Source organism: Enterococcus ureasiticus, assembly GCF_001730285.1.
In the GTDB taxonomy this organism is placed as follows: domain Bacteria; phylum Bacillota; class Bacilli; order Lactobacillales; family Enterococcaceae; genus Enterococcus_L; species Enterococcus_L ureasiticus.
Map to the genome: position 1 here is coordinate 288358 of NZ_MIJZ01000014.1, position 57671 is coordinate 346028.

At 34.7% G+C, this 57671-nt stretch carries 55 protein-coding genes and 1 other annotated feature (2 of these 56 only partly in view); of the genes, 8 read left to right on the forward strand and 47 right to left on the reverse strand.

The features are described 5' to 3' along the window. From BCR21_RS12165 to yidD, 7 genes are all read right to left on the reverse strand, one after another. On the reverse strand, window positions 1-214 hold the 5' end (the start) of the coding sequence (locus tag BCR21_RS12165; protein WP_069646717.1) for an ABC transporter ATP-binding protein. It extends 488 nt beyond the left edge of the window; the window shows 214 of its 702 coding nt (coding positions 1-214); its start codon is at window positions 212-214; the stop codon falls past the left edge of the window. Next, window positions 214-990 (reverse strand): ABC transporter ATP-binding protein, encoded by a 777-nt coding sequence (locus tag BCR21_RS12170; RefSeq protein ID WP_069646718.1) that lies wholly within the window; start codon window positions 988-990, stop codon window positions 214-216. The genes BCR21_RS12165 and BCR21_RS12170 overlap by 1 nt, the downstream gene beginning before the upstream one ends. Further along, window positions 971-1939, reverse strand: a complete 969-nt coding sequence (locus BCR21_RS12175) for a branched-chain amino acid ABC transporter permease (protein WP_069646832.1) — start codon at window positions 1937-1939, stop codon at window positions 971-973. The genes BCR21_RS12170 and BCR21_RS12175 overlap by 20 nt, the downstream gene beginning before the upstream one ends. A 9-nt stretch (window positions 1940-1948) precedes the next feature. Then, window positions 1949-2827: a branched-chain amino acid ABC transporter permease gene (locus BCR21_RS12180; protein ID WP_069646719.1), complete on the reverse strand. Its 879-nt coding sequence runs from the start codon at window positions 2825-2827 to the stop codon at window positions 1949-1951. A gap of 115 nt (window positions 2828-2942) precedes the next feature. Beyond that, window positions 2943-4109, reverse strand: a complete 1167-nt coding sequence (locus BCR21_RS12185) for an ABC transporter substrate-binding protein (RefSeq protein ID WP_069646720.1) — start codon at window positions 4107-4109, stop codon at window positions 2943-2945. Between the two features lie 375 nt (window positions 4110-4484). Then, window positions 4485-5354: an ROK family protein gene (locus BCR21_RS12190; RefSeq protein WP_069646721.1), complete on the reverse strand. Its 870-nt coding sequence runs from the start codon at window positions 5352-5354 to the stop codon at window positions 4485-4487. 19 nt (window positions 5355-5373) lie between these two features. Beyond that, window positions 5374-5664, reverse strand: a complete 291-nt coding sequence (gene yidD, locus BCR21_RS12195; protein ID WP_069646722.1) for a membrane protein insertion efficiency factor YidD — start codon at window positions 5662-5664, stop codon at window positions 5374-5376. 209 nt (window positions 5665-5873) lie between these two features. Between yidD and BCR21_RS17025 the strand changes: the two genes are divergently transcribed. Further along, window positions 5874-6023 carry an SPJ_0845 family protein gene (locus tag BCR21_RS17025; protein WP_167351784.1) on the forward strand — a complete coding sequence of 50 codons (150 nt, stop codon included), beginning with the start codon at window positions 5874-5876 and terminating at the stop codon, window positions 6021-6023. A 47-nt stretch (window positions 6024-6070) separates the two neighbouring features. Here the strand turns inward: BCR21_RS17025 and yihA are convergent, their stop codons facing one another. Then, a complete protein-coding gene (gene yihA, locus BCR21_RS12200) occupies window positions 6071-6652 on the reverse strand; it encodes a ribosome biogenesis GTP-binding protein YihA/YsxC (protein ID WP_069646723.1) in 582 nt (193 codons plus the stop codon). Between the two features lie 210 nt (window positions 6653-6862). Next, window positions 6863-8116, reverse strand: coding sequence for an ATP-dependent Clp protease ATP-binding subunit ClpX (gene clpX, locus BCR21_RS12205; RefSeq protein ID WP_069646724.1), 1254 nt, complete (start codon window positions 8114-8116; stop codon window positions 6863-6865). 189 nt (window positions 8117-8305) lie between these two features. Here clpX and BCR21_RS12210 point away from each other — a divergent pair, with 189 nt between their 5' ends. Next, complete coding sequence (locus BCR21_RS12210; protein ID WP_069646725.1) at window positions 8306-9334, forward strand: lactonase family protein; 1029 nt, start codon at window positions 8306-8308, stop codon at window positions 9332-9334. Between the two features lie 104 nt (window positions 9335-9438). Here the strand turns inward: BCR21_RS12210 and BCR21_RS12215 are convergent, their stop codons facing one another. The 7 genes from BCR21_RS12215 to murQ form a co-directional block, all read right to left on the reverse strand. Beyond that, window positions 9439-10290 carry a MurR/RpiR family transcriptional regulator gene (locus BCR21_RS12215; RefSeq protein ID WP_069646726.1) on the reverse strand — a complete coding sequence of 284 codons (852 nt, stop codon included), beginning with the start codon at window positions 10288-10290 and terminating at the stop codon, window positions 9439-9441. Window positions 10291-10383: 93 nt separating this feature from the next. Further along, on the reverse strand, window positions 10384-11511 hold the full coding sequence (anmK, locus tag BCR21_RS12220; protein ID WP_069646727.1) for an anhydro-N-acetylmuramic acid kinase AnmK: 1128 nt from the start codon (window positions 11509-11511) through the stop codon (window positions 10384-10386). 50 nt (window positions 11512-11561) lie between these two features. Then, window positions 11562-12650 (reverse strand): DUF871 domain-containing protein, encoded by a 1089-nt coding sequence (locus BCR21_RS12225; RefSeq protein WP_069646728.1) that lies wholly within the window; start codon window positions 12648-12650, stop codon window positions 11562-11564. Beyond that, complete coding sequence (locus tag BCR21_RS12230; protein WP_069646729.1) at window positions 12647-13549, reverse strand: N-acetylglucosamine kinase; 903 nt, start codon at window positions 13547-13549, stop codon at window positions 12647-12649. The genes BCR21_RS12225 and BCR21_RS12230 overlap by 4 nt, the downstream gene beginning before the upstream one ends. An 11-nt stretch (window positions 13550-13560) precedes the next feature. Next, complete coding sequence (locus BCR21_RS12235; protein ID WP_069646730.1) at window positions 13561-13854, reverse strand: hypothetical protein; 294 nt, start codon at window positions 13852-13854, stop codon at window positions 13561-13563. Between the two features lie 84 nt (window positions 13855-13938). Then, a complete protein-coding gene (locus BCR21_RS12240; protein ID WP_069646731.1) occupies window positions 13939-15261 on the reverse strand; it encodes a PTS sugar transporter subunit IIC in 1323 nt (440 codons plus the stop codon). 37 nt (window positions 15262-15298) lie between these two features. Continuing rightward, on the reverse strand, window positions 15299-16198 hold the full coding sequence (gene murQ / locus BCR21_RS12245; protein ID WP_069646732.1) for an N-acetylmuramic acid 6-phosphate etherase: 900 nt from the start codon (window positions 16196-16198) through the stop codon (window positions 15299-15301). A gap of 221 nt (window positions 16199-16419) precedes the next feature. Between murQ and BCR21_RS12250 the strand changes: the two genes are divergently transcribed. Continuing rightward, window positions 16420-18687, forward strand: a complete 2268-nt coding sequence (locus BCR21_RS12250) for a family 10 glycosylhydrolase (protein ID WP_240488096.1) — start codon at window positions 16420-16422, stop codon at window positions 18685-18687. A 243-nt stretch (window positions 18688-18930) separates the two neighbouring features. Here the strand turns inward: BCR21_RS12250 and BCR21_RS12255 are convergent, their stop codons facing one another. From BCR21_RS12255 to BCR21_RS17285, 8 genes are all read right to left on the reverse strand, one after another. After that, complete coding sequence (locus BCR21_RS12255) at window positions 18931-19227, reverse strand: hypothetical protein (protein ID WP_139125660.1); 297 nt, start codon at window positions 19225-19227, stop codon at window positions 18931-18933. A 411-nt stretch (window positions 19228-19638) separates the two neighbouring features. Continuing rightward, complete coding sequence (locus BCR21_RS12260) at window positions 19639-20187, reverse strand: hypothetical protein (RefSeq protein WP_069646734.1); 549 nt, start codon at window positions 20185-20187, stop codon at window positions 19639-19641. Continuing rightward, window positions 20177-21502: a hypothetical protein gene (locus BCR21_RS17105; protein WP_205684847.1), complete on the reverse strand. Its 1326-nt coding sequence runs from the start codon at window positions 21500-21502 to the stop codon at window positions 20177-20179. The genes BCR21_RS12260 and BCR21_RS17105 overlap by 11 nt, the downstream gene beginning before the upstream one ends. Beyond that, complete coding sequence (locus BCR21_RS12270) at window positions 21492-21869, reverse strand: DUF3958 family protein (RefSeq protein ID WP_069646735.1); 378 nt, start codon at window positions 21867-21869, stop codon at window positions 21492-21494. Before BCR21_RS12270 ends, BCR21_RS17105 begins: the two co-directional genes overlap by 11 nt. Then, window positions 21866-22177, reverse strand: coding sequence for a TIGR04197 family type VII secretion effector (locus BCR21_RS12275; RefSeq protein WP_069646736.1), 312 nt, complete (start codon window positions 22175-22177; stop codon window positions 21866-21868). Before BCR21_RS12275 ends, BCR21_RS12270 begins: the two co-directional genes overlap by 4 nt. 256 nt (window positions 22178-22433) lie before the next feature. After that, window positions 22434-24062 carry an ABC transporter ATP-binding protein gene (locus BCR21_RS12280; protein ID WP_069646737.1) on the reverse strand — a complete coding sequence of 543 codons (1629 nt, stop codon included), beginning with the start codon at window positions 24060-24062 and terminating at the stop codon, window positions 22434-22436. 18 nt (window positions 24063-24080) lie between these two features. Continuing rightward, window positions 24081-25457: a radical SAM/SPASM domain-containing protein gene (locus BCR21_RS12285; protein ID WP_069646738.1), complete on the reverse strand. Its 1377-nt coding sequence runs from the start codon at window positions 25455-25457 to the stop codon at window positions 24081-24083. A 92-nt stretch (window positions 25458-25549) separates the two neighbouring features. Continuing rightward, window positions 25550-25684, reverse strand: a complete 135-nt coding sequence (locus tag BCR21_RS17285) for a hypothetical protein (RefSeq protein ID WP_276204495.1) — start codon at window positions 25682-25684, stop codon at window positions 25550-25552. Between the two features lie 328 nt (window positions 25685-26012). Between BCR21_RS17285 and BCR21_RS12295 the strand changes: the two genes are divergently transcribed. Together BCR21_RS12295 and BCR21_RS12300 are read left to right on the forward strand one after the other, a co-directional pair. Continuing rightward, window positions 26013-26867: an Rgg/GadR/MutR family transcriptional regulator gene (locus tag BCR21_RS12295; protein ID WP_069646740.1), complete on the forward strand. Its 855-nt coding sequence runs from the start codon at window positions 26013-26015 to the stop codon at window positions 26865-26867. Between the two features lie 81 nt (window positions 26868-26948). Then, window positions 26949-27194, forward strand: coding sequence for a hypothetical protein (locus BCR21_RS12300; RefSeq protein ID WP_069646741.1), 246 nt, complete (start codon window positions 26949-26951; stop codon window positions 27192-27194). Between the two features lie 103 nt (window positions 27195-27297). On the opposite strand, the gene BCR21_RS12305 is transcribed toward BCR21_RS12300, so the two are convergent. Beyond that, window positions 27298-27726, reverse strand: a complete 429-nt coding sequence (locus tag BCR21_RS12305) for a hypothetical protein (protein ID WP_069646742.1) — start codon at window positions 27724-27726, stop codon at window positions 27298-27300. 1047 nt (window positions 27727-28773) lie between these two features. Here BCR21_RS12305 and BCR21_RS12310 point away from each other — a divergent pair. Next, on the forward strand, window positions 28774-29175 hold the full coding sequence (locus BCR21_RS12310; RefSeq protein ID WP_240488097.1) for a hypothetical protein: 402 nt from the start codon (window positions 28774-28776) through the stop codon (window positions 29173-29175). A 76-nt stretch (window positions 29176-29251) separates the two neighbouring features. Here the strand turns inward: BCR21_RS12310 and BCR21_RS12315 are convergent, their stop codons facing one another. The 15 genes from BCR21_RS12315 to BCR21_RS12385 form a co-directional block, all read right to left on the reverse strand. Further along, on the reverse strand, window positions 29252-31114 hold the full coding sequence (locus tag BCR21_RS12315) for a hypothetical protein (protein ID WP_069646744.1): 1863 nt from the start codon (window positions 31112-31114) through the stop codon (window positions 29252-29254). Next, window positions 31111-34194: an ATP-binding protein gene (locus BCR21_RS12320; RefSeq protein WP_069646745.1), complete on the reverse strand. Its 3084-nt coding sequence runs from the start codon at window positions 34192-34194 to the stop codon at window positions 31111-31113. Before BCR21_RS12320 ends, BCR21_RS12315 begins: the two co-directional genes overlap by 4 nt. Before the next feature lie 11 nt (window positions 34195-34205). Then, on the reverse strand, window positions 34206-35312 hold the full coding sequence (locus BCR21_RS12325) for a DNA cytosine methyltransferase (RefSeq protein WP_069646746.1): 1107 nt from the start codon (window positions 35310-35312) through the stop codon (window positions 34206-34208). Window positions 35313-35423: 111 nt separating this feature from the next. Continuing rightward, window positions 35424-36215, reverse strand: a complete 792-nt coding sequence (locus BCR21_RS12330; RefSeq protein WP_069646747.1) for an HNH endonuclease — start codon at window positions 36213-36215, stop codon at window positions 35424-35426. Between the two features lie 627 nt (window positions 36216-36842). After that, window positions 36843-37658: a hypothetical protein gene (locus BCR21_RS12335; RefSeq protein WP_069646748.1), complete on the reverse strand. Its 816-nt coding sequence runs from the start codon at window positions 37656-37658 to the stop codon at window positions 36843-36845. A 312-nt stretch (window positions 37659-37970) separates the two neighbouring features. Then, a complete protein-coding gene (locus BCR21_RS12340; RefSeq protein WP_069646749.1) occupies window positions 37971-38735 on the reverse strand; it encodes a hypothetical protein in 765 nt (254 codons plus the stop codon). Window positions 38736-38737: 2 nt separating this feature from the next. Then, window positions 38738-40354 carry a T7SS effector LXG polymorphic toxin gene (locus BCR21_RS12345; protein ID WP_069646750.1) on the reverse strand — a complete coding sequence of 539 codons (1617 nt, stop codon included), beginning with the start codon at window positions 40352-40354 and terminating at the stop codon, window positions 38738-38740. Continuing rightward, the gene (locus BCR21_RS12350) at window positions 40345-40704 is read right to left on the reverse strand and encodes a hypothetical protein (protein WP_069646751.1); all 360 of its coding nucleotides are present in this window, start codon (window positions 40702-40704) and stop codon (window positions 40345-40347) included. Before BCR21_RS12350 ends, BCR21_RS12345 begins: the two co-directional genes overlap by 10 nt. A gap of 10 nt (window positions 40705-40714) precedes the next feature. After that, a complete protein-coding gene (locus BCR21_RS12355) occupies window positions 40715-40966 on the reverse strand; it encodes a hypothetical protein (protein ID WP_069646752.1) in 252 nt (83 codons plus the stop codon). 372 nt (window positions 40967-41338) lie between these two features. Next, window positions 41339-42085: a methyltransferase domain-containing protein gene (locus BCR21_RS12360; RefSeq protein ID WP_069646753.1), complete on the reverse strand. Its 747-nt coding sequence runs from the start codon at window positions 42083-42085 to the stop codon at window positions 41339-41341. A 77-nt stretch (window positions 42086-42162) separates the two neighbouring features. After that, window positions 42163-42750 carry a 3-isopropylmalate dehydratase small subunit gene (leuD, locus tag BCR21_RS12365; RefSeq protein ID WP_069646754.1) on the reverse strand — a complete coding sequence of 196 codons (588 nt, stop codon included), beginning with the start codon at window positions 42748-42750 and terminating at the stop codon, window positions 42163-42165. Next, window positions 42750-44126 (reverse strand): 3-isopropylmalate dehydratase large subunit, encoded by a 1377-nt coding sequence (leuC, locus tag BCR21_RS12370; protein ID WP_069646755.1) that lies wholly within the window; start codon window positions 44124-44126, stop codon window positions 42750-42752. Before leuC ends, leuD begins: the two co-directional genes overlap by 1 nt. Before the next feature lies 1 nt (window position 44127). Further along, window positions 44128-45174 carry a 3-isopropylmalate dehydrogenase gene (gene leuB / locus BCR21_RS12375; protein WP_069646756.1) on the reverse strand — a complete coding sequence of 349 codons (1047 nt, stop codon included), beginning with the start codon at window positions 45172-45174 and terminating at the stop codon, window positions 44128-44130. Next, complete coding sequence (locus tag BCR21_RS12380; protein ID WP_069646757.1) at window positions 45174-46697, reverse strand: 2-isopropylmalate synthase; 1524 nt, start codon at window positions 46695-46697, stop codon at window positions 45174-45176. The genes leuB and BCR21_RS12380 overlap by 1 nt, the downstream gene beginning before the upstream one ends. Window positions 46698-47143: 446 nt before the next feature. Beyond that, a complete protein-coding gene (locus BCR21_RS12385) occupies window positions 47144-48424 on the reverse strand; it encodes an O-acetylhomoserine aminocarboxypropyltransferase/cysteine synthase family protein (protein WP_069646758.1) in 1281 nt (426 codons plus the stop codon). 156 nt (window positions 48425-48580) lie between these two features. After that, window positions 48581-48840 (reverse strand) — a binding site (T-box leader). Between the two features lie 151 nt (window positions 48841-48991). On the opposite strand from BCR21_RS12385, the gene BCR21_RS12390 reads away from it, so the two are divergent. Together BCR21_RS12390 and BCR21_RS17030 are read left to right on the forward strand one after the other, a co-directional pair. Continuing rightward, window positions 48992-49348, forward strand: coding sequence for a hypothetical protein (locus BCR21_RS12390; RefSeq protein ID WP_069646759.1), 357 nt, complete (start codon window positions 48992-48994; stop codon window positions 49346-49348). 32 nt (window positions 49349-49380) lie between these two features. Next, on the forward strand, window positions 49381-49542 hold the full coding sequence (locus BCR21_RS17030) for a hypothetical protein (protein ID WP_167351785.1): 162 nt from the start codon (window positions 49381-49383) through the stop codon (window positions 49540-49542). Window positions 49543-49947: 405 nt separating this feature from the next. Here the strand turns inward: BCR21_RS17030 and BCR21_RS12395 are convergent, their stop codons facing one another. From BCR21_RS12395 to BCR21_RS12425, 7 genes are all read right to left on the reverse strand, one after another. Continuing rightward, entirely contained in the window at window positions 49948-50382 is a 435-nt protein-coding gene (locus BCR21_RS12395; RefSeq protein WP_069646760.1) for a hypothetical protein, read from the reverse strand. Window positions 50383-50528: 146 nt separating this feature from the next. Then, entirely contained in the window at window positions 50529-51116 is a 588-nt protein-coding gene (locus BCR21_RS12400) for an ATP-dependent Clp protease proteolytic subunit (RefSeq protein WP_069646761.1), read from the reverse strand. A 597-nt stretch (window positions 51117-51713) separates the two neighbouring features. Beyond that, window positions 51714-53198: a hypothetical protein gene (locus BCR21_RS12405; RefSeq protein ID WP_069646762.1), complete on the reverse strand. Its 1485-nt coding sequence runs from the start codon at window positions 53196-53198 to the stop codon at window positions 51714-51716. Between the two features lie 363 nt (window positions 53199-53561). Then, window positions 53562-55013, reverse strand: a complete 1452-nt coding sequence (locus tag BCR21_RS12410) for an MDR family MFS transporter (protein WP_069646763.1) — start codon at window positions 55011-55013, stop codon at window positions 53562-53564. 170 nt (window positions 55014-55183) lie between these two features. Beyond that, window positions 55184-55885, reverse strand: coding sequence for a YoaK family protein (locus tag BCR21_RS12415; protein ID WP_069646764.1), 702 nt, complete (start codon window positions 55883-55885; stop codon window positions 55184-55186). Window positions 55886-55961: 76 nt separating this feature from the next. Further along, window positions 55962-57128, reverse strand: a complete 1167-nt coding sequence (locus BCR21_RS12420; RefSeq protein WP_069646765.1) for an oxalate decarboxylase family bicupin — start codon at window positions 57126-57128, stop codon at window positions 55962-55964. A 482-nt stretch (window positions 57129-57610) separates the two neighbouring features. Further along, window positions 57611-57671, reverse strand: partial view of a cation-translocating P-type ATPase gene (locus BCR21_RS12425; protein WP_069646766.1) — the end only. The gene runs 2651 nt beyond the window's last position; only the last 61 of its 2712 coding nucleotides appear in the window; the start codon falls outside the window, past its right edge; its stop codon occupies window positions 57611-57613.

Sequence of the window (57671 nt, forward strand, 5' to 3'; positions counted from 1 at the left end):
TTTGTGGAACCATTTTCTGGATTTGTTGTCCTTCAAACGTGATAGTACCATTCGATGGACGATTCAATCCAGATATCGTTCTTAGGATCGTGGTTTTACCAGCACCGTTCGCTCCGATCAGGGATACGATTTCCCCCTGTTCCACATTAAAACTTACATCGCGCACTGCTTGGATCACACCATAATGAACGGATAAATTTTCAATTGTTAGCATTATAGTTCACCTCCAAGATAAGCTTCGATCACACGAGGATCGTTCTTGATTGCTTCTGGCTTGCCTTCAGCAATAATTCTGCCATACTCTAAAACATAAATTCTTTGACAAACCTCCATGACCAAACTCATATCATGTTCGATCAACACAATCGTGATTTGAAATTCTTTTTGAATTTTTCTAATCAGCTCAGTTAAATCTGCTGTTTCCTGTGGATTCATACCTGCCGCCGGTTCATCTAAAAATAATACTTTTGGTTGAGTCGCTAAAGCACGCACAATTTCCAAACGTCTTTGTTCCCCATAAGGAAGGTTTTTCGCTAATGTCTGAACTTTCTCCTCTAAGCCGAAAATCGCAAGTAGTTCGAATACTTTCTTTTCCATCTCAGCTTCTTTTTTGTAAAAAGTCGGTAAGCGTAAAATACTAGAAAGGATCCCTTCTTTATTTTTACTATTCATTGCAATCAGAACATTGTCCATCACGGTTAAATCTTTGAACAAACGAATGTTTTGGAAGGTTCTACTTAAACCCATGTCTGCAATTTTGTATGGTTTCATGCCATTCAAGACATGTTCTTTGCCTAGAATATCTAATGTAACCTTGCCCTCACTTGGTTCATAAACACCTGTTAAAAGGTTAAATAAGGTTGTTTTACCAGCGCCATTAGGACCAATCAGGCCAATCAACTCATTTGTTTCTAAAGATAGATTGACATTGGAAACGGCAGCAAGTCCACCGAAGTTCTTCGTTAAATTACTAACGTTCAATAGAGGCATTTGATTTGTCCTCCTTTTTATTGAATAATTTTTTTACAGAAAATTCCCATGTTCCAAGCAGTCCACCTGGTTTGAAAATCATGATAATGATCAATGCTAATGCATAAATGATCATTCTAAGCGCACCAGCATCTTGCAAGAACATATTCAAAATTCCCAACACGATCGCAGAAATAAAGGTTCCCGTAACACTACCGATCCCGCCAAATACGACGATGATCAAAATATCGATCGATTTCATAAAGCCAAAATCTTTTGGAGCAATCGTTTGAACATAACTTGAATAAATCGCACCTGCCACACTTGCAGTAACAGCACCGATGATAAACGCAATGACTTTATATTTGGTCGTATTAACACCCATTGATTCGGCTGCAATCTCATCTTCTCGAATCGCCATTGTCGCACGCCCTGGTCCGCTATGAATAAAATTAACAATAATCAGAGTCACAATAACTACAAAGCCAAATACCATCGACCAGTTGACCATTGGCGGAATACCAAAAATTCCAGCTGGACCATTTGTTATCTCTTTCATATTGATGATAATGATCCGAATGATCTCTGAAATCCCCAGCGTTGCAATCGCCAAGTAATCCCCCGTTAATCTCAAGGTTGGAATGCCAACTAATAATGCTACGATTCCTGACAACACGATCCCAAGTAAAATTCCACTTAAAAAACCGCCCATTGTAGGATACTTAACAGACATAATTGCCGCACTATATGCACCGATTGCCATAAATCCAGCATGTCCCAAAGAAAACTGACCTGAAAAACCAATAATCAAATTCAACCCCAGCGCCAACATAATATTGATGCCAATCGTAATCAGGGTATATTCAGTAAACGGTGTGATCACACCTGTTACATATAATACGTAAATAAAAGCATAAGCTAAAGCGGCAATTAGAAGCCAAACAGCGTTATATTTTAAATTTTTTTTCATATTTGCCACCTACACTTTCTCTTTGATGTTCTTGCCGAGAATTCCAGCAGGACGAATCAATAAAATAATAATCAGCAATGCGTAAACCACCGCATCTTTATAATCTGAAAAACCAAGTGCAATCGTGATTGTTTCTAATAAGCCGATGACAAAACCGCCAAGGGCCGCTCCTGGTATGATTCCAATTCCACCTAAGACTGCCGCAACGAATGATTTAAGCCCTGGAACAACCCCCATCATTGGATCGATGGAATTATAATACAATCCAATCAGCATACCTGCTGCTGCTGCTAAGGCAGAACCTAAAGCAAACGTAAATGAAATTGTACGATTGACATTGATCCCCATCAATTGTGCTGCATCAGCATCAACAGAAACGGCTCGCATCGCTTTTCCCATTTTTGTCTTTTTAACGATCAATTGTAATGCAATCATCAACACTAATGAAATAACTAAAATAAGTACTTGGATATTTGAGATCTGAATAAAACCTAATTGATAATTTTTAAATTCAATTGCTTGTGGAAATGATTTTTTTTCTGGTCCTAACCAATAAATCATCCCGTTTTGCAGTAAAAACGAAACACCGATTGCTGTAATCAAAGCGGCGATCCTTGTAGATTTCCTTAGCGGTCGATAAGCTAAAAACTCAATAATTACGCCGATCACAGCAGCGCCTGCCATAGATAAAATCAAAGCAGGGAAAAACCCTAAACTTAATTTGTTGATAAAGAAATAACCCATAAATCCGCCCAACATATAGATTTCTCCATGGGCAAAGTTGATCAATTTAATAATGCCATAAACCATTGTATAACCTAATGCTAAAAGCGCATAAATACTACCTAGAAAAAGCCCATTTACTAGTTGCTGGATCACTACTTCCATGATTATCACTTCCAATATTTTAGAATAATTGCTATTTGATTAAAGAAAAAAGAGGATGGACAAAACGTGGAACCTTGTCTCACCCTCTTTAAATTACGTATACATAATGGTTATTTTAAGGATTGACAGCGTCCGCAGACGTTTCTTTTCCTTCAGTTAAGCCTAATACTACAGCCGATTTTTCAGGATTATGGTCTTTGTCCATCGTCATTTTCCCTGTAACACCGACAAAGTCTTTCAATGAAGCTAATCCTTCTGTGATGTCTTTTGAATCAGCTGAATCTTTGTCTTCCATCGCTTGTTTCAACATATAAACTGAATCATAACCTAATGCATTGAATGCAGACGGTTGTTTATTATATTTTTTCTTGAATGCTTCTACAAATGGTTTTACTTTATCTGTAGCTGGTGCTTTTTCTGAGAAGTGTCCTGTGTAATAAACCTCAGAAACATTTTTTGCTCCTGCAATTTCAACTAATTTTTCATCGCCGAATCCGTCAGCGCCAAGAATTGGTTTGTCGATACCCATTTCACGTGCTTGTTTGATGATCAATCCTGCTTCTGCATAGTAACCTGGAATATAGATGGCATCATAATCAAGATCTTTGATTTTCGTTAGGATTGCTTGGAAATCTTTGTCTCCAGCTGTAAATGTTTCTTCTTTGGCGATTTTGCCTTTAAATGTGTCTTTAAATGATTTAGTCAAACCAATCGCGTAATCACTTGAATTATCACCGATGATTACAACATTTTTAGCTTTTAAGTTGTCTTGTGCAAAATTCGCTAAGATAACTCCTTGGAAAGTATCTTGGAAACAGGCTCTGAAAATATATTCTTGCACTTTATCATTTACAACCGTAATGCTGTCGTCGGTGCCTGAAGGTGTGATCACAGGAACCGCTGCTTTTGTCATATTTGGAATTGTCGCTTTCGTTGCACCAGATGTTGCTGGACCCACGACTGCAACCACTTTGTCTTTTGCTGTTAGATTGGCCGCAACAGAAGTTGCTTCACCGTTTTCTGATTTGTTGTCTTTTTCGATCAATTCTAATTTCTTGCCAAGAACGCCACCGGCTTCGTTGATTTCTTCAACAGCTAAGGTAATTCCTTCTTTTTCAGCATTCCCGTACGCTGAAACATCTCCAGAAAGTTCCATATTCATGCCAATTTTGATCGTGTCACCTTCAACCTTATTTCCACCGCCGCTTGCGCCTCCGCCAGCTGCTGGACCACATGCTGCTAATAAGAATAGACTAGCAAATAAAAAACTGAATTTTTTCATTTTGTTTCCTCCTTGATTTTAAAGCTTGTTGTGCGGGTCAGCTCTGACTGGAAAATAGGAAAAACAGAATGTGGTGCTTTTTACCACAATCAGTTTTTATCTTTTTCCTGAAGAGCTAGCACAAAAGCTAGATGATTTTAAAGCTGAACGAATTCGTAAAGCCAGATAATTTTCTTCGCGTATATAATTATTAAAGAAGTATGTATACAAATATAATCAAAAATAGATGAAATGTCAATGAATTTTCAGAAAATTTCTATAATTCAAATTATTAAAAATCGTTCGTTACTTATATAGGTGGATTATTCGGTTTCTTTACGTAAAAAAAACGCCTCCTTGCATGCTGCAATTGACGTTTTCATTTAGTGCTTATTTTTAATTTTGGCTTGCTAAAAAATTAGCAGCCGCTCCAATCAAATTGGCATCATTCTTAAACTCACATGTCACGATTTGCGGAATAAAATCATGTAATTCAAAATGATCTAATTTTACTTTCATACGTTGGTTGATTTCATCGAGTAGCCCTTTTTTTGCAGAAACACCGCCACCTAAAACGATCATCTCTGGATCAAGTGAAAATTGAATACTAAACAGTCCTTGTGTCAGATACTCGTAAAAATTATTGACCTCTTCTATAGCCAATTCATCACCAGATTCAGCAAACGTAAATACGTCTTCCCCAGAAAAAGTCTCTTTCTCTACCCCTTTTCGTTCACAATAACGCCAAGCCATTTGGACTGCTGTTCCAAGTTTGCTAAACGTTTCACCTTCACTTAGATACATCAAGCCAAATTCACCGCCATAAAGGTGAGCTCCTTTAGTAATTTGCCCATTATGGAAAATCGCACCACCGATTCCAGTACCCACAACAACGAACGCCACTTCTTTTTTGCCCTTAGCAGCACCTTCGTAAATTTCCGCTATTCCTGCACAATTCGCATCATTTTCGATTGCGACAGGAAGATTAAATAGCTCTTCTAATTCTTTAAATATATTGAATTTATGGATATAAGGAATCGCTGAAATTCCGTTGATCATTTGTTTTTGAACGTCTACTACGCCTGGTGCGCTAAACGCTACACCTTCTACATTTTGACTGATTCCTTCATATACGGAGAATAACGACGCTTTCATTTCGTCCCATGTTTTCGGTGTTGTAAATTTTCCTTTGTCGGTTATTTCTTGACCGTTCCAAATCCCATATTTTACTGCTGAACCCCCAAAATCAAATGCTAAAATCGCCATCCCTTAAGCCCACCTTCATCTATTTATTATGCTTGTTTCTTCTATAATTATAGGGACCATGATATTCCTGATCCGGATTTCTTTTTAAACTAAACTTCAGCGGCACATAATCAATCCCGCCTTTTGTTAGTGGATGACACCGTAAAAACCTCGCCGTTCCCATTGTTATTCCTTTGATGCTGCCATGTGTCTGGATGGCATCGATCATATATTGTGAACACGTTGGGTGATAGCGACAACTAGCTGGAAGGCCTGGTGAAATGAAACGCTGATACCCACGAACCATTCCGATAAAAATATTTCCTGCCATTTCGTCCCTCTTTTCTCTATCCGAAAAAACTATACCTTGTTTTGTAATCGAATGCAAGCTTACAAATTGAAAGTAAAACTATTTTTATAAAAATTAGTAACAGTTGAAAAAGAAAACTATTCAAATTTCTAAAAGGGTGCTAAACTAGAGAAAAGAGGTTGTACAACACGACTTCTACTCAATCTAAAACGAAATGGAGCATGTAAACGATGGGCTTAAAATTTGAAAGTACAAATGACTTAGATAAATTATTCGATTCTTTTGCGTTAGATCCTAAAAAAGTAGAAATGCCAAAAGAAGAACTAGAAAAACAGGCAGAAAAAGCGCAACAAAAAGAAAAGAAGAAAAAAGAAAAATAAAAAAATAGCTTTGACACTTCTAGAAAGGTGTCAAAGCTATTTTTTTATTATAAATACTTCTCAATGGCTTGCCATGCTTCTTCTTTTCCTTCTTTTGTTTGTGAAGAAAAAAGAAGGAAGTCGTCTGATTTATCAAAATTCAGCGCTTTTTTGATGATACTTTCATGTTTGTTCCATTTACCACGAGGGATTTTATCTTTTTTGGTTGCAACAACAATTACTGGAATTTCATAGTATTTTAAAAACTCATACATTTGAATATCTTCTTGTGTCGGTGCGTGACGTAAATCTACCAACGAAACGACAGCTTTTAATTGTTCCCTTGTCGTCATATAGGTTTCAATCATCTCGCCCCATTTAGCCCGTTCCGTTTTTGAAACTTTTGCATATCCATATCCAGGAACATCGACAAAATGCAACGCATCTTCAATCAGGTAAAAATTCAGAGTTTGCGTCTTTCCAGGTTTGCCAGACGTTCTAGCCAGATTTTTACGATTAATCAATGTATTGATAAATGATGATTTACCAACGTTTGAACGACCTGCTAAAGCAATTTCAGGAAGCTCGGTCTCAGGATATTGTTTTGGTGAAACAGCACTAATAATAATTTCTGCGTTATGAACATTCATTTTACTAACCTCCTAAGTTTAACAGCTGAACAAGCTCATTCAGCCACAACAGGAAAACGTGACTGAGACCTTCAATCCTTAGAGCTTTAGCTCTTAGGAATTGATGCGATCGAAGCCGAGCCTAGTGGCTAGCCCGAACAACTAGATACCTTTATTTCATAAAATCAGTAAAAAAGTAGAGACGCATCTCTACTTTTTAGTCTTTTAAAATTAACCAGCTTTTTTGTCTTTTTTATTATAAACGATTGCTGGTTTGCCAGTTCCTTCAACAGCCATTTCTGTAATGATGACTTTTTCGATCGTGTTATCTGATGGCACATCAAACATAACATCCATCATGATTTCTTCAATGATCGAACGTAACCCACGAGCTCCAGTATTACGCTCGATTGCTTTATTGGCGATTGCACGCAATGCTTCTGGCTCAAATTCTAATTCTGTATCATCTAAAGATAATAGTTTTTGGTATTGTTTCACTAATGCATTTTTTGGTTCAGTCAAGATACGAACCAAATCATCTGTCGTCAACTTCTCTAAAGCCGCTGTGACTGGTAAGCGCCCAATAAACTCAGGAATCAAACCGAATTTCAATAAATCTTCCGGAATAATTTGCTGCATAACGCTTTCGTCTTCATTCAGCTTGCTATTTTTCGTACCGAAACCGATTGTTTTTTCGCCTAAGCGATTTTTGACAATATTCTCGATACCATCGAAAGCTCCGCCGACAATAAATAAGACATTGGTTGTGTCGATTTGGATAAATTCTTGATGAGGATGTTTGCGTCCGCCCTGCGGTGGCACGCTGGCAACTGTTCCTTCCAAGATTTTAAGCAAGGCTTGTTGAACCCCTTCACCAGACACATCTCTTGTGATCGATACATTTTCGCTCTTGCGGGCGATTTTGTCGATCTCATCGATGTAGATGATCCCTTTTTCTGCACGTTCTACGTTAAAATCAGCAGATTGTAATAGCTTCAATAGAATATTCTCTACATCTTCTCCCACATATCCTGCTTCTGTTAAACTCGTCGCATCTGCAATCGCAAATGGTACATTCAATGTTTTAGCTAATGTTTGAGCTAAAAATGTTTTCCCAGAACCCGTTGATCCAATTAAACAAATATTGCTCTTTTGTAGTTCCACTTCTTCAGAGCTTGAATTTTCTGATTGATTTACACGTTTATAGTGATTATAGACCGCAACTGCTAATGAGCGCTTAGCCTGATCTTGTCCAATTACATATTCGTTTAAGGCTTCCAAAATTTCTTGGGGTTTTGGGACATCCGTTAGTTCACGTACGGCTTCGTCGTAAAATTCTTCATCAATAATCTCTTTACATAAGTCGATACATTCATTACAAATATAGACACCCGGTCCAGCAACGATTTTTTTCACTTCTTCTTGTGTTTTACCACAGAATGAACAGCGAACTGCACCATTGTTGCTATTTGTGTTATCGTACATGCGTGTCACCCCTCTAAAATTAAAAATGACTGTCGTTACAGTCTTAAGATATGATAGCATAAATCAAGTGAAAATGCGAACATTGGATTTGAAAAGATTTGATAATTAAATGAATTCTTATGGTATACTAAAAGATGAAAATCAATTGCTGCTTCTTTGAAATCAGCAGTAAAAAATGGAGGGAATTTCATGCTGGAACAAATTTTATTAGGGACTTATACACGTAGAGAAAGTAAAGGAATTTATCAGATTACACTAGATACTGAGAAAGAAACACTTTCAGATGCAACTTTATTAGTAGAAGAAACTAGCCCGACATACTTAGCAATCGATCAAAAAGGTGACTTATTCAACGTTACCTCTGTTGATGGTGAAGGTGGCATGGCTGCTTACAAAAACAACGACGGACACTTTGATTTGATCAATAAAGTAACCGAAGCTGGCGCTCCTCCATGTTATGTAGCGATTGACGAAGAAAAACAACTGGTTTTTGGTGCGAATTATCATCAAGGAATCGTTCATGTTTATCGAATTTTAGCTGATGGACATTTAGAAGATACAGATAAGATCGTACATGATGAAGCAACTGGTCCTCATGAAAATCAAGACAACGCGCATGTTCATTACACAGATTTAACTCCAGATCGCCGTTTAGCGGTTTGTGATCTTGGGACGGATCGAGTTTATACGTATGATGTTAGCAGAGATGGTAAATTATCTGAGGTTGCTCAATATGTTGCAGAACCAGGAACTGGTCCTCGTCATTTAGTTTTCCATCCCAATAATCAATTTGCTTATCTGTTTGGTGAATTAGACAGTACAGTGACGGTTTTAGCTTATAATGCAGCCGACGGTTCATTTGAACAAGTTCAAAAAGTATCGACTTTACCTGATGGATTTAATGAATTCAACGGTGGTGCCGCAATTCGAATTTCAGCTGATGGTCGTTTTGTCTACGCATCAAACCGTGGTCATGATTCGATTGCTGTTTTTGCGACAGCGGATGATGGCAGTAAAGTAGAACGTGTGCAATTGATTTCTACAGAAGGTGAAATCCCAAGAGATTTTGATTTGGATCCAACTGGGAAATTTGTAGTTGCAGCGAATCAAAATACAGATAACCTCACTCTTTATCGTCGTAATGAAGAAACTGGACTTTTAGAAATGATCCAAAAAGATGTTTATGCGCCAGAGTGTGTATGTGTTTATTTTAAATAAGGTTAATAGAGCTTCAAATAAGTAAAAAATACTATGATTAACAGCTGGAATTTTGTAAAATTCTTTCTGATAGTCATAGTATTTTTCTTTAAATAAATGGGGACCTAATTTTCATATTTCTTAACTTCATCCTTAGACTCTTGAATTATCTCAAAAGTTCGATCAAAATTCCTAGAAGCATACGCATAAAACAATACATCCACGACAATAAATTGATCATGTAATGACGTAGTTGCTGCACTTCTAAGCACAGCCTCATTGGAACGTACGGTCTGAAGCGAGTATTCAGCTTGATTCGTCAATGTGTTATTCCCAAACTGAGACAACCCAATCGTTTTTAATTGATGTTTTTTGGCTACATCAAGCAAGCGCAGCACTTCCTTTGTCTCTCCTGAATGGGAAACACAGAAAAACACTGCATCTTTGGGCGCTGAGACTAAGATTGTTACCAAAACATGAGAGTCTTGTACACAAACGACTGTTTTACCGATTCGATTCCATTTTTGAGCAATATTTTCTGCTACTAAATACGATGCCCCAATCCCAAACACATAAATGATCGGCGCTTTGACTAATAAATCAACGATTGTTTCTACTCGTTGCTCATTTAATAAAGCCACTGTTTCCTGCATGGATTGGTAAGCATTACCTAATAGCTTTGACTTGATTTCATTTACTGATTCATTGGCGGTAATATCTGAATAGCCTTCATAAACTGGCATTTCAATTTCCGCCGACAAACGAATTTTTAATTGAGTAAAACTGGGAACATCAATCTTTTTGCAAAAACGAATCACTGATGCTGGACTGGTTCCAGCCTCTGCTGACAATTCAGATGCTGTCATTTCGATTACCTTTGATGGGTTATCCAGAATCGCTTTACCGATTTTCCGTTCAGAATTCGGCATTACGTCCAACATACTGATGATTCTTCCCTGAATATTTTCACCGCTCATTTGTTCCAGCTCCTCTTTTTCACTTCAATCTTCATTGCTAATATGTAAGACAAGAGCGCAAAAAATTCACGCGCCCTCATCAGATGACTACTATTAATAATAAGTAATACTACCTAAAGGTACTGCTCTTTTAGCCCCAGTGGCACTTGGGACATTGCCATTGCTATGTTGTAACGTTTGATTAGCTAAAACAGCCATAGCGATTGCTTCTTTTGCTTCTGATGAAAAGCCGATCTCTTCTTGGATCAATACCTCTACTTCTGGTAATGCTTGTTTGATCATTGAGACAAGCGTTGGATTATAGCTGCCGCCACCACCAATAATCAATTCTGTCTTTCCTTGAATAAAAGGTTGAACAGATAATGCGATCGATTTAGCTGTAAACATCGTTGCTGTTGCAATCATATCAGCTGGAGCCAATGGCCAGTTTTGAATCAATTGTTGGGTAAATTGTTTGCCAAAATCTTCTCTTCCAGTTGTTTTTGGATAAGGCTTTTTGATGTATGGATGAGCCATCAATTCTTGAAGCAACTCCGGATTCACTGTTCCTTGTTTCCCATATACTCCATTTTTATCATACTCTATATCAAAAAAATGTAAACACAACTCATTCATAATAACATTTCCAGGACCTGTGTCAAATGCTATCAAATCTTCTTGTTGAGCCGCTTTAGGAATCACGGTCAAATTACCGATTCCACCAATATTTTGTAAAATACGAGTAGCCTCATCACTTCTGTATAACACATATTCCGAATAAGGAACGATCGGTGCCCCCTGACCACCAACAGCCATATCGCGTTCTCTAAAGTTTGATACAACTGTCGTTTGAGTCCGTTCACAAATAATTGCCGGGTCTCCTATTTGGAATGTTGATGCACGTAATTGTTCACGTGCAAACGGAATATGAAATAGTGTTTGTCCATGGCTACCGATAAATGCTAGTTGTTCTAGAGAAATATCAGCTTGCTCACACACAGCTAAAACGGCTTGTGCAAATTGTTCTCCTAGTTCAAAATTCAACGAACAAATTTTCTCCACATTCGATTCTTCAAGTGAAAGCGCATCTCTAATATGACTTAAAAGGTCTGCTGCAAATGGTAACGTTAAAAATTCAATTAATTTTACCGACGTTTGTTCTTCTTTACCAGAAATTTCGACTAAGGCGGCATCAATTCCATCCAAAGAAGTTCCAGACATTAGTCCCACTGCGTATACCATGTTTTTTTCCCACACTTTCCTTTAAATACTCTAAACTAGCTCATTTGTCCTTATTTTACTTCATTAAATGCAAACTTTTGCCATGGTCTTAGATATGGCAATAAAATTTGATCAGCTTCAGAAATTTTTCCAACTACATTTGATTTTCCAGAGTTTTCCATTGGCAATAAAGCTACTTGTAACTCACCTGCATAGTGCGCATATAAAGAAGTCTCAACGATAATATCACCTGTCGCCATATCAACTGTATTAAATGGTTCAAACTTATGTCCTTTGTATTTTACACGACTTTGTGTTGAACGAACCACGTAATCGGAAATATCACCACGATTAAAATGGAATTCCTCTAAAATGATTTTACGCTCTAGCTCAGGTGTTTTATCTTCAATCACACAATCAAATGTCAATTTGTAAGGATCGATCTCACTCAACGCTTTTAACTCTGCTTCTGATGCAAATGCATTGGCGATGATTACATCATCCACTAAATCAGTTGCCCATAAGTGTTTTGCTTGGGTCGTAATTGGCCATTCGCGATGCATTTCTAAAGTACACAACCCTTCTTCAACTGGCCATGGGCCAATTGTCGCAGATGGTGAATTCACAAATGCCGCTGTATGTATCCCATTTTCTTTATAAACTTTTGTTGTTTCAATAAAATGGTCATAGCTCAAGCCTGTATAACGATGAGGGTAAAAATTATGACAGCCTAATAGTTGATCGGCATTGGCTTGATAGCTTAAAATATTTTCCAAATAACGTGTACCAGAGCTGATATTCAATTCAATCATTAACCCCTGTGGATTAAATGTCATAATAGATTCTTCGTTACCAGTGAATCCCAAATCTAAACGAATCCCATCAGCGCCAATTTCTTTGAAAAATGATAAATCATTGTAACTGATTTCTAACTCACCAAAAACTTTTGGACTAACATCAGCGATAACTTCCATCCCTAAAGATGTCGCATAATGAATCGTCTCGGTAAAATCTTTCACGATTTTATCTTTGCCTTCTTCTACTGACAACAAACAAGTAAACACCCGTTTGAAATTATATTTTGCTGCTAAGTCCATATATTCTTTGATTTCAGCCACACTACTGTGATTTGGATAAACAGAAATACCTAATCTTCTCATTTTTCTTCCGCTCCATTCTTTTGATAAAAATAATATGCGCCTTTTGCGCTAGAACTTTCCTTTTGGACATATTCAGGTTCAAATGAACAGTTCTTTAAATATGCAAAAAAGGCCTGACGTACAAGTTCATTGTTTTCAACGACACTACCGTTCAACCCAATTTTTACTAGCTGATTCTCTAATTTCATTTTGGTAATAAGTTTTTCTACTTCCTCACCGAGTTTCATTCCTGCTTTAGTTAAAATAGCCGCAGCTGTGGGGTCTTTGTGCGCTAGTTCAGCTACTTCTTTCGCAAGTGCTGCGATTTGGTCTTTGGTCAATTGATAGGCCTTTTTTACTAACTCTAAAGTGGTCGTTAGATTAAAATAGCTGAATAACCTTTCTGTTAATAGACTGTATTTACTCTGTGTATCATACTCGGCTAATGCTTGTTGAATCGCTAGTTTCCCAATATAATAACCGCTACCTTCATCGCCAAATAAATGTCCCCAGCCACCTACTCGATACCACTCATTTTGCTTCATCCCTAAACAAATCGAACCCGTTCCTGCTATCACCAAAACACCCGCTTCGCCTTGAAGTAATGCGTAATGAGCCAATTGCCCATCATTCAATAAAACAAGCGGCACTTGAAAATAAGCAAGTTCCTTCATTAAAACTTCTTTTAGCCCACCACTATCAATACCAGCTAACCCTAAAACTAATAGCTGGCAATCTGCAACTTGTCGGTCAGTCAAAACCATTTGAATCGCTGCTTTGATATTTGCTAAACCTTGATCGTAATCTACTAGCATATTCCCAAACCCAGTAACGACACGTTGTTGTTCTTTACCGGATAAATCATAGACGATCGCTTCTGTTTTTGTACCTCCGCTATCAATGCCAATCATATACTTCATTATTTACTCCGCTACTTTCTTTTGGTTTGAGTTTTAACGATTCCTTTGTATTCGTTGCGTTCCAGTAAACCACGTGTTGTTTCAAAAAAGACGACAGCAAGAATCCCACTTAAGAAATAAAGGACGAATTTTATTTCATTGGGCAATTGTGGAAAGACCATACTTGGCACTAAAATGATTAGAAAAACGAGTAGTCCAGTAATCCAACGATTTGGTAACCAATTGTTCTTTTCTAATAAATGAGTGATGCCTACACCCAGCAGAACGAATCCAATGATTCCTGCAATTAAAATTAGTTTTAACATGAGTTTCTCCTTTCATTATCTAAAAATGAATGAAGCTGGAACAAACAGTTAATACCTGTATTGTTCCAACTATTTTTTTACTATTTAAGCTGTTTGAGTATTTTGTGCCGCTTCTGATGCTTCATTTTCTTTTTCTTCAGCTAACATTTGTTTATCATACATTTGAACGAATGGTAAGTAAATAGCCATCGCAACTAAGATATTGACTACAACTAAAACAACCATACGCCAGTCATTTCCTGAAGATAAATACGCTCCAACTGGTGCTGGCAACGTCCATGCTTGATTACTTATAAATCCGTTAACTATACCATATTTCAGAGCAAAATAACTGATTGTTGTTGTTACTAATGGTGCCACGATAAATGGTAAAGCTAAGATTGGGTTCATAATGATCGGAACCCCAAAAATCAACATTTCATTGATATTGAAGAATCCAGGAATTAGTGAGAAACGACCCACTTGTTTCAAGAATTTTGAGCGACAGAATAATAACAAGATACATAGTGAAATAGAAACACCAGCCCCACCGATCGTTACAGTCCATTGATAGAACTGTTCAGGCGCGATATATGGTAATTCTGTAATTGGTGTTCCAGAAGCAAAGGCATCCGCATTTCCATCTAACATGACTAACCATAATGGACGAACAAGTGAACCGATGATACTCATACCGTGAACACCAGCTGCCCATAATAAATGGATAAAGAACATTGGTAGTAATACACCCAACAAGTTGTTCCCCATAATATCAACTAGCGGTGCAAATAAATCCATCAAGAATTTATTAACATCAAAACCAACTAATACACGAAGAATCCAAACAAGTGTAATAATCACAAATCCTGGGATCAACGCTTCAAAACTTCTTGCCACTGCAGGAGGTACTTGTTCCGGCATGCGGATCGTGATGTTGTGTTTTGTAAAAAGACGATATAATTCACTGGCAAAAATTGCAGCAATAATAGCAGAGAACATACCTGATCCACCAAGATAATCCATTGGCATTACCCAAGCCAAACCTACCCCTTGACCTTCTGGTAGTAAAGCATCAACATTTTGGGGAATGGTCAGCATCAAAAATGTTGCTAATGATAGCATCCCACCAGTAATTCCATCTAATTTATACGACTTAGTTAAGTTATAACCAATACTGAATGAGCCATAAATCCCCAATAGACCCATTGTAATTCTAAATGGAATCACTAAATCTGCTTTATAAGGCATGATAAACTCTTCAAATCCCGGTATCGGTAAATTAGAAATCGTTAAAAATAATGTTCCAATCATGATTAGTGATAGTGTAGAAATAACCCCGTTACGAATTGCTTTCATGTGACGTTGTTCTGCAAATTTTGCCATTGGCGGCATTAATTTTTCTTCGATCCAATTTAGTACTTTTTGCATTGATTTTCATCCCCTTAAATGTTTGTTCATTCCCAACTTACTTACCACTTGCTTTTACTGCACTCCCCACAAACCCTTTGTGTTTTTGCAATAATTGTTCTGCAACATCCTTACTTTCACCAGAAAGGATCCGAACAATTGCTAGTTTAGGATTTTGATTTGAATCCTCTAGGTAAAATGCAGCCTCTTCCATCGAACAATCTGTCGCATCAACAATAATTCTTTTAGCACGTTCTACCAATTTTTCATTGGTTGGCTGAACATCCACCATCAAGTTTTGATAGGCTTTCCCTTGGCGAATCAAACTTGCCGTTGAAATCATGTTCAGTACTAATTTTTGTGCCGTTCCAGCTTTCAAACGAGTGGAACCAGTCAAAACTTCTGGACCCACTTCTACCTCAATAACATAATCAGCATAATTAGAAATAATAGCATTTTTATTGCAAGAAAGCGCTCCAGTTTTTGCACCGATTTCTCGTGCATATTCTAGTCCCCCAATAACGTAGGGTGTTCGCCCACTTGCAGCAATTCCCAAAACAAAATCTTCTTTCTTTAAATGACGGGCCTTCAAATCTTCTTTTGCCAGCGTCAATGAATCTTCAGCACCTTCAACTGCTATTGTCATCGCTTTCATTCCTCCAGCAATTAACCCTTGAACAGTTTCTGGCTTCGTGTTGAATGTTGGAATACATTCAGCCGCGTCAAGAACACCTAAACGACCACTTGTTCCAGCACCAATATAGAAAAGGCTTCCACCATTCTCCATACAAGTAACGACCGCTTCAATCAAGTCTGTAATTGAAGATGTTTCGTTTTGTACAGCGTCGGCTACTTTTTTGTCCTCTTCATTCATTGCTTCAACTATTTCTCTTACTGAAAAACTATCTAAAGCTAAGGTAGCTTTATTTCTACTTTCTGTTGCTAAAGAATCAAGCATTTATTTCCTCCTTCTTTTTTTATTAAATCGGTTCCAATAGAATATACCTAATTCGAACGTAAATTTCAATAGTTTTTTATAAAAAATGAAATAAAATTTCTTAAAAGAAACAAAAAAACTTAAAAATAAACATTATGTTGAAATTTTATTTCAAAAATGATATATTATCGGTGAACTATTTTGTTAGCGTTATCAAAAAAATCGAAGGAGTGTCAATTCATTTGAAAAAAAAACTATTCTCTTTATTACTAGCTTGCATGATTATACTTTTACTACCAGCACATGCAAACGCGGAATCTGAAACTTTACACAAATTTGTCCGTAAAGCAGATAATTCTCTTGGCTATGATTCCACAATTTCTGTTCCATTTTATAATGGTTCCAGTGAAATGGTGACCGTCCCAACAGAATACAAACAACCCAAAAGTCAATTTCAAAGTGCTTGGGTTGCAACAATCAGTAACTTGAATATGGCGAAACCAGCATCAGAAACTGAATTTAAGGAAAATTATTTAAAAACACTCAAAACATTTGAAGAATGGAATATGAATGCTATGATTTTTCAAGTTCGACCATTGTTAGATGCTTGGTATCCCTCTGAATTAAATCCATGGTCAGAATTTCTAAGTGGAACTCAAGGCAAAGACCCAGGTTATGATCCTTTAGCTTGGATGGTGGATGTCACACATCAAGCTGGTATGGAATATCATGCGTGGTTTAATCCTTATCGTGTATCAAACACAAAATATTCTGCCCAAAGTGTCTTAGATAAGACCAAACTTTCCAAAGAACAAATGCTAAACTTGTCGATTCCAGAACAAATCAAGGCTTTTTCTGATGCTGGAATTTTAGACTCAACTAATTACGCTGTGAAACATCCTGAACATGTGTTAATGTTTGATGAAAAATTCTTTTTAAATCCAGGAATTCCTGAAGTTCAAGCGTACGTTATTGCTTCTATGAAAGAAGTTGTAGAAAAGTATGATATTGATGCGATTCACTTTGATGACTATTTTTATCCTTATCGTCTATCTGATACCAACTATTTTGGTATGAATAACGAAGATGAAGCGACGTTTAAAACGTATGGCTCTGGCTATACTGATATTGAAGAGTGGCGTCGAGATAACATTACTAATTTAGTTAGTGGGATAAAAACAATGCTCGGCACGCACAATAAAGAACATCAAAAAGCCGTTCAATTTGGAATCAGTCCTTTCGGTATTTGGGAACATAAGGCGATTGATTCTCGTGGCTCTAATACACCATTAGGTTCTTCAAAATCTTATTCTAACAGTATTTTTGCTGATACTTATAAGTGGATGAAAGAGGGATTGATCGATTATGTTACGCCTCAAATTTATTGGAGTTTTGATCAGGCAGCTGCGCCTTATGGTGAATTGACACGTTGGTGGGATAATGTAGCTGAAGGAACAAATACGCATGTCTATATTGGTCATGCAAACTATAAACATGTGAGTAACGGCGGCTGGGATGCTTCTTGGCTAAATCCTGAAGAAGTTCCGAATCAAATGAAATTTAACCAACAATATTCAAACATCAAAGGAAGCACTTTATTTAGTTATAATGATATTCTTCCTTCTGATATCAATAGTCTAGATCCTACTTTAAAAGAACGACATCAAGCTAAAAATGACGCAATTGAATTGCTGAAGTCTGAGTATTTTAACACGCCAACTTTGATTCCAGAAAAACCATGGCTAAGTCAGCAACCAATTAATTCCCCGGTCTCATTAAGCCAGGTTTCTGAACATTCTGGTACAACTCTTTCTTGGCAAGATGCACAAGAAAATAGTACTCGTTATTTCATTTTGTACAAAGGAAATGGTACAAAAAAAGAAATCATCGAGGACCCGAATAACATCGTCAAACGAATCTGGAAAGACCAGGAAAAAACAACTTTTTCATATACTGATTCGCAGACCACAAGAAATAAATCTGCTGAAATGAAGTATGTTGTAACGGCTATTGATGCTGCTGGAGTCGAATCTGAAGCAACACAAGTAGAAGATGCTACTCCTGAAACACAAGGTAAACCTGTTACTGTTATCTATCAAACAAATGACCAGCAGCCACTAAGTGAGAATGTTATACTCGAAGGCAAAATTGGAGAAGCCTATACAACAGAAGAAAAAGAATTTGACGGGTTTAAATTAGTTGCTCGACCTGCAAATGTTACGGGGTCTTTTACGGATCAACCACAAACCGTGACATACATTTATGAATCCAGCACGTCTACGACTACTAGCGAAAGCGAAACAAACACTTCTTCTTCCGACTCTTCACAAGACAGTTCATCAGAATCAAGTAGTACGACACAAGAGGCAAACTCGACTGATTCAACAGTCAAACCTGTTGGAAAAAGTAATCTCCCTTCAGCAGGAGAATTTGTTTCCTATACCATCAGTATACTCGGTGTCTTACTTTTAGTTATGATTGGAAGATATGTATTTTTACGTTCTCGTTAATAAAGTATAAAAAAGAGAGTTCAGCTTGATGTATCTCACGTTTGGAGATTGATAATCTAAAGCAGAGTAAACTCTTTTCGTATTGTAATAATTTCGATATACTTGATTATTTCCAATTGAGCTAGATCAATTGATGCGGCATTCGCATCATTGATTAGCTCTTTTTTTTGTAGTTTTATAAAAAGATTTTTCAAAGAAACATAGCTACTAACAAGTCATCCAATTTTATGTTACCGCTAAATACTAACTATCTAACTTTTTCCCCGTCTGTTCTTCATAGATCCGTTCCATATTTGGAAATCCTTGTACCAAAAATTCTTTAACTTCTATAACATTATCTATAATCATATTCAAATCTGAATACAATCCTACAAAACTAGAAACTAGTTCTTCAGTATCTTTTGATTTCATAACGTTTAAGGTATTAATTGTACTTTGTAAATTGGACAGTTCCGTTTGCATCCCCTTAGTATTTTCTTTAAGTTCCAGAATTTCATTAGCATCAAAAATCTTACTTCCATATAATCTATTGACCTTCACTAGTAGCTCTATTATTTTTTTAATCATCGGTTAGCATTATGGAATTCTCCTTCCTTGACTAACAGCTACAACTCTTTTTTGCGTTCATTGATCCATCTAAGTAGAATTGATCACCTTTTCGAATATATTCTGAAACTTTTTTATCTACTTTATAGACAGATCATCAAAATTTTTCTTTGTTTTGGATACCTTACTTTTAATCGTAGAGCCAAATTCCGTTTCAAAGAAGTCTTTCATGCTCTCTATCTTAAGTACGTTCCTCTGATATTTTCCATCTTTCAAACTACCAAAAGCACTAAGGAATGTTTCAACACATGACCAGAAATAGCAAGAACACTAGCATTTATCACTGGAATTGCAACGACAGATGTTCCACCTCGATTTACACCAGTTCCTTTCCCTCATTTCTATTCATGATTTTTTCAAATGAATATCTTCAATCATGTCACGGAAAGCTAAATCAAAGTACGTTACAACCGGACCAAATAAAGTAACATCCTCTGAGAAAACTAAATCGGAAACCTCTCTAAAATTATCCATTAAATATAATCTATCCAAATCTTTCAATGCTGAAAAAATAGCTTCTTCCAAATTTACTTGTGAGAAACAGAATCCATCTTCCGCATCAACAAGAAACTTAGAATCCATTCGTTCAGGATCTCTATTAGGAATCTCAGCATAATGTATCAAAGAACAAATATTTTCTAATTTTGATAATTCAAATTTTGTACTATACGTTACTGAAAAGTTTTCTTCAACATATTGGCTGAATTTAAAATACCATGTCATTGAAGGTTCATTTTCTGGTGAAAAAGGTTGAATTTCAATATTATTCTCTTTACAGAACTGCTTAATTTCTTTTGGGAGTTCAATTACTTTTCCACATTTTTCCTTATAGTCATTCAAATTTTTTTCTATATAATATTTTTGTTTAATATTTTCTATCTTATTACTTAACACGAATATGATGCCCCCCTGATTTATCTGCCGGTTTCGTATGATCTAAATCTATATTTTCTTCTCCTTGATGTTTTCCACGTTTATTACACTTTTCAAAGCGTCCATGTTGTGTATCCAAGGAATGGTGCTCTCCATTTTCATCTGTATAAATTCTTCTACCAGGATTTAATTTTTCCAACTCTCTGTTTCTATTCCAACCATTTTCTTCTGCAATTTCATCAGCTTTTTCCCTAACTTTCGCAACTCGTTCGTTAGGAGATAAGTTAACTATTTCTTTTTCAAAATCATTGGCTTTCTTTTCTTCTTTTTGTTCACTCGCCTGCAAAGAAGGTGCATTCTTTATCTGATCTAAAATCCCTTTTCCAACGACAATCGTTGCTGCTGCGCCTGCAGTTACCTTTGCAGCATTAAGTAAATTTTCTAGAACAGGGCCACCCGGAATCGCTAAGGGCGCAACATTACGAACAATTTTTGGTTGTGTTACCCTATATTGATCACTCTTCAAATAGTCTTTACACTGATTTAGTATACCGTACAATCTAGGTTCATCACCTGGATAAATCCACTTCCCGTTTTTCTTAATATACCAAGATTTAGTTCTACCATTATCAATACAAACTATTTCATAGTCATCTAATTTTCCGATTTCTTTTTGCATCTCTGCATTTCTAATCGTATCTAATTTTTTCTGTCGTTTACCCCATTCTTTACCAATTGATTTCGTCCATGCTAAATTCATCCTAGACACTTCAAACGTTCCAGAAGTCGGATTCCATGCCGCACCTTTTTCGACCTCCGCCAATCCTGCATCCAAATTAGCCAATTGTGCTTCAAAATCCGCAAATAAATTCGGTGAGCTTGCATTAAACTCGTATAATTTCTGTAGCTTTTCTTCATTCTTTTGAATCGAGCTTTGTACGCCCATATAGCGCTGTTCCATACGCTGGTTGGGTTCTTTTTCTTTATCCATCGTGCGTGCCATATTTTGCAGTAAGGCTTGTCCTTGAGCTATCTCTGCTTTTAATTGTTCTTCGATCACATCGCATGTATCTACAGATGATTGAAACTCTTCTGGGAATTTACTATGGGCTTCAATTAAGGCCTCACATGCTAGTATAAACCCACTAGCCAAAGATGGATAGACTGCTGAAAAATAAAGTTTCGCTGAATCGTATGTTTTACTAGAAAGTGGCGCATTCATAAAGAGGTTCACACTATCTTTCAGCGTGCCGCAAAACTGGATATACTCATTTGCCATCTGTTTGGCAGCAGCGCTTTGGGACTTTACTTCTCCTACATAAAAATCAATAGCCATAGCGATCGTCCTCCAGTTTTTTCTTGGCAGAAAACAACTGTGTTCTCTCAGCGTATAATTCCTCTTCTTTATCTCTTAACTGTACTTCCTCACCTACTAGGCGTTCTGCTATGTCTTCTAAACGTTGGCGCTCATATTGATGTAAACGATTGGCTTCGTCATCTAGATCCATGAAATGACTACTATATCGTGACCCTTGATTATTGCCTATCAAGTCCTGATAATAGCGCTGCTCCTGTTGATGAATCGAAAAATAATCCGCTTCCAAATCTTCTAACTCTCGAATCTCACGGCATTTCTCCTCTTGATCAAGATTTACTTGTTGTAGCTGTTGATTGATTTCTAATTCTTTTTCTTCTATATTCATCGACTGTTTCCTCCAAGAGACGGAGAAAATAGTGGCAACTCAAAACCTTTTTTGATTTTCTGATCGGTCAGGCTGAATTCTTTTGCCACTGAATGAATATTATTGCCATCACGAGCAATCGCATTTGAAATACGCTGTCCGAGGCTATGAATACTGGTTAAACTATTTTTTGCATTATTATTTCCACTAACTGTTGTTCGCTCGGCTTTGCTCGTGACTCCATTTACAGAAGAAAATCCACTAGCGGCTTGGCTAAACTGTTCTGAAACGCTTGCTGCCACGGTTAGGCTACTTTTAATTTCTGACATTTAAAAACCCCTTTGCGCTCTATTTACCTTCTCAGATCTCAAAACTCCTTAACTTCCATTTTGCCACATTTACACACCTTATAGTTATCAAATATTTCATTGTGACGTAAAAAAATTGCAAATTTGAAAATTAAAATGAAAGCATTTTTATGAATAGCAAAAAACAGACTTATTACTTGATCAAAGCAATAGGCCCGTTCCATATATATTCTATTTAGAAATTTTCAACTACTCATATGTTTCTTTAATTTCATGCTCATAGTTGAACTACTTTATTAACAAATGAAAGTTTCTCATCAGAATGTGAAACTATCAAAACAGTTTTAGAAAAATAATTTTTTTCTAAGACATCAAATATTAATTGTCTAGTTCTCAGATCAACATTTGATGTTGCCTCATCAAATATTAGTAACTCTTTTTCCCCAATCAAAGCTCTCAAAAAAGCTATTACTTGTGCCTGACCGCCTGATACACCATTTCCTAAATCAGATAACTCTGTATTTAATTTTTCCGGAAAATTTTCAAAATAGTTCTTTAGATTGCATTTTTCTATTATAGTAAAAACATTCTCTTCAGAAGATGTTTCACAGCCGTATAAAATGTTGTCCAAAATAGTCCCTTTGTATAGCTCAATGTTCTGTGAAACCATTCCTATCTTAGATCTGAGATTTATTTTATCAAGTTCCGTACTTAACATCCCATTGATTTTTATTTCTCCACCAGTAACGTTATAAATTCCTAATATTAATTTCAATATTGTAGATTTACCTGCTCCGTTTTTCCCTCTGATTAAAACTTTATCACCTGATTGAATACTTAAATTTAATCTATTTAAAAACAATTGACTCTGATCTGAGTATTTAAAAGATACATTAGAAAAACAAATAGTATCTATAGTTTCAATTTTTTTCATTCCTATATTTTCGTTTGGTAATGAAAATAATTCTAAAACTCTATCAATTATTACTATTGTCGGTTTTAAAGTAATGCTTATATTTGATAATCCTTGTATAGCTGGTAACATCTGGCTTAAATATAGTGAAAATGTTGTGTACCCACCAATAGTCATCTCATTTCTTATAATAAAAACACCAGATACTCCTAAGATAAGAACTGTTATGAAGCTATTTGTTAGAGAAAATAATTGTAAATAGCTAATTAAATATCGTGTCTGACGAATTGTTTTTTTTAATAACTTGTCCATTTTATTCATTATATTACTTACCCTAGTATTTTGTATATTTAATATTTTTATATTTTCAATTCGATTAAAATCTTCAAATATGTTTCCGCTTACTTTCCCACTTGCTTCTTGTATTTCTGTTGCACCAGATTGAATCTTATTTGTACTCTTCACGGATATAACAAAGCAAATTGGAACAATCAACATACTCATAAGAGCAAGTTTTGAATTAACGGTGAACATTATGATAAATGAAAAAAATATATTAAAGATTCCAATCACACTACTTAGATTTACAGGATTTAATAATGAACTTATCTGTTGCGATTCATCAATTCTAGAAACTAGGTAGCCTTTGTCAAATTTTTCTAAAATACTCATCGGAGCATTAAATACGATCTCAAGTAAATCTACTTTTAGTTCTTTATTTATTCTCTGTTGAGCTTTTGAAAAACATATTTGATATATATACGATAATAGAATGCTGATTACATGAATAGATAATATAACTAAAATAAATTGAAGTAATTGTACATAGCTTCTATTTGTTGACGATAACATATCAACTGTACGACCAATGATCCAAGATAACGGAGAGGTTATCAACGAAAATAGTATCATGGACAATAAACCAATAACTATATTTTTCTTATTTCTCACCATATACTTTTTCAAAAAATTTATTCTTTCACTTTTTATCATCAGAATCGCTTCCTCATTTTAAGCTATATCAATTGGATATTGTTTCTTTATTACAGGACTAACGACGTCCTTATACCAGAAACATTTATCGCCAATTTCTTTTGCTTTTAGAATTCCTCTTAAAATACAACCACCACAAAATCTAATGTGCTCACATTGTTTGCATTCTTTGATGGATGGATTAGGAGATTTTAATTGAGCAAATGCTTCCAAAAACTCTACGTTACTATCATATATTCCTTTTACAGCTGTTTTATATACATTTCCCAACGGCTTTCCAAAATATTCACCTGTATCCATCGTACACATTTTCAGGTTACCTTTACTATCAATGACCGCTTGATTAACAATAGCCCCACAATTTTTAACTTCTCCCTCATGTTCTTTTGTAGAATTAAAACGAATATCATTTTTGTATTTTCTGTACAGTTTCTCTAAAATTTCTTCCAGTTTAACTTGATCATTCAAAGTCAATATTAACTCATCATTCTTGAACTGAGCTCTTCCTAATGAGATAACTGGACTGATTCCCCAGTTTCGAATTTCATACTCATACAACCATTCTCCGATTTTTGGCAATTCAGAATAATTATTTCTAGTTATAATTGTTGCAACTCTTAACACGATTCCAGCAGTCTTTACCTTAATTATATTTTCTTTGATTTTTTCTGTTGTATTAGGACGTTTGGTAAACCAAGTAACATAGTCATCGTCTAAACTATGTAAATCTATTTGAATCGATGTAGAACTTCTATTTTTCTTCATTAATTCAATTTGGGCGTCATTTAAATTTATTCCATTTGTCAAAATACAAACGGAAGCAAAATTCAACTTATACGCATGTCTTAAAATTTCCGTAAAGTCTGGATGTGTCGTACATTCACCTCCAGTGATTTCTATACCATTTACTCCCAGAGCTTTTAACTCATCAAACAATGACTTTATTTGATCCAAAGTTGGCATCTCTTTTTTTAGTGCTCCATAATTTCCGTAACAATGAAGACATTTTATATTGCATGTATTAGTGATTTCGATTGAGACAATTTTCGGATACCTGATATTTTCTTCTCGTATAAAGACATTTATTTTCTCACAGATTTCTCTTCCAAAAATTTTCACGTCCATTTCATTAACGAATTTCTCTAAAAACCTAGAAACAATGTCGTCAACATTTCCAACCGAATCATTGTATTTACATGACAATTCACTAATAAGCTCTTCCTTCGTTCTAGTTCCATCTATCTTACTTATGATTTCAAATCCTACGAAGTCTAAAGAACAACTCTTATTATCTTTTGTATATACATAGTCTTCATCAAAAATAGTTAAATCAACTTTATTATTTTTTTGGACTACAAATTCTAAAATTTTATTCCAATATAAATAGTTACTCATTTTGGACTCCTTTCTGTACACAATTGTTTAAACTTGAAATAAGGTATATCCTACTTTATTTAGTTGATTAAAAATTTAACCCACAACGATAATTACCACCATTTTCCATCTTTACCACTCACAATTGACAATCCTGTTCCTAGTGTAAGTGATAGCCCACATAATCCGCAGAAAGAGCATCCAACACATTCAACAAACGATCTTGTATCCATATTTGGTTCTTGCATAGTATCACCTCCATTCTTGCGTAAGCTATATTGTCTTATTTCAAGCTTAAAAAATTGAATAGCTCTCATTTATTTTATCCTCCAACAAACCAAATAATATATACCATGATTGAACACCTCCTTTGCTTTATGATAATATAATAACAACTATTATTTTATTTTTTCAAAATGTAAACTTTTTTCACATCCCATAAAAATACATTTTTCTTTCATCGTAATAACGCTTTTATTGTGAAAAAAATCACATAAAATTCAGTACATAGCTATATTTGGAATAGCTTTAAATAAAGTCTAAAACTTACACTATTTCTAAAGGAGGATTAAGAAAATGTTTAACTACGGAAACACATATAAAACAGTCAGAAAGGCAAAATGTATCTCTCAAAAAGAAGTTTGTGGCAATCATATTTCGAGAACAACTTTATCTAAATTTGAAAACGGACATTCAGATATTACTTTGTCTAATTTCATTTACTTGTTAGAAAAACTAGATTTGACCTTCGAAGAATTTTTATACTTGATGGATGATAATCATGGAGTAGACATGACTAAAGGGAACATCTTAAAAAAATTTATCGCAATCAAATCGAATCTTGAACAAGACAAAATTGAACAATTGGTTATAACTTGTAACGACTATTTAGATCAAGAATATAATTGGTATGTCCATTCGATTTTAGAAGTACTAACTGTGTTACAGAATATGCAGCAAAATCCCCTTGATAAAATTCCTTGCATAGATAAAATTATTGTTTCGAGAATCTGGCATTATCTAGAGACCACCGATGAATGGTTTCTTTTAGATATATATTTGATTAACAGTATTTTATTTTATTTCTCAATGGACTCACTAGTATTCATTGGAAATAATCTTTTAAAGAAAACTGAAAAATATAATCATTTTACCAATATTCATCCCTTAGTTATATCAATATATTTAAATCTCATTTTCCTACTGATGCAAAATAATCTTTTTGATCTTGCTTTATATTTTTGTGATCTTATAGAGGAAAAAGTGTCTGATTCAAAACGATATGACTTCATTTCAGTACTAAACGTCAGAAAAGGAATTTGCAATCAAGAAGAGTCTAGAGTAGAATTAGGCTTACAAACAGTTTGCTTATTCAATGATTATTTACTAAAAGAAGATTTATTAAAGGAGATCCATCAATTCCGTCATTGATAATTGCTCACATGGAAATTCGATTTTTAATTTTTGAATAAGTATTAGTTAAAGTTAATAAAAAAGGAAGGGGAAATTTAAATGAAACATTCAACTACTGAAGAAACAACTGGTATTATTGAAGAGGTCTTTCTTGTGGCTCCCGAAGTCATGAAGATTTATAACTCTAAATGGGCAATCGTTTCTTTTACCGCTGACGGGGAAAAATATGTCTCTGAAAACAGAATTCAAGTACCTATGAGTTGTGAAGTTGGAAGTACAATTAAAATTAAATACGATATTGACCATCCAACAAAAGTTTGGAACAAATCTATTTTTAAGTTTTAAGAAAAAACTATCCTCATCATTGTGAAAAAAAGCACAATGTTATTTCTTCAATTTAAACTAAAAAAACCTGTCGTCTTTCTCGGCAGGTTTTACTTTTCGTTTTCTATGATTTTACATACGTCACTTTATTCTCCAATTCGCTTGCTGCAAACTGGTTTGCTTCAAAAAATAATTTGATCAGTTTTTCATTCTTTAGTCGAATGACGATATGCGGTGACTTATGAAATGAGATATAGCTTGTACTGATAATCGTAAAATAACGAATATCTTCATACATCAGGACTTTTTTTCGATTATAATGAACTAGTTCCAAGCCGTTTTCATATAAATACAACCCATCTTTTCTAAAAACAAATTCAAAACTCGCTACTATCATATTAAACGTTACACCGATCAATCCCAGCTGCATGCCCAGTCGATCAACATCCGCAAATATAATCAATCCAAAACACAGTGCTACTGGAAATAAAAAGAACACGCCCAACATGATTCCTCTGCGATACGCATCGGAATATAACCTTCCCAACTCCATTTATTTTCTCCTTTTTTCTTTATTTGTACCTCTTTTATCGTATCATTTTTGGTTGGGTAGAAAAAGAATGAATTTTTTGACATTTCGTGGAGTGGATCAAAAAAAAAATTGTTATTTTATCTTATATATAAGGGAGCTGTTTTTGGTGTTATATAATGGGTGGAAATGCCGAATTTCGTTGCGGTGGGTGGTGTCTTTCTGTATAATAAATGGTGTAGGATAGAAATTAGGATCGAGATTGGGATAAACGGTGGTACAAAAACAGCTCCTTCGGAAATAAGCTTAAATTCACAAAAAATTGAAGAACATTTTCCGTGAATTCCCTCTTATTTCTCGGAGCTAGACGTTTTCTCCCCAACCTCTGTTCAAAAATGATAAATAAAAATTGGCACTTCAATCGTTCGGCGGCAACCTTACGATCGAAGCCTTGTTAAGACAACACATCTGTCCAAACAAGTTGCCAATAGCGCTAGCAACATGTACTAGCTTCTTTATTGTAACTAAAATAGGTTGGGATTTCTAGGGAATCTTTGCTTTTTTCGGTGATGATTGGTTGTTGTGTATATGGGATTAGACTATTGTCGACGGTATTGGGCATCTGCTCAATGCCGTTTTTTTCTGTCTTATGAGTACTTTTGAAGGGAGGAACGTTTTAAGAATCGATGAAAAACTGGATAAAACAAAAAGGCACTTCATCGTTTGGCGGCAACCACACGATGAAGCCTTGCATAGACATTCACAACCTATCTATACAAGTTGCCAATTTGCTAGCACCGAAGCACTAGCTTCTTTATTGTACCTAATTTTCTTTTGAAATTCTAGTTGGTTTTGAGAATTTCTTGGGATTGATGGTTGTTTAGGAGTGAATTGTGGGTTGAGTTTGGCTGATTGATGACGGTATTGACAGGTTCGGTATCGTTTTTTGTTTTACTCTGGGAGAAGGCGTTATGGATACAGCAAGGCTTTGAAAGTCGTTTGTAGCGCTGGGTTATGGGTTTGCCTCGTCAATGCGTATATAGAGAAAGAGTCGCTGAAGCACGAAATTCAGTGGAAAAACTGGTGGGAGAAGTTGGGTTTGGGCTTGGGGTTCGTTTGGCGCTTATCGGCTTTTCTCCGCCTTATTTGAAGGAGATCAGGAGAATGGATAAACAAGGACAGAATTTAAAGGCAGTTACGTATCAGGATATTGTTGAGTTGCGGGATTTTATGGAGAAGATGGCTTCTTGGCAGGAGCCTTTGGCGATTTTGGATCATTTTTTTCAGTTTCGGTCTGGGCCGATTAATAAGAAGCGGATCGTGAAGGAGTATTATGCACGGGCGCAGATGTTTCATGCTTTTTATGAGGATTATAATCGGTTGATTGGGTTGGGGGATGAATTGGTGATGGAGATGGTTAGGGCTGAGAAGGTTGGGACTGGATTTGAGGTTAGGAAAATGGATTTGGAATAGATTGCGTATGTTATAAAAGAGGATGGAGATAATCCATCCTCTTTTATAACTATTTCTTTTTAGTAAATACTTTATACTAATCTTCACTTAGAATGATTTTTGCTACTGTTCTATCTGTTTTTAAGAATAATCTTTCGACTCCGATTTTTGAGTAGAATGAGTTAAATTCACTAACAATTTGTTTGTAATAATCATCAATAATTTTATATGGTCTAATCGCTTTAAACCAAGAGTCATCTATTTGTTTTAGATCTAAACTCACAGTATCATGTAAATGCCATTTCACAATTATTATTTTATTACTATTTTCTGGATCTGGCAACAAACTTACATGATCAGAATCTCTTAAAAATTTTTCTACTGGGTATTTATCACAACAAACCCCTCTTACGAATTGAATCACATGATCTACTTTTTTTGGCCTTAACATATGACAACTAGGAGTCATACATAACAAGACTTCTTTTTTATCATCTACTTCTTTAAAAAAAACATCTCCTGAAAATAGCTTATTTATTACTTCAGATTCATGCTCTTTCTTCAGTAAGTAACTTTCATCAAAACAACCATTGAATATATCCGAAAATTTATGAGATTTTTCTTCATATCTATTTATCTTGAGCGTAGTTAGCAGGTTAGCAATCTTTGAATCCTCCCCTAAATTTTTTCTTTTATTCACAAACATCGTTAGAAAAATAGGTATTATATTTCTTAAACTACTTATCTCAGATTCCCTAACAGATTTAGCATCCTTAAAAAAAGAGTCTGGAAGATCTTTATACTGAGGTTCGCTATTTTTTAAAGCTTCAATTCTTTTATCCACATATATCTTTGTTAATTCTTTACTTACATTACCAATAGTTTTACTCATATCTTCTTTAGATTCAACAACTTTTTTCATCAATTCTTTATAAGTATCAATCTCAATATCTTTCTTAAAGACATTTGATATTTTATTATTGCATCCAGATTTCCTTAAAATATCATCCAAAGTATTTTTTAGTATAATTTCAAAATTATCTTTATCTAAACTCTTACTAATTTCATTAAGTTCTTCTTCATAAATATTTTTTAAAATATTGGTATTCAATTCGATGTCTTGACGAATATTATTAATCAACATGTTTTTTAAACTATCACCAACATCCTCAAGAGGTAATCCTTCTGCTTGCGTTTGTAAAAACATAAGTGAATCAAAGGGTTTAGAAAATTTAAATAAATACTTTGAATTTTTTTGTTCAATTGTATTTATCATATCGATAAAGCCAATTGGAAAGTAACCATAAAATTTCAAGAAGAGTTCTGTGTAAGCATTTACTATATCGTTGAAATTAAATTCTCTTTTTTCACAAATCATTAATGAAAAATCATCCGTAATTGTATAATTGTATGTAACTTCCTGCCCCTGAGCATTTTTAAATACTTGCTCTCTTAATTCATAGTTTTTTTCATTAAATTTTCCTATCGTTTCTATTTTTTGTGCAGTATATACTACAACTAATTTTAATTCTTCGCTATTTTTCAGTTTTTCGACAACATCAATAGCATGATAATTTTCTGATAAGTTTCCATCTATCACTATAAGTTTAGCAGTCTTCAGTTTTTCATTTAATTCTAGTCGTTTATCTTCATCTTGATCATATTTTTTATCATAAATCAACGGAGTTATTGTTAAATTTGAAAAGTCAGTTTGGGCTGCTAAACAAAAATTATATAGTTCTTTCCCGTCAAATTTCCCATCTTTTTTCACCTGTGAAGTATCTGTCTTATTAGCTTCTGTTTTATTATTACTAGCCCTTATTCTAGCTGGTTTCTTCTGTGGAGTTTCACTAATTGTAGTTCCACCCGTTCGCTCCCAAAAAATTTTAAATTGATCATCTAAGTAAATAATATGACTCAAATAATTATTTAATACTAATTTTAAACTCGTAGCGTTCAACCTAAACTCTCCTCATTAAATTTAATTTTAAAACATGCACCAACTAATATTTTATCCTTTTGATCTAAAACAACTTCTAAAGAATATCCTTGTTCTTCTAGAACTTTTTTACTAATTGTTAAACCCAGACCTCTTCCTGTACTACTTGTTGAAAAAAAAGGCTCAAAAATTTTGTCTTTAATTCTAGGTGTTATACCTGGGCCAGAATCCTCAATATATAGAGCGTTTTCATCTCTATCATAATGTACTAATATTTTTTTTTCATCTCTATCAGTTACCCAATAAATACCATTATAAATTATGTTTGATAATACAGGATAAACCTTAGAAAGAGAGATTTTCAACTCAACATCTTCAGAAACTTTATTGATAAAATCAATACCATTATGCTCAAGTCTATTTACAAAGAAAAAGCTTAAATCATCTATCATTTTTCTAATATTAATTTTTTTCTTATAAGTATTCTTCGTGCGCAAACCTGGAGATAACTGACTTTGTCGAGAGGATATTGCACGAAAACCAGCATCAATTTGATTTAAATAATATTCAGCGTATTCGTCATCAATTCCTAATTTGGCTTGATTGATAGCATCAAATACATTAACAAAAAGTTGATTCATTTCATGATCTACAATCTCTGCATTTAATCCTAAAGAAGCTAAATCCGAATAAATTTCTAATTCATTTTTTAAATGATAATTGTCTCTAGATAAATCATTAACTATAAAATTTTCTTCACTATTGAATTTACTTTCCAAGATTTTAAATTGTGATTCTCTACTTTCCCTTTCCTCATCTATAATCTTTACACTCTTCTCAAAATTATCCTTCCATGACGATTCTAACTCAAGGATTTCTTTAGTTAGTACTTGCATTTTTTGATCAAGTTCAATATCTTCTTTATCGGATACATCAATTCTTTTTAATTTTTCTTCAAAACTCTCTAAACTTCCATAATAATTTTTCGATAAATCTTGAACCTCAGCAATAATTTCTTCTGAAAACTTTGTTTGCTGTTTTAAGAGTTGATCAAGTTCACTTGATCTTTTACTAAATATAGTCTCACAATTTTTAATCATTTCTTCAATAGTACTTTGGTTACTTTTCACTACTTTTTTGATTTCTTCATGTTTTTCCATTAAATTTCGAACTATTTTTTCTTTATTTACAAATCGATCCTTTTGGCGTTTAATTTCTTCAGAAAGTTCGATTGAAAGTTCTTGAATAATTCCTTCTATATATTCAACATGTTTACTTACCATTCTAGTTATCTCGTGATTGTGGCCTTCTATTTCATCTAAAAAATCAACTGAATATCTGTGTTCAAATTTTTCAGAAGTTTCAATTAATGCTTCATCTTCGTTCATTTTCAATTCATTTTGGAGTTTTCTCCTCAAATGATCTAATTCTGAAGATTTACTAAGTAGCTCTTTGTAAGTAATATCCTGAATACCATTCATTTCATTAATAAGTTGATCTATGAATTTTACTTGATTATTAATAAAAGAATTTATTTTCTTTTTTTCAAGTTTGAGCCTTTGCTCTGCTCTCCTTTTTTCTGCGTTATAAGCTGTATCTAACTCTTTTTCATAAGCTGAAATACGTTTTTTCTTTTCATAATTTTTTTCATTTTTTTTCACATATGAATCTCTAAGTTTTAATGAGCTTACTCTAGCATCTGTCAACAATTCACGAGCTAACCTAATCAATAAATTTTCAATAGTCTTTATAAAGTAATAAAATTCTTCATTCTCTAGTAAACCTTCTCTACTAGATTTATCCTCTAACATAGGATTTTCCGCAGAAGTAATATCTATCCTTCCGTAAGTATTTCTATGACTGAACATGTAATTCCCAGCATGTTTAGTCCTTCTTTGCTCAATACCTAAAAAGTCATTCTCCAATTCACCATAAGGTAATACCCTAACATTATCTCTATAGATCGAAATACCACCTACTATGTCATTTCTTTCTTCAACAATTTTGCGTTCATCATCTGTTAAAGATGATTTCCCTTTTTCACTCTCTACATGACAAAATTTAATCGCAAAAGGACCACAATCATATTTTTCCCAATTCAAAATTCCAGCAGTAACATTGAATCCTGATGACAAAATTTTATTAGCTTCATACAATAGATTAGCATCAACATTTTTAGCATCTATTTCACCAAAGAATAACCCTTTTTCAATTCTTCCTTCTATTTTTACATCATAAATACTAAAGTCATTATTATTGAATTCAGCATCGAACTTTTTCACTTCACCATCCAAAAATATTTCAGTTTTAAAATCATCGTCTGCATTATTTAAGTCATTTATAAATGCATGCAATCTTTTTTTATTTTTAGTAGCTACTAAATCTTCCTTAGTTGTTATTTCAGCGCTCAAATAACGATACCAGTCGTCATTTAAACAATTTGAATAAATTATCGTTCCTTGATTACCTTCTAGTTCAATTTGTTCACACAATTCATTAATCAATTTCAAGTCTGGTTGGTTACGTTCAATTTGTTCAATCCAGTGTTGTTTTGTTTTAATATGTTTTTCTGTATTCCATATACTCACTTCAAGATTCTTAAGCTGCAACTCTTTCAAATGCTTGAAACATCTCTCAAAATTTAAAAAAGAAACATTATATTCTGCTGGGATTTGTACATCATCAAGAAAAAGGTCAGGGTTTTCAAAAAGATTCCAATTCAAAAATAGGATGTTCCAGCCTGAATCTTTTTTCTTAGATATAAGCCACATTTGTTGTCCTAATCTGGCAACTGCAAGCCTGCCAATTCCTTTTTCTCCCATCAAGCGTCTATTTTTTTCTGTGGTTCTTTTTTCCCTCGACTTTTTTGATTTAGTTCCTAACACTAGCCATTTATTTTTTATGTCCTCTTCATCCATACCCACGCCATTATCACATAAAGATATAGACTTGTTTTCACTTGTAACAAAATCCACTTGTAAAAATTCAGCATCTGCATCGTATGAATTTTTCATTAACTCCGCAAGGGCCGTTATACTATCTCTAATTTGTTTTCTACCAAGGAGTTCAACTGCTCTTGCACTCGTTTTAAATGATCCCATCAAAACACCCTCTACTTTTCATTTAACTTTCTATTTAACCATTGAAAGTATTCCCCACTAGCTTTTGCTAATTTTACAGGCACAGCATTTCCTATTTGTAATGCAATTTCTCCATTAGTTCCCTCAAAAATAAACTCATCCTCAAAAGATTGAATTCTGGCAGCCTCTCTTGCACTAATTGCTCGATCCTCTACAGGATGCCCAAATCTACCTTTTGTATAACTCATACATCCTCCAGTCATGGTTGGTGCTGGTCTATTTACATCGATAATCCCGTACACATCTCCGTGACCTTGCTTACCTCTATGACAGTTTAAAACTAGTCTATCAGGTAAACAATCTCTACTACCACCATTTCTTCTTATATGACGAATTCGCTCTTTATTTATATCAGATAATCCATTAGCATAATGATTGAAAACAGTTTCTGATTGATGCTTCTCTCCAGCAGATAATCTAGGTAAGTTGAATACGGAACCTGCCGTCTCCCAAACTGGTAGCTCTTCAGGGTTTTCCTTGGAGGATGGATTTATATTAGTTGGTTTGGGTAATTCTAAATTCATATCTTTAGCAACCATTTTTTCATATATATCTCTTCTCACACCATGAAGAACTAACCTTTTTCTCATTTGAGGAACTCCAAAATCTGCCGAATTTAGAATATCAGAGTTAATTTCATAATTAAGCAAATCAAATTTTTTTAAAACATCTTTAAAAATTTTTTTTCCTTTTCCTTTTGACATACCAGAAACATTCTCCATCAAAACATAAGCTGGTCTCAATTCATTCACTAGTCTTACAAATTGATAGACCAATTGATTCCTCTCATCGTCTTCTGTCCCATTTCCGATTGAAGAAAAACCTTGACAGGGTGGACATGCTACTAACAATAATTCCTCATTTCGCTTAAGTTTTATTTTATCTAAAAGTTCACTTCCAGACACATTGACAATATCCTCTTCAATGACATGCGCACTTATATTTTTAGTATATGTTTTTGTTGCAACTTTATTTATTTCAACTGCAGCTCTTACATCTATGCCAGCTTTGATCAATCCAGAGCTGGTTCCACCGCAACCACTGAACAAATCTATAGCAACTATCTTTTTTTTCCCCATAAGTAAATTCACCATCCAAAAAATATGTATAAATACTCAATGTAATAATAACATAGTAAAGTATTGATATCAAATTATCCAAGAAACAATTCTATTTTATAAAAATGATAATTATTCTGCTATAAAGTACATTTTTTTTAGTTTATCCAATGATATATTAATACCTTTATTTATTAATCCTTCATTACGCATCTGCCAAAGATCGTTTAGTAGAGTTGAAACTTCGAACTCCTTCCCGCCATGAATCATCCGATGACAATTTGGACAAAGAGCAATAATATTTTCTTCTACATCGATGTTTACTTCCAAATAATTTTTCTGTTGGTTCATAGGAATTAAATGGTGAGCTTCCACAAAATTCTCGCCAGTTTTTCTAGATATAAAAGTTTTATGTTCACTTGATATTTCACAATTAAAATTCGCTAGTATTAATGCATTTGCTGCCTTTATTGGGTTTCTTTTATAATAATTTGTCTTAGTAACAAACATTTCAGTTGGAGTTGAAATTTTGCTCATCTTTAAAGTTGTTTTCCTGAGCTCATTATTCATCAATATATCTTCAACTTCTCTGTTAAGTTGATCATCCAAGCTTTCTTCATTTATTTCTTTTAAGTAATACAGAAACTTAATATAGTGATTCAAAGGAACAGTATACATCCGATTGCCTCGCTTATCAATTTCCTGAACTTCTTTATTATTCTTAAAACTCTTAATCAATTCTGGATCACTGATCTCGAATATTTTAGTTGTAAGATGCTCGTTATTATTAAGAATATTTTCAACAGTTCTTATCGCACCTAAATATTTTTTTATCGTTACTTCTTTAATTCCTCTATTAAGTAGCAACCATTTTGCAAAATCAGCCTCAATATCAGCATTTTTTAAATTTTCTATTTTCTTCATAATTACACCTTTATTTCACTTATATGATATAAATTCAATCAAAATAAATTATATCACGATCCGAAGGTATAATATATATAATATTAAAACTCATTTATTTATAAATACAACATATGTGTATTTCGTAAAGTGGAAAAAAATGAAACTCTATATTTCCTGTAAATTTTTAATTTTGAGTACTGGAGACATAAAAAAATTTACTTGTTTCACTAGAAATCAATATTTTCTGTGCTTAGATCCCAGTAATTTCTATTTTCCCCCCATCTTTCATATTCTTATAAATCAAAAGTATATGATAGAAACGTTTAAAACTGTTTTTCCTATGCTATTTCTAGCTTTTATTGCGCGCGCTATACTCCACCAGAATGAATTTAGTTTTTCTTATTGAAAATTAAAAAAGCTACACAGAAATATTTATCGATGAAGCAATTTTATACTTTATTATTAATTGACTAAGAAATTGTCTTCATACTCCCCTAGCGTTCAATCCAACGTAACATATTCAATTGATTACTACTAACCAGTATTGTTTATAACAAATATCGCAGAAGCTCTTATTTTTAAGATATGTTTATCTTGTGTCACTTTCAAATCTAACGAAAGTCATCTTAACTATTATTCTCCGTATCATTCTTCTTTATAATACCCATACATTTCTCTAAACTCTTTTGAATATTTTGTTACTAGTTTATTTTGAATTCTTAAATCAGCTTTGAAGCTGATATAAGTAGGTATCAAAGAAATAATTATCATAAAAACTGCCCCTGCAATTACGATTAACGTCGTACTTAAACCTAAACCATTTATTGAATCATTGATACTGTCTTTATCTATCCAACTTTTATTTATTCTATATAACTGAACAATTACTATTCCTAAAATCATTATTATTCCAGCCATTTTTATCAAGAGAGAAAGAATCTTATTCGTTTTATACTCTTTTTCAAATGTTACATTAACGTATTCGATTAACATATTATTTTCCACTGTGTAATATAGATATAAACAAGTAGGCACATAGATAATTATAGTAATCAAATTAATAATATAATTAGAATCTACAGTTCCTATGGAACCACAAATGTAAGATAAAAATAAAATTTTCAAACTAGAATATATAAACTCTTTATACCCATAGTTTTGAATAAAGTGTCTACTCTTAAAATATGAAAATAATGATATTAAAATAAAACTTGTAGCTGTTGCTATCGCTATATTTCTAGAAAATACAGTTGTTACTATGTTATCTTTAGCACTTGTATAGGACAGTATCATCATAATTGGCATAAATAAACTTATTGCTAAAAAACCTAGCTTTTTTAAGCTAATTGGAAATTTTGCATCTGGATCGCCTTTAATTAAATAGTCAATTTTATTTCGATTTATTTTGACATACGCCTCTTCAAAACTGATGTTGTTAACATAGTCCTCTATTTTTTTCATAAATCCGCCTACTTCATTGTACTTTACCACTTAAATAATCTTGTATTAAACTCTACTGTTTTGTTAAAAAATCGGCTATTTTCCTAGCTTTTTAAACTTATTGAATCCTATTTTTGTTTCTGCGATAAGAGCTACTCCTTCTGTCGATTTGAAAAATACATTAGTCACGTGACCGATAGGTGCCCATACATCCTAACTATTTAATAAGGTTTCTGTTTTTCTTGTTTTGGTGAATCTATTTTTCAATTAAGTGGGGAGTTTGTTATTAATTAATCTCTTTTTGACCGCGTATAAGGATACGAACTGAAAAAGTTAATTATCTCCGTACCACTCTTTTTTTGAATAGTCATATCTTTCTCTAAATTCCTCAGCATACTTTTCAATTAACTTATATTTAACTATACTTTCTGGTTTTATCAATAAAGTAGGTAGAAGTGTTAGTCCTACTAGAAGCAAAATTAACCCTCCGCCCCACAATATATATTCTGCAATGCTTACACTCTCAAATGTTATATCTACATTTAGTAGCCACCATCTATTAATACGGTAAATTATTGCCCCTAAGACTATTAGAATTACAAAAATTTGTAAGAGTTTTGATGTTTTTGTTGCAAAAAACTCACTTTTTTTACTCCATTTACCATGTTCTAATTTATATTTAGCTCTTAATAGATTCGATGTTTTAAAGTACACAATAAAAAGAGAGATCATGTAGCTAATTATTATATAGATTACTGGTGCTATATGGTACGAGTCCTTTTTTATATATAAAAAAACCGTAAGGAAAAAAATCATACCCGTTTGTAATATCATGTATAGATAAATATTGTAGTTAACTACTTTTTGAAAGTTGTTTAAAGTAAGATATTTTACTAAAAGAAAAAAAAGTATGCTTAAAGAAACTAGAGATATACCCCAGTAATAATTTATTGATGGAAGGCTTATCAAAGCTGAAAAAAGAGAAGATAATATAATTTTATTGGTATACGAAGAACTGTTAGATGACATAGAAACAATTGTTTCTATGTCATCTAAATATATGTCTTTTTCTGCTTCTGAAAATTCTATTTTATGCATATTTACCACCTCGGTAATCCTGTATTAAAATCTCCTGTATCAACACGGCCATTTTGTTTTCCAAACCAATCTTCTTTTATTGCTCCAACGTCTCCACTTTCTAAATTTTCATGTCTTCTATCATAAATTTCATATTGTTTTTCTATCCATCTATCAATATCTTCTTTTGTTCCAAATCCTGCTATTCCGTCCCATCCGATTTTTCCATCATCACCAAGCTGTTTAAAAGGAGTCTGTATTTCTATTCCTTGTACAGCTGTGTTTACTGTACCAGCAATAGCTCCTGGAATGAATCCGTATTGTGCCCCTTCTAAAGGACCAATTGATGCAAAAAATTTATTTTGACCACCATACAACGCTTTACTAATATCTCCGTAAGCTGGACTATCAGGATTGATATATTCATTGTATGCTAAGCTGCCTATACTAAAGCCATCTCCTGCTACCCCTACAACTTCTCCAACTGCTTTGTATTTCTTTAAAAAGTCGGCTACTTTTCCTAGCTTTTTAAACTTATTGAATCCTATTTTTGTTCCTGCAATAAGGGCTTCTCCCGCTGACGATTTGGATAATAGATTGGTCATATGACCGATAGGTGCTAATACCTCCCAACCCTTATCACTCAAATTTATCAACACTCCATATACTTTAGCTTGCACATCTATGGATTGATCAATCAAATATAGACCAAATTTTGGATTATTTAAAATTTTTGTTGCCAAATCTTTAGGTAACTTATTCCAACTTTCTTGCGCTATGAAGATATCCAGTACAGCATCCTGTATACCTTTAGGTAATTTTTCCGAATCTAAGAATGTAATAAGGTACTCAAATAGACGTTTATTATTCTTTACTTTCTCAATTGCTGCCATTGGATTTTTAGAATACAGATCATTGATTTCTTTCATTGCCTTTTCTAAAGCCGTTTTTTCCATTTTATCTATATCATTAGAATTTTTTAAAGAATTAAACCAACTAAGATCAACACCTTTAGGTAATTGATAGGTCCCATCACTATTGACTATCGTATTATTCAATACTGTTACACCCTGCATAGCAATTTTCATATCATTCAAGCTATTGCTAAAAAGTCCATTTGTTTGTGAAGAAAATTGTTGTAGTTTCTCTAGCTTCTTTTCTAATTCTCGAATATCCTCTTCAAAATCATTAGACATACGAGTCAAGCTTGACTGAACATTTAATAACGCATCTAAGACTTTAGCGACTGGATTATTTCTAGATAATGCTCTTGCTACTGCTGCAGAAGCATCCACAGAAGCTTTCATTGCTTTTTTAGTTGCAATTTGTTGGTTTAATTTGTCCTCATCTAGCGTTCCTTCTGATGAAACTAAAAGATCTGCTGATACGTAAGTTTGCAATTCGCTTTCAATAGTATCGATGGCAGAGGTTACTTTACTAATAGTTGGTAAAATTAACTCGCTAAATAATCCTTTTCCAGATGTATAAGATGCACCAGAAAGTGTTTTACCATCTACAGCAGAAATTACTTTTTGACTTCCTGCTTTTAACTGTTCAGAGGCTTCTTTTCCGCTTTGTAGATTTTGCTTTAGTGCAGACATTAATTGCGACGAATCGGAACTTGAATAAATTAATCCCAAGGAATTTCACCTCTCTTTTTATAAAGATCCTCAGTTTCTTTATCGAGTGTTTTTCGTTGTTCTGCATAATGATCAGATAACGTTTCTTCTGCCTCTTGTAATTGGCGTCCAAAATATCGCTCTTGTTCTTCATTTTTCCGTTGCACCCGAATACCTTCATGGTTCTCACTATGTACTGCTTCTTCGTTTATCATTGCTAAGGTACGATAGCCTCGCTGTAAATCTTCTTGTAAGTTTCGTAAACTGTCTTCTATTTTTCGTTGTTCTTGTTTCAATTCATCATTGATGTTTTCTTTTTCTGTAATCAAACGGCTGTATTTTACTCGCTCTTGATCATTTTTATTCTCCACAACATTCTCCTTAGAATTTAATTTTGCTATCCTCTATAGCGATTATTTCAGCGATTTTAGGGAATTTTTGACTTTGCTCCTTCACGCATTCAATCAATTGTGATAGATCTGAAAGTAACTGATTATTTACTTCTGAACCTTGTTTCATACTACTAACATTGCTTTTTCCTAAAGAAACTTGTGTCCCTTTATTGACAGATACAGCATTTATACCTGAAACTGCCCCAGTCGCAACCCCAATATCTGAAGCTATATTTACCATTGTAACACTCCTTTACTTAACTTTTAGTCATGTATAATTTTATCATAGACTGAAATTCTAAGATACTCTTTTTTATTCCCTGGTAAACATAAATAATCTTTATTTTTTGAAATCAAAATATTCTAAGAAAAGAGCTTGGAGACGTTATTACGACCGCATTCATTGCGTAAAAAGAGCGTGAATTTTTAGTCTACTAGAATTCATAGTGCCTATCGATCAAATAAAAAAGTCAAGAATCCCTTCGGAAAAAGACTAACATTTTTGTCTGGCACTGATTAGGGTCATTTTGTTATTCTCAAGCTAAAGATTGTTTCTCTTAAGTCATTTCAGAACCAATTTACAATTGAGCTTTGAGCGTTACTGGGACTTTATCTACAATTTCACAGCATTTATCCTCAATCTCCGATAATCGGCTTCCCAATGGTCCTCTTTCCACAATTTCGGCTTCAAATCTCGCTCCATATTCGCCAGTAGCTTCTCTTTCTGATCATCTGTCAATTCCCCCAACTCAGCAGCATAAAACTGTTCCATCCACGCTCTCAAACCAGATTCGCCACCTTTAAGCGGTGTCGGCCGTTCATATTCTAAAATCTCCACTACCTCAAAATGATTCTTTTCAAGCAAGACACGATAGTCCTCAACTGACGTAAAACAAAACGGCTCTTCAAAAGATACGCCCAACATACGCAATTCACGCCCAAAAGCTTCTCTAATTGCCTGAACATTTCCAACAGCACCAAACTCACAAATCAACTGTCCATTGGGATTAAGATGTTCACTGATATTCTTCAATAATAACTCTTGATCCGATATCCAATGAAAAACTGCATTTGAAAAAGCAATATCATACAATCCAATTTGATCAGAGAGGTTTAAGATATCCTCCTGTAAAAATGTCAAATCAGGATAGCTTTCTTTTGCTTGATTGATCATATTGACCGATTGATCGATTCCCGTCACTACATGCCCAAGCTCCGCCATTTGATTCGTCAATTCGCCTGTCCCACAACCAATATCCAACACTTTTTTCGGTTCTTTCGGCAATAATTCTAACAAACCAGCCCCATATTTAAAAATAAAATCATGTGTTGTATTGTATTTTTTTGCATCCCATTCCATTGATTTCACGCTCCTAATGATGTAATGAAAAGAAGCTACATCGAAAATAGTCATCGATGTAGCACACTTACTATTTCTTATTGCCAATAAGCCGGAATATTCGCTTCATAAGCCGCAATCTCAGCATCATGTGTCAAACTGATTGCAATATCATCCAACCCATTCACTAATTTATGCTTCCAAGTGCTATCGATTTCAAAAGAATATGTCCCATTCGGCGTGATGACTTGTTGTGCTGGCAAATCGATCGTGATCGTCTCATCCACTCCAAGTCCTGCCAATACATCCAATTCTTCATGCTTCAACACGATTGGCAGTAACCCGTTTTTTGTGGCATTCATATAAAAAATATCACTAAAACTTCCTGCTATAACTGCTCTAAACCCATAATCGTCCAACGCCCAAGCCGCATGCTCTCTCGATGAGCCAGAACCAAAGTTATCACCCGAAATCAAAATGGTCGCCTCTTTGTATTGTGGTTCGTTCAACGTAAAATCAGGATTTGGTGTACGGTCTGGCAAGTAACGCCATTCATCGAATAGAAACTCACCAAAACCTGTTTTTTCGATTCGTTTTAGAAATGATTTTGGAATGATTTGATCGGTATCAATATTGTCGTTCATTAGTGGAACCGTGGTTCCTGTATGTTGTGTAAATGCCTCCATTATGCACCAAGCTCCTCTCTAATGTCTCTAAATGTTCCAACGATCGCAGCCGTTGCCGCCATCGCTGGGCTGCAAAGGTGCGTTCTGGCCCCTTTGCCTTGGCGCCCCTCAAAGTTTCGGTTAGATGTTGAGGCACAGTGAACACCGGCTGGTACTTGGTCTGGGTTCATACCTAAACACATGGAACACCCTGGTTCACGCCATTCAAAGCCTGCTTCGGTGAAGATTTTATCCAACCCGATTTTCTCGGCTGCTTTTCGAACTGGTCTTGAACCTGGTACTACGATTGCGGTAATGCCTGCTTTGACTTTTTTTCCTTTTACGATGCGCGCCGCTTCTTCCAAATCGGATAGTCGACCATTTGTACATGAGCCAATAAAAACGTAGCCGATTTCGATATCTGAAGGACGTTGACCTGGTTTTAGATCCATGTAATTATAGGCACGTTCGTCATTCATATCTTTGATTTCCGGGAATGTGCCTGTGATCGGGATGCCCATTTCCGGATTTGTGCCCCATGTGATGAAGGGAACCAATTCTTCCGCATTCAATTCTAGATCCACGTCATAAGTCGCATCAGGATCGCTTGGTAGTTTTTTCCAATCAGCGATTGCCGCTTCCATATCTTTTGGTGCGTATTCTCTGCCACGTACATATTCAAAGGTTTTTTCATCTGGCGCCATCATCCCCATTTTTGCGCCCCCTTCGATGGCCATGTTACAGATCGTCATACGTTCTTCCATCGTTAGATTTTCGATCGTTTCCCCATAAAATTCGACCGCATGTCCCACACCAAAATCAACACCATATTTTGCGATCAAGGCTAGAATAATATCTTTGGCATATACGCCTTTTGCTAGTTTTCCAGTGATTTTAACACCCATTGATTTTGGTTTATTTTGCCAAATACATTGTGTCGCAAAAACATGCTCTACTTCACTTGTCCCAATACCAAATGCCAACGCTCCGAATGCGCCATGTGTCGCTGTATGAGAATCCCCACAAACAATGATTTTTCCCGGTTGTGTCAAACCAGTTTCTGGTCCGACCATATGCACGATTCCTTGACGGTCACTGCCGTTATCGCAAAGGGTTACGCCGAACTCGTCACAGTTTTTCTGCAAAGCTTCGATTTGTTTTTTTGCCACCAAGTCTGTGATGTTAAAGATATCTTGTGTAGGGACGTTATGATCCATCGTGCCAAATGTTCTGTCTGGACGGCGGACTTTTCGGCCTGCTTCTCTTAATCCTTCAAATGCTTGTGGTGACGTTACTTCATGGATTAGATGAAGGTTGACGTAAAGCAGTTGCGGTTCTCCAGCAGCGCCTGATACCACATGTTGTTCCCAAAGTTTATCAAATAGTGTTTTTCCCATATTAAGCACCTCTCAATTCTGATATTACGGCTTCGGTAAAGTCTGTTGTTGTCGCTTTACCCCCTAAGTCTGTTGTTAGGATGCCTTGATTCATGACACGATCACAAGCAGTTTCGATTTTCTGCGCTGAGTTTTCTAAGCCAAACGATTGACGTAACATCATCGCAACCGATAAAATCATCGACATTGGATTGGCGATATTTTGATTGGCGATATCTGGTGCTGAACCGTGAATTGGTTCGTATAATGACGGACCTGACTCGCTATGACTGGCGCTTGGCATCATTCCTAGTGAGCCTGGTATTACCGATGCTTCGTCACTTAAGATATCACCGAATAGATTTTCTGTGACGATCACGTCAAAGGCCTTTGGTTTTTGGATCATGACCATTGCCGCTGAATCGACTAATTGGTGTTCTAATGTACAATCTGGAAATTCTTGTGCCACTTCTTCTGCTGTTTGACGCCATAATTTGCTTGTCGCTAGTACGTTGGCTTTATCGACAGATGTGACTTTTTTATTTCTAGTTTGAGCGATTTCAAAGGCTTTTCTGATAATGCGTTGGATTTCAGCTTTTGAATACGTACATAGATCTGAAGCTTTAGTTTCGCCTAATTGTTTTTCGCCAAAGTAAATGCCGCCTGTTAGTTCACGAACGACTACAAAATCAACACCTCGAACGTTTTCTTCTTTTAATGGAGATAAATGAACGACTGCATCTGGCACAGAAATTGGACGGATATTTGCAAAAAGTCCCAGAGCTTTTCTTAAACCAAGTAAGCCTTGTTCAGGACGTTTGGGCGCATTGTCCCATTTTGGACCGCCGATCGCTCCTAGCAAGATCGCATCGGCTTTTTCGCAGGCTTTTAAGGTTTCTTCTGGTAAGGGATCTCCTTGTTCATCGATACCAGCTCCACCAAATGCAAACCGTTCAATATCAAAATCCAGATTATCTTGAACCATGATTTCGGCTAAGATTTGTAGTGCGCTATCCATGATTTCTGCTCCGATGCCATCACCTGGCAATGCTACGATTCGTTTACTCATTAGGCTTTCCTCACTTCTTTTTGAAATTGTTCACTGGCTTTGACGTAAGCTTTCGCTGAAGCTTGCAAGACATCAAAATCGATGCCGATGCCGTTGAATTTTTTGTTATTTTCAGTGTCTGCTAGGGTTACATGTACTTCTGCTTGTGCATCTTCTCCGCCTGTGATGGCTTTGATGTAATACTCTTGTAGCGCTGGTTTTTGGACGAATATTTTATCGATTGAGTTATAGATTGCTTGGATACTACCAGAGCCGATCGCTGATTCTGTTTTGCTTTCGTCTGCTCCTGTGTTAATAGAAACGATGGCTCCTTGGCTGCCGTCAGAAACGTATTGTAGTTGGACACGTTCTAAGCGGTAATCTTCACTGCTTTCTTGCGTTTGTCCAACCATTAGCGCGATCAGATCATCTTCTGTGACTTGTTTCTTTTTATCTGCTAACGATTTGAATCGCTTGAAGGCATCTTTTAGTTCGTCTTCTGTTAGCTGGTAGCCCAAAGCCTCCATCTTTGTAGCGAAAGCGTGTCGACCTGAAAGTTTTCCTAATGGTAATGAATTTTCGTTTACCCCAACAAGTGACGGGGTGATAATTTCGTAAGTATCTGGATTTTTCAATACACCGTCTTGATGGATGCCTGATTCATGCGCATAGGCATTTGCTCCGATGATCGCTTTATTTCTTGGTACAGCTACACCAGATAGTCGACTGACGAGATCGCTGGTTCTTTTAGTTTCGTTTAATGTGATATTGCTTTTAGCTTCGTAGAAATCTTTTCTGATATATAGCGCCAAAGCGACTTCTTCAAGCGCGGTATTGCCAGCTCGTTCGCCGATACCGTTAATTGTTCCTTCAACTCGAAGTGCGCCATTTTCGATAGCTGCTAAGGCATTGGCCGTCGCCATTCCTAAGTCATCGTGACAATGAGAAGAGAAAATAATTTCTTGGTCACTTTGGATATTTTCAATTAAAAATTTAAAGAGTGCACCGTATTCCGTTGGGTTAGAATAACCAACTGTGTCTGGGACATTGATGATCGTAGCACCAGCATCAATGGCAGTTTGAACGGCTTTTAGTAGAAATTGTTTATCGGTTCGCGTTGCATCTTCTGGCGAAAATTGGACTTTCTCGAATTTGGATCTAGCATAGCTAACGTGTTCTTTAATAGAAGCAATCACTTCATCTGGTGTCATTTTTAGTTTGAATTCCATGTGAACTGGGCTTGTTGCTAGGAATACATGGATTTGTGGATGTTTGGCATTTTGCAAGGCTTCATGAGCACGATCAATGTCGGCTTTTTGGCATCGAGCAAGACCCGCGACAGTCATTTTTTCTGCATTTTCAGCAATCGCTTTGACTGCTTCAAAATCACCCACTGATGCGATCGGAAATCCCGCTTCGATCGTATCAATGCCCCATTTTTCTAGTTGTTTGGCGATTTGGACTTTTTCTTTGGTATTGAAATTTACGCCAGGGGTTTGTTCTCCATCTCTTAGAGTGGTATCAAAGAATTGGATATTTTTCATTTTTCATACTTCCCTTCTGAATTGAGTTAATAGTGTTCTTCATTTTTTTGGGTTAGGTACTTCTCTCTCTTCGTTCGCCAAGTATTGCGCAACATCAGCTCTGCAAGCAGTCGCTGTGTTTTGCAATAAAAAAACATCCCACGAATATGGGATGTTCTATCATCCCGTTCATGCAATGCGAAAACAGGACTCTCAACGTCTGATAAGAAAAAGCTGTATTGCAGCTGGTTTCTAGAAATCAGTGTGATGAGTCCTTCAGTAATAATAAGAATGTAATTGTCGTTGTCTGCTTGTTCATACTCTTCAACATCCTTTATTGTCAGAATTTTTGAATAATTCAAACTATAGTGTTAAAGATACAGAACTTTTTAATTAAAGTCAATAGTTTTATGAGAATTTTTTTAAGAAAAGCTGAGAAAAAGTCTCTTCTCAGCTTTCTTTTCCTATTATAGTTTAGCTAATGCCTGTTCTAAATCAGCTAAAATATCCTCTATATTTTCGATCCCAATTGATAATCGAATCAATTCTGGCGCTGTACCTGAGGCTTTCAGTTCCTCTTCACTCAATTGTGAATGCGTCGTGGATGCCGGATGAATGATCAATGATTTTGCATCTCCAACATTTGCTAATAGTGAAAATAATTCGACATGATCAATCAAATTTTTTCCTGCTTCAGCTCCACCTTTTACGCCAAAAGTAAAGACTGAACCAGCTCCTTTAGGTAAGTATTTTTCTGCTAAGTCATGGTACTTGTTATCAGGTAAACCTGGATAATTGACCCATTCAACTTTCGGATGTTTATTTAAAAATTCCGCTACAGTCTGCGCATTTTCTACATGTCGTTCCAGGCGTAAAGATAATGTTTCTAGGCCTAAAATCAATAAGAAGCTATTAAATGGTGAAATTGCTGCACCTGTGTCTCTTAGTAAAGAAACCCGTAAGCGCGTGATATAAGCGGCTGCGCCAACATCATTTGTATAAGATAATCCATGATAACTTGGGTCTGGATCAACTAATTTAGGGAATTTGCCATTGGCCCAGTTAAACTTGCCTGAATCGATAATGATCCCACCTAAAGCAACACCGTGCCCTCCAATAAATTTTGTTGCGGAATAAACGACGATATCGGCACCATAGTCAAACGGACGATTTAAATAGGCAGTTGCAAACGTATTATCAACAATCAACGGAAGTTCATGTTTATGAGCAATTTCTGTAATCGCTTCTAAATCTGCGACATTCGTGATTGGATTGCCAATTGTTTCTACAAAGATTGCTTTGGTATTTTCCTTGATTGCTTCTTCAAAATTCGCTAATCGATCTGGGTCAACAAAGGTTGTTGTGATCCCAAACTCTGGTAATGTATGGGCAAATAAATTAAATGTGCCGCCATATAAGGTTGAAGCTGAAACAATATGATCACCAGTGCTAGCAAGATTTTGAATGGCATAAGTAACTGCCGCCGTTCCTGAAGCGACTGCAACTGCACCAACGCCGCCTTCTAATTCATTCAAGCGATCTTCCAGCACTGCGGTCGTTGGGTTTGTGATACGAGTGTAGATATTTCCTACTTTGGACAATGCAAATTTTTCGGCTGCATCTTGTGTATCGTCGAAAGTGTAGGATGTTGTTTGGTAAATAGGGACTGCTCTAGAATTAGTGTCTTTGTCTGGCGTATGCCCACCGTGGATTTGGATCGTTTCGAATTGATAGTTAGAGTTTGTCATTATGCTTCATTCCTTTTCTTTTATTGGTTTGGTTTATTCGTTTTGTTCTGTTAAGACACATGTCACCTTCTTGCACAATGATCCCCTCTTTCTATTTTTATTCTCATTAGGGTTTCCCACGAATAATACAAAAAAGCCCTCTACCAGCCTATGCTAGTAAAGGGCGACTATCGCGGTACCACCTTTATTGGAAACAACTTCCATCTCGACCCAAACGCAGAATTTCTTCTTGATTTGGTGCCTTGTTAACGGTAGCTCCCGTAAAAATCAAGCTGATTTTTCCTCTCCAAGATCATTTTCGACAAGTGTTCATTGCTTTCTTTCACCAAACGAAAGCTCTCTTGTTCTAGCTAAAACTAAAATAATCAGCTAGATTTCAATGTCTGCTTGTGTACTCTTCTTTTCAATGAGTTTTATTATCGAAATCAATATTAGAGCATACTCATTTTTTTGCCAACGTTTTTTTCTTTTATTTTCATTTTTTGTAAATATTTCTTTACAGTTGAGTGTCCTATTTCTCTTTCTCACTGTTTTTTATTATAATTAGGGAAATTGGAGGTCGATTTAATGTCAGCAAGTAATGAAAAAGTGGAACTACTCTTATCTTATCTCTCGGAAATTCATACCAAAAGTTTAACGCTCTATGATTTAGTCACTAGCCGTCCACGTCCTGAGGATACTCGTATTCTGTTGAATATCAATGAAGTATTCACTTATTATCATAGTGTGCGTGTTTTTTACTACAGTAACAGTGAGCTTACGGCATCAGAGGTTCACCCTTTTTTTAAAGCATTTGAAGATTTTTATTTTGAATTAAAACAAGTCTTTTTACTTGAAGATGATGATAGCATCTTACTTTATAATAAGTTAACAGCTATGAAAGATTCCTTTGAGCAGTTGACGAATGATTTTAATGTTTTATAATAGAGTAGACAACAGGTAAAGAAGGTGCCCAAATGGATCAAAGCGAAGTTTTAGATCGCTTGCGCGAAGAGTTGGAGATTCCATTTTTTAATGGAACGATCGAAGAACGTGAATACACAGAAGCGGAATATCAGAAGATCAAATCTGATCTTGTTCAGTATTTTGATGATTATGTTCGTAATGTAGAAAATTGATACAAATAATTGCAAGAAGATCTTGAAGGTCTAAAGCAGAACTTAAACGTTTTGCTTTAGACCTTTTTCTATCTGTTTGATCCGTCCGACTTTTTATCATTTATAAAATAATCCACCAAACAAAAACATGCTTAAATAAATAAAATAACTAACAAAATATAAACACGTGAATAATAAACATATATTACTAAAATCATAAAAATTCACGGAAAATAAATAAAAAAAAACCATCGGCTGAAAAGGCCGATGGAAAAGGAGTATTACTCAATAAGAGTAAAATGAAAAATAAAAAGGTTGTTGTTGGTATGAATACATAATACAACACATTTTTTTATTTGTCTACTAAAAATAACATTAAAAACAAATGTATTCCATCTTTTTTTGGTCAGATTTCTGATTATTTTTTCATTTTTTCAATAAAAGGTTACTCATTCGTGTAATTGCGAATGAAATATCATCTGTTGCTTTATCTTGTTTTTCTTCTGAGTTATTGAACAGATCAACATCTATACCTTTTTCAGGATCTAAAGATAAGATCATTTCATTGCATCCAGCTAAATATTCGATGTATGAACGTTCGAATTTTTTGTGGATTCCCATAACGCGTGCTGGTGGACGTAATTGAGTGACTTTTTCCAGCATGAGTGTATATTCTTTGGTTCCATCTTCAAAGACACGCTTGATTTCAGCAATTCTTTCTGACGCCAATTCAGTCACTTTGCCTTCATCGATCGCTTTACGAACTTCTTCGTAATAGTCATTCATTTTTTCGCCGACTTCTTCTGTTTCTTTTACAATATCATTGATGTTTTGAACATAATAGCCTAAATTTGGTTTCACTATCTTTCCTACTTTCTTTTAGTAATCACTCAATTTTACACTTTTTCATAGGTGGATGACAAGTGGAATTTGTAAAAGTATATTTTTCTACTAATTTTTAAGACAAAAAAACTGCAAACATTTTGTTGTCTGCAGTTTTTAGAGTTTTAATTAATTTCATCACTTGTTTTGATGATTTTAGAAATCATGCCATAATCTTTGGCTTCATCAGCTGACATCCAGAAATTACGATCTGTATCTTTTGCGATTTTTTCGTAAGTTTGACCTGTCGCTTCAGCAATCAAACGGTTCACACGCTCACGCATACGGATGATTTCTTTGGCTTCGATCTGAATCTCTGTGCTTTGTCCTTGAACGCCGCCAGCAGGTTGATGGATCATATAACGAGTATTTGGTAAGCTGTATCGATTTTTCGCTTCAGCAGCTAAATAAATCGTAATTCCAGCGCTTGCGACCCAACCAGTTCCGATCACGATGACTTCTGGTTTCACAAATTTGATCATGTCATGGATCGTATCGCCTGCTTCAACGTGTCCACCTTGGCTATTAATGAAAATCTTGATTGGCTCATCACCCATCGCTGCAAGTAAAAGCAATTGAGACGTTACTTCTCGTGCCAAATCTTGATTGATTTCACCGTAGATCAAAATTGTTCGTTCTTCAAATAATTTTTTCATAAACGCATTTGGTTGTTGTTTTTCTTCTGTTTCTTCGTTTTCATCTAAATAGTTCATAACTAATAACCTCCATATTTTAAAGCAAAATGTCTATATTAATAATACCGCAATCTGAAAATTTGTCCACTTTTTTGACTTGTTTTGACCTTAAAAACTACTTTTCAAAGATTAAGGATTAATAAATACTTAAAATAGGGTAAACAATTTAACGGTTGTCCTATCGTTTATTTTTCTTTGAAACAGATTTAGTTAGTTTGCTAAATCTTCCTCTCACCGAAAGTACTTCTATTGATAATTCATCTAGCGTTTTAGATGATTCCTAACTTTCTTGCTGTTCATTAATTACTATGACTAAGTTAATTTTTAGTAATATTCATGACAATCAACTTTCTAAAAATACAAAAACAAGAGTGTCGGACATAACGATAAGAGACACATTCCAAACTCCAGGAATCCTAATAAACAGTCAAAATAGAAGTAACTCTGCTGGAATTGCAGTGGAACCCGGTGTAGTACAAGTTGATGTTACACAGGCACAGATATACTTTATTTTCTGAGTTAAACACTTCTGTCATAAACGATACAAAACTTATGCTACACCTTTTGCCTTACAATTCTTCGTCTTTTTACCAACTAATAAGTAAAAATGTATTATCACTTTATCCCATTAATATAGGAAGTATTATGAACTTCCATAAAGTGTTGATAAGGCTTCATACACACTAACAAGAAAGAATGATCTAATAACATATCTACAGAGATTGGAATGATATGTGGATGATCTTCTAACACTGATGGAATCAAGGCCTCTTCACAAAAGATATATTCATCACGAATCGATTGGTCATATCCTTCAACTTCGTATATGGAACGGTAAAATTTATTCTCTACCACTATATCAAAAACATTAAATTCAGAGAATTTACTTTGATACAGTAAAAATTTTGAATCAGAATCGGTCACGATTTTCAAACGGAAGAGCAGTTTTTCTTGCTTTAAAATAGGACCCGCTTCTTCAATAAAACGATAGATTAAATTTGTATCAATCACAAGAAGATTTTTAATTCCTTCTCCCCATTTAAATAAGACTTTGACGATTCGTTGAAACAGCTCTTCATTTTTTGGATGCAGCGTATAAAAAGAACCGTGGACTAAAACTTGATGATTATACCAAGCATTTCTTGTTAGACGGATAATGCCTTCTTCAAAACTAAAATCCCCCAATAAAATTTGATCAAATTCTTCTTCAAAATACTGAATTAACCGAATAACATCTGGGCGGCCAACTAAAAATGTACTGCGTAATTTTTCATGATCTTCAAATAAATTTTCTAATTGACTAAAAGAATACTCACAAGAATTGAAGAGAGATACGACATAAACAATTTCATGTTCTGGTAAAAAGCGCCCCATATTCAAACTTTCCCATGCTTGTTCGACTAGCTTGAAAATTGGTCGTTTTTTTAAATCAACTTTAACCTTTTCTTCTAATTTAAGTTTTTCTTTTTCTTGACGTGAATAGGCAATATTCATTCCTTGTAAAATAAAATAACGACTTTCTTCCGTATAAACTCTGGTTGAAAATTCGTGTTCAATCAAATCGAGCATGCCTTCGCAAACTTCTTCAAATTCAATAGTCTGCGTTGTTTCATAATTGATTTCAATTTTTGTTAGATAGTATAAATATAAGAACCTTGTTTCAAATTCTGAAATATTCAAACGTTCATTTTCATAATCCAGATGACAAGCAGAAAAAAAAGCTTCTGCTTTTTTCTTCAAATTATAGGCTTTACTAACTGAAATAAATTCTTCTTCTACTAAATCCAAGTAATTAAACTGTTGCTCCAAAAATTTTGTACATGTCTTTAGAAATAATGATTGCTGATATATTATTTTGCGAATTTCAAATAATGGAATATCTTTATTAAATTCCACATAAAAGTATTTCTTTTGTTTCTCATAACTCACTATGTATATATCTAGCGTCTGAACTAAATCTTCTAAATCATTTTGTACTGTTGTTGGAAATGCTTCGAATATTTCTATGTAATGCGTAATATCAATTTTCTCATATTTGTATAGTGCTTCAAGAAGAACAATTTTTCTATAAATATTTTTTTCTAAATACTTTTCTAACATCTATTCCCACTCTTTGCATAGTTGATTTCTCAATTATTTTTATCAGTAACTGAGTTTAAAAATATATGCGATGACTTAATCTACTAAACTTTCTTTATTAAGTAGTCTATCATTATAGGTGTTTCATAAAAATAGCTAGCTTAATTATTGCCAAGTAGAAATCATCGCACTATCAATAAATATACTTTATTTCCAATTTTTAATATACACCCAAAGAAGTAGATAGAAAAGTAATAAGTATTTCTAAAAAAAAATTAATTTTTTCACTTGATATCTATTTAACCGGTAATTCATTTTAAAAAAAGTGGGGATTATCACTTCCTTATAAACATCTATACATAATTTAAATGATTACTCTTTCTTTTATCTCATTTTAGTATTCGGTCCTTTTTTACGAAAAATAATTAAGGAACTAATTAAAGCGACGATACAAAAAACAAAAGCCATCGCAAACGCATGACGATAATCTACAACCTCCAATGATTCTTTTATAGCAAGTGTGGAGCATCCAATTGCCAATGATTGTTTAGGCGTAGTTTGGGCATGACTAGATAGAAACGTAACTAATACAGCCGTTCCAAAAGAGCTAGCAATTTGCCTTAATGTATTATTCGCTGCGGTACCATTACTGATCATGTCATTGGGTAAAGCATTCATTCCTGTTGTTGTGACTGGCATCAAGACCATTGATATCCCCAATAAACGGATAGCATAGAAAATAGCTATGAAAAGAATTGGCGTCGTCTCAGTGATAAATAGAAATGGAAATGTCCCTAAAGACAATAACGTCAAACCAATCGGGATTAAAAACCGTCCACCAAATCGATCAAATAATTTTCCTGTAACTGGATTCATTAATCCCATCACGATACTTCCAGGCAATAAAATCAACCCCGAATCAATTGGACTTTCTAAATGAACCTTTTGAATATAGTCTGGTAAAATAGATTCAAATCCAAGCAAGGCTATATAAGAAATTGCACTTAGAAACACAGAAACTGAAAAAATTGAGTAGCTAAACACGTTTAAATTCAACAGTGGATTTGAAATTTTCAACTCTCGCACAATGAAAGAAATAATCACAGTACATCCTATAAACAAAAAAATAAGTACTTCTTTAGAAAACCAGCCTTTAGTACTCACTAAACTAATACTGTATAACAAACTACCAAATCCAATGATCGATAAAAAAACAGAAGGAATGTCTAACTTACTCTGTTTTAAGGGTATGCTGACTTTAAAAAACAGTAAAGCCCCTATTTCGGATAGAAGAATCAACGGTATTGTAATAAGAAATAATGTTTTCCAGTTAAAATAAGTAATAATATATCCAGATAGCGTTGGCCCAATCGCAGGAGCTAACGCAACTACTAAACCAACAAACCCCATAGCGGTTCCACGTTCGCTTTTTTTGAACAGCGTTAATACAATAGTCTGAATCAAAGGAAGCATAATTCCAGAAGCAATTCCCTGTAATAATCGTCCAAAAAGCAAATAATTGAATGATGGACCAAAATAACAAATAAGCACGCCCATTAAAAATAAATTCAAGGCCGTTAAAAATAAATATTTGGACTTGATTTGTTTCATTAAATAAGCAGACAAAGGAATAGTAATACCTGATACTAAAAGAAACAACGTTGTTAACCATTGAACGTTGCTTAAACTTATATTCAAGTCTTTCATAATCGTTGGGTAAGCTGTGATCAACAGCGTTTGATTCATAATAATACAAAATGCTCCCAGTAGAATAACAATCATAAGAGCGCTTCGATTATAGCTTACCCCGTCATAGGTTTCTTTGTTTTTATTCATCCATTCACGTCCTTAAATAATTACACCGATTTTCCCATTTATCAATCCTTGAATGACGCAGAAAAGAAACACTCATTGAGCTATTTCGTTTTCTGCGCGACTAAATCTTCCTCTACAGTTCGTTACTGCCAGTCTTTGAAAACTTATTCAAGTTCACTATTTATTTACTACTAAACAGGATCAACTTTAATTGCTTTTTCCTCTACTTTGATCATTTTTGAATAGAAGGCAATTCCCACTAAAACAATTGCTGTAAACCATAAAGATTTTTCACCATAAGCTTTTGTTAAAACAGTCCCAATTAATCCGCCACCTGCAAAACCAATTAATACAGAAAAATATAACCAACTATTTTTCCATGCATCTTTTGCTCCGGTAAAAGCTTGAATAATATAATTAAAAGCTAATTGCACCACTAATGTAACAGCAACATTTCCATAAAGCATGCCATCTATTTTATGAAATGCATTTCCTTGCATTCCAGCTAGAAAAGAAACAAGCATACATATCTGTAGGATACTAAATACACTATTAATCGATGAAAAACCTAAGCCAACTAAAACGACTGCTTCTATAAGTAAAATTTCAAACGCCCAGATTTTTTTCATTTTAATGCCCAATACTTCAATAATTCCTGTCGTCATCGCACCTAATCCAAAACATAAGATGGTTAGTGCCACTGTAGCTAAATGCTGCCAGTCTTTTGTTGCAATTGTTTGCCCTAATAAAATGATATTTCCTGATTGTACTGTACTAAATGCTTTTCCTACAAAGTAGGTATAACCGTCCATTGAACCAGCCGCAATCGCAAGAAAAAAAGCAATCCAAGGTAGTTCCATTACAGGGTAAGTAGGTACTTTACGATTATTCACTCTCTATTCCTCCAATTTTTGATAGTAAAAAGCCTAGAAAATTTTCCTATTTATTTTCTAGGCATCGAAACAAAAACTATTCTGGTTTTTTAAACCAAACAACAGGTTGTGGCTTCTCTGGATTTGGTAGTGACTCCGCAAATTGTTTCGTAACGTTTAAATGATCCGCTACCATTTGCGATGGGGAAGAGCCTAACCATTTATTTAATGAAATATCAGAATACTCACTATGTTTGAAGACTTCTACAAAAATCAAGGGTTCATCACCGATATTTTGTACGTAATGTCCAGCTACAATTGGAACGACACCTACGTCTCCTGCTTGGAAATCAAACGTCCTAGAAACGCCAGCAGAGTTAAAAACTGTCATGCGAGCTTTCCCTTGAATGTAGTATTGCCATTCTGCAGCTTTAGGATGCCAGTGAAGTTCACGCATTCCGCCTGGTTCTACTTCTACAAAAGCAGCCGAAATTGTTTTCGCCACAGGAAAAACGTTCTGATCGACGATTCGCACACGGCCAGCTTCTGATTCAATAGGTTTGATTGTATCCATATGAAACGTAAATGGAGATGGTACTTTCCCATTCACATTCGGACGTTCAACTTCTTCAATAGAACCAGGGATATTTGCTTTAAAAATATATTTTTCTTTAGTAGGGAAACTTTCAATTTCTTCTGTTGATTTTTTAAAGTTTGCAGCAACCACTTCAGCAGGTGTATGTGCCAACCAATCAGATAATAAGAATGTGTTGTTTTCAGAAAAATCAGCTTCACTGAAAACTAATAAAAATTCACAGCCTTCGTCTAAAGCCTGAATAGAGTGAGGAACCCCTGCTTCAAAGTTCCATAAATCTCCGGCTTTAATGTCATCAATGAAGGAGCGTCCAAATTCATCTATACCAGTCACACGAGCATTTCCATAGAGCATCAATCCCCATTCAGCTTCCTTATGCCAATGCATTTCTCGATAAGCACCGGGTTCTAAACTCATGTCTACACCAGCAACATCTTGTGAAATTGGAAAATCACGGTTTGTGATTTCTCTTGTCCAACCACCTTCTTCTAAACGTTGATGCGAATCAGAATAACTAAATCTTAAATTTGCCATCGTTCCATGGTCAGTAGCAGGCGGAACTAGAATATCTGGATTTTCTTCATCACGACTAGTATTTCGAGGTCCATGATCAATCCATCCTTTCCCATCGGTGTGTCTGTAAGGTTCAAGTTTTTTTTCTTCTGACATATCAATCACTCCTTAAGTTTAATATGTATTGATTGTCTAAAAATCGATTTTTAGACAATCATATACTTATGATTGCGTTTGGAACTCTATCGATTTCCGTGCCTTTAAAAGCTAATTTACCAATTCTTTATATGATCATAATTCTTTTCCTCCTTTCTTATCTCATCGAGTAATAAGTATTCATCAAAGTTTCCTGTTTGCTCTTTGATAGTAAATAATATACTGCAAAAAAAGATTCACTTTTTTTATATTATTCAAAAATAAGATCTGTTTTTTTTTGAAAAAAAAATAAAAGACTCTTAAACCCGCTTGATTACTATTTCTCATTAAAGTAAAATTGAATCGAGATAATTTGAGAGTATCCTCACATTGATTTTAAATAAAAAAGTAAAAAGACCAAAAATCTTTTTCATGATTTTTGGTCTTTTTACTTTTTTGACTTTAAACTTATCTATAAGTCTATTCGTTTTTTCGATTTACTATTAACTTTTTCCCATTCTACGTTGAACAAATTTTACGATCTCAACGATTGGTATAATCGCA

Coding starts and splice junctions, on each gene's coding strand:
- BCR21_RS12360 (WP_069646753.1), bottom strand. CDS start 42,085: ATGGAATGGGATGCAAAAAAATACAATACAACACATGATTTTATTTTT.
- BCR21_RS12170 (WP_069646718.1), bottom strand. CDS start 990: ATGCCTCTATTGAACGTTAGTAATTTAACGAAGAACTTCGGTGGACTT.
- BCR21_RS12385 (WP_069646758.1), bottom strand. CDS start 48,424: ATGACAAACTCTAACTATCAATTCGAAACGATCCAAATCCACGGTGGG.
- BCR21_RS12175 (WP_069646832.1), bottom strand. CDS start 1,939: ATGAAAAAAAATTTAAAATATAACGCTGTTTGGCTTCTAATTGCCGCT.
- BCR21_RS12390 (WP_069646759.1), top strand. CDS start 48,992: ATGTCAGCAAGTAATGAAAAAGTGGAACTACTCTTATCTTATCTCTCG.
- yihA (WP_069646723.1), bottom strand. CDS start 6,652: ATGAATGTTCATAACGCAGAAATTATTATTAGTGCTGTTTCACCAAAA.
- BCR21_RS12275 (WP_069646736.1), bottom strand. CDS start 22,177: ATGTCAGAAATTAAAAGTAGCCTAACCGTGGCAGCAAGCGTTTCAGAA.
- BCR21_RS12340 (WP_069646749.1), bottom strand. CDS start 38,735: ATGCATAAAATAGAATTTTCAGAAGCAGAAAAAGACATATATTTAGAT.
- BCR21_RS12355 (WP_069646752.1), bottom strand. CDS start 40,966: ATGGTAAATATAGCTTCAGATATTGGGGTTGCGACTGGGGCAGTTTCA.
- BCR21_RS12185 (WP_069646720.1), bottom strand. CDS start 4,109: ATGAAAAAATTCAGTTTTTTATTTGCTAGTCTATTCTTATTAGCAGCA.
- leuD (WP_069646754.1), bottom strand. CDS start 42,750: ATGGAGGCATTTACACAACATACAGGAACCACGGTTCCACTAATGAAC.
- BCR21_RS17285 (WP_276204495.1), bottom strand. CDS start 25,684: ATGCAAGAACCAAATATGGATACAAGATCGTTTGTTGAATGTGTTGGA.
- BCR21_RS12215 (WP_069646726.1), bottom strand. CDS start 10,290: ATGAGCGGTGAAAATATTCAGGGAAGAATCATCAGTATGTTGGACGTA.
- BCR21_RS12190 (WP_069646721.1), bottom strand. CDS start 5,354: ATGGCGATTTTAGCATTTGATTTTGGGGGTTCAGCAGTAAAATATGGG.
- BCR21_RS12410 (WP_069646763.1), bottom strand. CDS start 55,013: ATGAATAAAAACAAAGAAACCTATGACGGGGTAAGCTATAATCGAAGC.
- BCR21_RS12300 (WP_069646741.1), top strand. CDS start 26,949: ATGAAACATTCAACTACTGAAGAAACAACTGGTATTATTGAAGAGGTC.
- murQ (WP_069646732.1), bottom strand. CDS start 16,198: ATGCTTGATTCTTTAGCAACAGAAAGTAGAAATAAAGCTACCTTAGCT.
- leuB (WP_069646756.1), bottom strand. CDS start 45,174: ATGAGTAAACGAATCGTAGCATTGCCAGGTGATGGCATCGGAGCAGAA.
- BCR21_RS12380 (WP_069646757.1), bottom strand. CDS start 46,697: ATGAAAAATATCCAATTCTTTGATACCACTCTAAGAGATGGAGAACAA.
- BCR21_RS12325 (WP_069646746.1), bottom strand. CDS start 35,312: ATGGGGAAAAAAAAGATAGTTGCTATAGATTTGTTCAGTGGTTGCGGT.
- yidD (WP_069646722.1), bottom strand. CDS start 5,664: ATGGCAGGAAATATTTTTATCGGAATGGTTCGTGGGTATCAGCGTTTC.
- BCR21_RS12335 (WP_069646748.1), bottom strand. CDS start 37,658: ATGAAAAAAATAGAGGACTATGTTAACAACATCAGTTTTGAAGAGGCG.
- BCR21_RS12270 (WP_069646735.1), bottom strand. CDS start 21,869: ATGAATATAGAAGAAAAAGAATTAGAAATCAATCAACAGCTACAACAA.
- BCR21_RS12320 (WP_069646745.1), bottom strand. CDS start 34,194: ATGGGATCATTTAAAACGAGTGCAAGAGCAGTTGAACTCCTTGGTAGA.
- clpX (WP_069646724.1), bottom strand. CDS start 8,116: ATGTACGATAACACAAATAGCAACAATGGTGCAGTTCGCTGTTCATTC.
- leuC (WP_069646755.1), bottom strand. CDS start 44,126: ATGGGAAAAACACTATTTGATAAACTTTGGGAACAACATGTGGTATCA.
- BCR21_RS12295 (WP_069646740.1), top strand. CDS start 26,013: ATGTTTAACTACGGAAACACATATAAAACAGTCAGAAAGGCAAAATGT.
- BCR21_RS12180 (WP_069646719.1), bottom strand. CDS start 2,827: ATGGAAGTAGTGATCCAGCAACTAGTAAATGGGCTTTTTCTAGGTAGT.
- BCR21_RS12210 (WP_069646725.1), top strand. CDS start 8,306: ATGCTGGAACAAATTTTATTAGGGACTTATACACGTAGAGAAAGTAAA.
- BCR21_RS17105 (WP_205684847.1), bottom strand. CDS start 21,502: ATGGCTATTGATTTTTATGTAGGAGAAGTAAAGTCCCAAAGCGCTGCT.
- BCR21_RS12240 (WP_069646731.1), bottom strand. CDS start 15,261: ATGCAAAAAGTACTAAATTGGATCGAAGAAAAATTAATGCCGCCAATG.
- BCR21_RS12225 (WP_069646728.1), bottom strand. CDS start 12,650: ATGAGAAGATTAGGTATTTCTGTTTATCCAAATCACAGTAGTGTGGCT.
- BCR21_RS12400 (WP_069646761.1), bottom strand. CDS start 51,116: ATGAACTATTTAGATGAAAACGAAGAAACAGAAGAAAAACAACAACCA.
- BCR21_RS12285 (WP_069646738.1), bottom strand. CDS start 25,457: ATGAGTAACTATTTATATTGGAATAAAATTTTAGAATTTGTAGTCCAA.
- anmK (WP_069646727.1), bottom strand. CDS start 11,511: ATGGTATACGCAGTGGGACTAATGTCTGGAACTTCTTTGGATGGAATT.
- BCR21_RS12235 (WP_069646730.1), bottom strand. CDS start 13,854: ATGTTAAAACTAATTTTAATTGCAGGAATCATTGGATTCGTTCTGCTG.
- BCR21_RS12405 (WP_069646762.1), bottom strand. CDS start 53,198: ATGTTAGAAAAGTATTTAGAAAAAAATATTTATAGAAAAATTGTTCTT.
- BCR21_RS12280 (WP_069646737.1), bottom strand. CDS start 24,062: ATGATAAAAAGTGAAAGAATAAATTTTTTGAAAAAGTATATGGTGAGA.
- BCR21_RS17025 (WP_167351784.1), top strand. CDS start 5,874: ATGGGCTTAAAATTTGAAAGTACAAATGACTTAGATAAATTATTCGAT.
- BCR21_RS17030 (WP_167351785.1), top strand. CDS start 49,381: ATGGATCAAAGCGAAGTTTTAGATCGCTTGCGCGAAGAGTTGGAGATT.
- BCR21_RS12420 (WP_069646765.1), bottom strand. CDS start 57,128: ATGTCAGAAGAAAAAAAACTTGAACCTTACAGACACACCGATGGGAAA.
- BCR21_RS12230 (WP_069646729.1), bottom strand. CDS start 13,549: ATGAAGTATATGATTGGCATTGATAGCGGAGGTACAAAAACAGAAGCG.
- BCR21_RS12330 (WP_069646747.1), bottom strand. CDS start 36,215: ATGAAGAAAATAGAAAATTTAAAAAATGCTGATATTGAGGCTGATTTT.
- BCR21_RS12305 (WP_069646742.1), bottom strand. CDS start 27,726: ATGGAGTTGGGAAGGTTATATTCCGATGCGTATCGCAGAGGAATCATG.